The organism is Bacillus sp. N1(2025), from assembly GCF_053470005.1.
Genome location: NZ_JBLTJB010000001.1, coordinates 453,618 through 511,288, shown reverse-complemented (window position 1 = coordinate 511,288; position 57,671 = coordinate 453,618). Strand labels below are relative to the sequence as shown.

55 protein-coding genes and 12 pseudogenes (2 of these 67 cut by a window edge) are annotated in these 57,671 nt (G+C 43.1%); 12 read left to right on the top strand and 55 right to left on the bottom strand.

Annotated elements, in window-relative coordinates; all coding sequences use genetic code 11:
• The 12 genes from mtaB to gpr all read right to left on the bottom strand — a co-directional run.
• Positions 1–1,087 carry the 5' portion of a tRNA (N(6)-L-threonylcarbamoyladenosine(37)-C(2))-methylthiotransferase MtaB gene (gene mtaB, locus ACNFN4_RS02855; protein ID WP_014305444.1) on the bottom strand. 269 nt of this gene lie to the left of the window's left edge, so 1,087 of the gene's 1,356 nt are visible here — the first part of the coding sequence; it begins with the start codon at positions 1,085–1,087; its stop codon lies beyond the left edge, outside the window.
• Positions 1,087–1,857, bottom strand: coding sequence for a 16S rRNA (uracil(1498)-N(3))-methyltransferase (locus tag ACNFN4_RS02850; RefSeq protein WP_014418412.1), 771 nt, complete (start codon positions 1,855–1,857; stop codon positions 1,087–1,089). Before ACNFN4_RS02850 ends, mtaB begins: the two co-directional genes overlap by 1 nt.
• Before the next feature lie 22 nt (positions 1,858–1,879).
• Positions 1,880–2,815: a 50S ribosomal protein L11 methyltransferase gene (gene prmA / locus ACNFN4_RS02845; protein ID WP_014418413.1), complete on the bottom strand. Its 936-nt coding sequence runs from the start codon at positions 2,813–2,815 to the stop codon at positions 1,880–1,882.
• Between the two features lie 23 nt (positions 2,816–2,838).
• Positions 2,839–3,966, bottom strand: a complete 1,128-nt coding sequence (gene dnaJ / locus ACNFN4_RS02840; RefSeq protein ID WP_003152895.1) for a molecular chaperone DnaJ — start codon at positions 3,964–3,966, stop codon at positions 2,839–2,841.
• 185 nt (positions 3,967–4,151) lie between these two features.
• Positions 4,152–5,990 (bottom strand): molecular chaperone DnaK, encoded by a 1,839-nt coding sequence (gene dnaK, locus ACNFN4_RS02835; RefSeq protein ID WP_007408273.1) that lies wholly within the window; start codon positions 5,988–5,990, stop codon positions 4,152–4,154.
• 24 nt (positions 5,991–6,014) lie between these two features.
• Positions 6,015–6,590, bottom strand: a complete 576-nt coding sequence (gene grpE / locus ACNFN4_RS02830; protein WP_448199986.1) for a nucleotide exchange factor GrpE — start codon at positions 6,588–6,590, stop codon at positions 6,015–6,017.
• A gap of 59 nt (positions 6,591–6,649) precedes the next feature.
• A complete protein-coding gene (gene hrcA / locus ACNFN4_RS02825; protein ID WP_003152889.1) occupies positions 6,650–7,681 on the bottom strand; it encodes a heat-inducible transcriptional repressor HrcA in 1,032 nt (343 codons plus the stop codon).
• Positions 7,682–7,761: 80 nt separating this feature from the next.
• Positions 7,762–8,901 carry a radical SAM family heme chaperone HemW gene (gene hemW / locus ACNFN4_RS02820; protein ID WP_012118022.1) on the bottom strand — a complete coding sequence of 380 codons (1,140 nt, stop codon included), beginning with the start codon at positions 8,899–8,901 and terminating at the stop codon, positions 7,762–7,764.
• A 59-nt stretch (positions 8,902–8,960) separates the two neighbouring features.
• Positions 8,961–10,796, bottom strand: coding sequence for a translation elongation factor 4 (lepA, locus tag ACNFN4_RS02815; protein WP_014418416.1), 1,836 nt, complete (start codon positions 10,794–10,796; stop codon positions 8,961–8,963).
• A gap of 132 nt (positions 10,797–10,928) precedes the next feature.
• Entirely contained in the window at positions 10,929–11,267 is a 339-nt protein-coding gene (locus tag ACNFN4_RS02810; protein WP_007408270.1) for a YqxA family protein, read from the bottom strand.
• Positions 11,268–11,283: 16 nt separating this feature from the next.
• Positions 11,284–12,477, bottom strand: a complete 1,194-nt coding sequence (gene spoIIP, locus ACNFN4_RS02805; protein WP_448199985.1) for a stage II sporulation protein P — start codon at positions 12,475–12,477, stop codon at positions 11,284–11,286.
• Positions 12,478–12,544: 67 nt separating this feature from the next.
• Positions 12,545–13,651 carry a GPR endopeptidase gene (gene gpr, locus ACNFN4_RS02800; RefSeq protein WP_014418417.1) on the bottom strand — a complete coding sequence of 369 codons (1,107 nt, stop codon included), beginning with the start codon at positions 13,649–13,651 and terminating at the stop codon, positions 12,545–12,547.
• 202 nt (positions 13,652–13,853) lie between these two features.
• On the opposite strand from gpr, the gene rpsT reads away from it, so the two are divergent.
• Entirely contained in the window at positions 13,854–14,120 is a 267-nt protein-coding gene (rpsT, locus tag ACNFN4_RS02795) for a 30S ribosomal protein S20 (RefSeq protein WP_003152876.1), read from the top strand.
• Positions 14,121–14,136: 16 nt separating this feature from the next.
• On the opposite strand, the pseudogene holA reads toward rpsT, so the two are convergent.
• A pseudogene (holA, locus tag ACNFN4_RS02790) lies at positions 14,137–15,178 on the bottom strand (DNA polymerase III subunit delta).
• A gap of 39 nt (positions 15,179–15,217) precedes the next feature.
• Positions 15,218–15,369 (bottom strand): annotated as a pseudogene (locus tag ACNFN4_RS02785) (hypothetical protein).
• A gap of 40 nt (positions 15,370–15,409) precedes the next feature.
• Here ACNFN4_RS02785 and ACNFN4_RS02780 point away from each other — a divergent pair.
• Entirely contained in the window at positions 15,410–15,544 is a 135-nt protein-coding gene (locus ACNFN4_RS02780; RefSeq protein WP_003152870.1) for a YqzM family protein, read from the top strand.
• A gap of 18 nt (positions 15,545–15,562) precedes the next feature.
• Here the strand turns inward: ACNFN4_RS02780 and ACNFN4_RS02775 are convergent, their stop codons facing one another.
• From ACNFN4_RS02775 to ACNFN4_RS02765, 3 genes are all read right to left on the bottom strand, one after another.
• Entirely contained in the window at positions 15,563–17,914 is a 2,352-nt protein-coding gene (locus tag ACNFN4_RS02775) for a DNA internalization-related competence protein ComEC/Rec2 (protein WP_029973403.1), read from the bottom strand.
• Positions 17,915–18,484 carry a ComE operon protein 2 gene (locus tag ACNFN4_RS02770; protein WP_003152868.1) on the bottom strand — a complete coding sequence of 190 codons (570 nt, stop codon included), beginning with the start codon at positions 18,482–18,484 and terminating at the stop codon, positions 17,915–17,917.
• Positions 18,485–18,550: 66 nt separating this feature from the next.
• Positions 18,551–19,165, bottom strand: coding sequence for a helix-hairpin-helix domain-containing protein (locus tag ACNFN4_RS02765; RefSeq protein ID WP_014418419.1), 615 nt, complete (start codon positions 19,163–19,165; stop codon positions 18,551–18,553).
• Between the two features lie 58 nt (positions 19,166–19,223).
• Here ACNFN4_RS02765 and comER point away from each other — a divergent pair, with 58 nt between their 5' ends.
• A complete protein-coding gene (gene comER, locus ACNFN4_RS02760) occupies positions 19,224–20,045 on the top strand; it encodes a late competence protein ComER (RefSeq protein ID WP_202331466.1) in 822 nt (273 codons plus the stop codon).
• A gap of 68 nt (positions 20,046–20,113) precedes the next feature.
• Here comER and ACNFN4_RS02755 read toward each other — a convergent pair whose 3' ends face one another.
• The 8 genes from ACNFN4_RS02755 to ACNFN4_RS02720 are packed head-to-tail and all read right to left on the bottom strand — an operon-like array spanning position 20,114 to position 25,119.
• The gene (locus ACNFN4_RS02755; protein WP_167408922.1) at positions 20,114–20,851 is read right to left on the bottom strand and encodes a class I SAM-dependent DNA methyltransferase; all 738 of its coding nucleotides are present in this window, start codon (positions 20,849–20,851) and stop codon (positions 20,114–20,116) included.
• Complete coding sequence (gene rsfS, locus ACNFN4_RS02750; protein ID WP_007408260.1) at positions 20,848–21,204, bottom strand: ribosome silencing factor; 357 nt, start codon at positions 21,202–21,204, stop codon at positions 20,848–20,850. The genes ACNFN4_RS02755 and rsfS overlap by 4 nt, the downstream gene beginning before the upstream one ends.
• A gap of 17 nt (positions 21,205–21,221) precedes the next feature.
• Positions 21,222–21,782: a bis(5'-nucleosyl)-tetraphosphatase (symmetrical) YqeK gene (gene yqeK / locus ACNFN4_RS02745; protein WP_014418422.1), complete on the bottom strand. Its 561-nt coding sequence runs from the start codon at positions 21,780–21,782 to the stop codon at positions 21,222–21,224.
• Complete coding sequence (locus tag ACNFN4_RS02740) at positions 21,772–22,341, bottom strand: nicotinate-nucleotide adenylyltransferase (RefSeq protein ID WP_007408258.1); 570 nt, start codon at positions 22,339–22,341, stop codon at positions 21,772–21,774. The genes yqeK and ACNFN4_RS02740 overlap by 11 nt, the downstream gene beginning before the upstream one ends.
• A gap of 10 nt (positions 22,342–22,351) precedes the next feature.
• Positions 22,352–22,642 carry a ribosome assembly RNA-binding protein YhbY gene (gene yhbY, locus ACNFN4_RS02735; RefSeq protein ID WP_003152858.1) on the bottom strand — a complete coding sequence of 97 codons (291 nt, stop codon included), beginning with the start codon at positions 22,640–22,642 and terminating at the stop codon, positions 22,352–22,354.
• Positions 22,636–23,478, bottom strand: coding sequence for a shikimate dehydrogenase (gene aroE, locus ACNFN4_RS02730; protein WP_003152856.1), 843 nt, complete (start codon positions 23,476–23,478; stop codon positions 22,636–22,638). Before aroE ends, yhbY begins: the two co-directional genes overlap by 7 nt.
• A gap of 19 nt (positions 23,479–23,497) precedes the next feature.
• Positions 23,498–24,598, bottom strand: coding sequence for a ribosome biogenesis GTPase YqeH (yqeH, locus tag ACNFN4_RS02725; protein WP_014418423.1), 1,101 nt, complete (start codon positions 24,596–24,598; stop codon positions 23,498–23,500).
• Positions 24,599–24,600: 2 nt separating this feature from the next.
• The gene (locus tag ACNFN4_RS02720) at positions 24,601–25,119 is read right to left on the bottom strand and encodes a YqeG family HAD IIIA-type phosphatase (protein WP_007408254.1); all 519 of its coding nucleotides are present in this window, start codon (positions 25,117–25,119) and stop codon (positions 24,601–24,603) included.
• 357 nt (positions 25,120–25,476) lie between these two features.
• Here ACNFN4_RS02720 and sda point away from each other — a divergent pair, with 357 nt between their 5' ends.
• Positions 25,477–25,617 carry a sporulation histidine kinase inhibitor Sda gene (gene sda / locus ACNFN4_RS02715; RefSeq protein WP_003152850.1) on the top strand — a complete coding sequence of 47 codons (141 nt, stop codon included), beginning with the start codon at positions 25,477–25,479 and terminating at the stop codon, positions 25,615–25,617.
• A 132-nt stretch (positions 25,618–25,749) separates the two neighbouring features.
• Here the strand turns inward: sda and ACNFN4_RS02710 are convergent, their stop codons facing one another.
• From ACNFN4_RS02710 to ACNFN4_RS02700, 3 genes are all read right to left on the bottom strand, one after another.
• On the bottom strand, positions 25,750–25,884 hold the full coding sequence (locus ACNFN4_RS02710; RefSeq protein ID WP_014721534.1) for a hypothetical protein: 135 nt from the start codon (positions 25,882–25,884) through the stop codon (positions 25,750–25,752).
• A gap of 75 nt (positions 25,885–25,959) precedes the next feature.
• Positions 25,960–26,691: an SGNH/GDSL hydrolase family protein gene (locus tag ACNFN4_RS02705; protein WP_174747048.1), complete on the bottom strand. Its 732-nt coding sequence runs from the start codon at positions 26,689–26,691 to the stop codon at positions 25,960–25,962.
• A 69-nt stretch (positions 26,692–26,760) separates the two neighbouring features.
• Positions 26,761–27,495 carry a polysaccharide deacetylase family protein gene (locus tag ACNFN4_RS02700; RefSeq protein WP_022552931.1) on the bottom strand — a complete coding sequence of 245 codons (735 nt, stop codon included), beginning with the start codon at positions 27,493–27,495 and terminating at the stop codon, positions 26,761–26,763.
• A 234-nt stretch (positions 27,496–27,729) separates the two neighbouring features.
• Between ACNFN4_RS02700 and ACNFN4_RS02695 the strand changes: the two genes are divergently transcribed.
• Positions 27,730–28,356: a TVP38/TMEM64 family protein gene (locus ACNFN4_RS02695; protein ID WP_014418428.1), complete on the top strand. Its 627-nt coding sequence runs from the start codon at positions 27,730–27,732 to the stop codon at positions 28,354–28,356.
• 212 nt (positions 28,357–28,568) lie between these two features.
• Here the strand turns inward: ACNFN4_RS02695 and ACNFN4_RS02690 are convergent, their stop codons facing one another.
• Positions 28,569–29,825 carry an MFS transporter gene (locus tag ACNFN4_RS02690; RefSeq protein WP_448199984.1) on the bottom strand — a complete coding sequence of 419 codons (1,257 nt, stop codon included), beginning with the start codon at positions 29,823–29,825 and terminating at the stop codon, positions 28,569–28,571.
• Positions 29,826–30,283: 458 nt separating this feature from the next.
• Here ACNFN4_RS02690 and sigK point away from each other — a divergent pair, with 458 nt between their 5' ends.
• Positions 30,284–31,009 carry an RNA polymerase sporulation sigma factor SigK gene (gene sigK / locus ACNFN4_RS02685; RefSeq protein WP_014418430.1) on the top strand — a complete coding sequence of 242 codons (726 nt, stop codon included), beginning with the start codon at positions 30,284–30,286 and terminating at the stop codon, positions 31,007–31,009.
• A gap of 49 nt (positions 31,010–31,058) precedes the next feature.
• Here sigK and ACNFN4_RS02680 read toward each other — a convergent pair.
• The 6 genes and pseudogenes from ACNFN4_RS02680 to ACNFN4_RS02655 form a co-directional block, all read right to left on the bottom strand.
• Positions 31,059–31,266, bottom strand: a pseudogene (locus ACNFN4_RS02680) (DUF2634 domain-containing protein); the annotation flags it as partial.
• 89 nt (positions 31,267–31,355) lie between these two features.
• Complete coding sequence (locus ACNFN4_RS02675; RefSeq protein ID WP_182071852.1) at positions 31,356–32,054, bottom strand: aspartate/glutamate racemase family protein; 699 nt, start codon at positions 32,052–32,054, stop codon at positions 31,356–31,358.
• A 93-nt stretch (positions 32,055–32,147) separates the two neighbouring features.
• Positions 32,148–32,416: pseudogene (locus tag ACNFN4_RS02670) on the bottom strand (DUF2577 family protein).
• A gap of 55 nt (positions 32,417–32,471) precedes the next feature.
• Positions 32,472–32,639: pseudogene (locus tag ACNFN4_RS02665) on the bottom strand (recombinase family protein); the annotation flags it as partial.
• A 349-nt stretch (positions 32,640–32,988) separates the two neighbouring features.
• Positions 32,989–33,069 (bottom strand): annotated as a pseudogene (locus tag ACNFN4_RS02660) (winged helix-turn-helix transcriptional regulator); the annotation flags it as partial.
• 15 nt (positions 33,070–33,084) lie between these two features.
• Positions 33,085–33,936, bottom strand: a pseudogene (locus ACNFN4_RS02655) (aldo/keto reductase).
• Between the two features lie 221 nt (positions 33,937–34,157).
• On the opposite strand from ACNFN4_RS02655, the gene ACNFN4_RS02650 reads away from it, so the two are divergent.
• A complete protein-coding gene (locus ACNFN4_RS02650; RefSeq protein ID WP_259347342.1) occupies positions 34,158–34,550 on the top strand; it encodes a MerR family transcriptional regulator in 393 nt (130 codons plus the stop codon).
• Positions 34,551–34,779: 229 nt separating this feature from the next.
• On the opposite strand, the pseudogene ACNFN4_RS02645 reads toward ACNFN4_RS02650, so the two are convergent.
• The 7 genes and pseudogenes from ACNFN4_RS02645 to ACNFN4_RS02615 all read right to left on the bottom strand — a co-directional run.
• Positions 34,780–34,890: pseudogene (locus ACNFN4_RS02645) on the bottom strand (phage terminase small subunit); the annotation flags it as partial.
• A gap of 138 nt (positions 34,891–35,028) precedes the next feature.
• On the bottom strand, positions 35,029–36,024 hold the full coding sequence (locus tag ACNFN4_RS02640) for a tyrosine-type recombinase/integrase (protein ID WP_448199983.1): 996 nt from the start codon (positions 36,022–36,024) through the stop codon (positions 35,029–35,031).
• A 664-nt stretch (positions 36,025–36,688) separates the two neighbouring features.
• Positions 36,689–37,138, bottom strand: a pseudogene (locus tag ACNFN4_RS02635) (sigma-70 family RNA polymerase sigma factor); the annotation flags it as partial.
• A 92-nt stretch (positions 37,139–37,230) separates the two neighbouring features.
• Entirely contained in the window at positions 37,231–37,884 is a 654-nt protein-coding gene (locus ACNFN4_RS02630; RefSeq protein ID WP_182071856.1) for a hypothetical protein, read from the bottom strand.
• Positions 37,885–37,913: 29 nt separating this feature from the next.
• Positions 37,914–38,140: pseudogene (locus ACNFN4_RS02625) on the bottom strand (XtrA/YqaO family protein).
• A gap of 81 nt (positions 38,141–38,221) precedes the next feature.
• Positions 38,222–38,649: pseudogene (locus ACNFN4_RS02620) on the bottom strand (RusA family crossover junction endodeoxyribonuclease).
• A 206-nt stretch (positions 38,650–38,855) separates the two neighbouring features.
• Positions 38,856–39,587: pseudogene (locus ACNFN4_RS02615) on the bottom strand (recombinase RecT).
• A 108-nt stretch (positions 39,588–39,695) separates the two neighbouring features.
• Between ACNFN4_RS02615 and ACNFN4_RS02610 the strand changes: the two are divergent.
• The 3 genes from ACNFN4_RS02610 to ACNFN4_RS02600 all read left to right on the top strand — a co-directional run bounded on the left by ACNFN4_RS02610 (position 39,696) and on the right by ACNFN4_RS02600 (position 42,490).
• The gene (locus ACNFN4_RS02610) at positions 39,696–40,538 is read left to right on the top strand and encodes a sialate O-acetylesterase (RefSeq protein WP_448199982.1); all 843 of its coding nucleotides are present in this window, start codon (positions 39,696–39,698) and stop codon (positions 40,536–40,538) included.
• On the top strand, positions 40,535–41,062 hold the full coding sequence (locus ACNFN4_RS02605; protein WP_095061035.1) for a PadR family transcriptional regulator: 528 nt from the start codon (positions 40,535–40,537) through the stop codon (positions 41,060–41,062). Before ACNFN4_RS02610 ends, ACNFN4_RS02605 begins: the two co-directional genes overlap by 4 nt.
• 555 nt (positions 41,063–41,617) lie before the next feature.
• Entirely contained in the window at positions 41,618–42,490 is an 873-nt protein-coding gene (locus ACNFN4_RS02600; RefSeq protein ID WP_022552928.1) for an AraC family transcriptional regulator, read from the top strand.
• Between the two features lie 98 nt (positions 42,491–42,588).
• Here the strand turns inward: ACNFN4_RS02600 and ACNFN4_RS02595 are convergent, their stop codons facing one another.
• On the bottom strand, positions 42,589–43,488 hold the full coding sequence (locus tag ACNFN4_RS02595) for a LysR family transcriptional regulator (protein WP_021494346.1): 900 nt from the start codon (positions 43,486–43,488) through the stop codon (positions 42,589–42,591).
• Between the two features lie 131 nt (positions 43,489–43,619).
• Here ACNFN4_RS02595 and ACNFN4_RS02590 point away from each other — a divergent pair, with 131 nt between their 5' ends.
• Positions 43,620–44,876 carry an APC family permease gene (locus ACNFN4_RS02590; RefSeq protein ID WP_448199981.1) on the top strand — a complete coding sequence of 419 codons (1,257 nt, stop codon included), beginning with the start codon at positions 43,620–43,622 and terminating at the stop codon, positions 44,874–44,876.
• Positions 44,877–45,187: 311 nt separating this feature from the next.
• On the opposite strand, the gene ACNFN4_RS02585 is transcribed toward ACNFN4_RS02590, so the two are convergent.
• From ACNFN4_RS02585 to ACNFN4_RS02550, 8 genes are all read right to left on the bottom strand, one after another.
• Positions 45,188–45,406, bottom strand: coding sequence for a hypothetical protein (locus ACNFN4_RS02585; RefSeq protein ID WP_015240260.1), 219 nt, complete (start codon positions 45,404–45,406; stop codon positions 45,188–45,190).
• 98 nt (positions 45,407–45,504) lie between these two features.
• Positions 45,505–46,881, bottom strand: coding sequence for a Tet(L)/Tet(K)/Tet(45) family tetracycline efflux MFS transporter (gene tet / locus ACNFN4_RS02580; RefSeq protein ID WP_448199980.1), 1,377 nt, complete (start codon positions 46,879–46,881; stop codon positions 45,505–45,507).
• A gap of 33 nt (positions 46,882–46,914) precedes the next feature.
• On the bottom strand, positions 46,915–46,977 hold the full coding sequence (locus tag ACNFN4_RS02575; protein WP_134816631.1) for a tetracycline resistance efflux system leader peptide: 63 nt from the start codon (positions 46,975–46,977) through the stop codon (positions 46,915–46,917).
• Between the two features lie 112 nt (positions 46,978–47,089).
• Positions 47,090–47,611, bottom strand: a complete 522-nt coding sequence (gene satA / locus ACNFN4_RS02570; RefSeq protein ID WP_041482500.1) for a streptothricin N-acetyltransferase SatA — start codon at positions 47,609–47,611, stop codon at positions 47,090–47,092.
• Positions 47,612–47,768: 157 nt separating this feature from the next.
• Complete coding sequence (locus ACNFN4_RS02565; protein WP_003152812.1) at positions 47,769–48,269, bottom strand: DinB family protein; 501 nt, start codon at positions 48,267–48,269, stop codon at positions 47,769–47,771.
• A gap of 217 nt (positions 48,270–48,486) precedes the next feature.
• Positions 48,487–48,819 (bottom strand): DUF2651 family protein, encoded by a 333-nt coding sequence (locus tag ACNFN4_RS02560; protein WP_079892032.1) that lies wholly within the window; start codon positions 48,817–48,819, stop codon positions 48,487–48,489.
• A 173-nt stretch (positions 48,820–48,992) separates the two neighbouring features.
• Positions 48,993–49,796, bottom strand: a complete 804-nt coding sequence (locus tag ACNFN4_RS02555) for an HAD-IIB family hydrolase (RefSeq protein WP_007408239.1) — start codon at positions 49,794–49,796, stop codon at positions 48,993–48,995.
• Positions 49,797–49,828: 32 nt separating this feature from the next.
• Positions 49,829–50,641, bottom strand: coding sequence for a Cof-type HAD-IIB family hydrolase (locus ACNFN4_RS02550; protein ID WP_020956126.1), 813 nt, complete (start codon positions 50,639–50,641; stop codon positions 49,829–49,831).
• Positions 50,642–50,877: 236 nt separating this feature from the next.
• Between ACNFN4_RS02550 and ACNFN4_RS02545 the strand changes: the two genes are divergently transcribed.
• The gene (locus ACNFN4_RS02545; protein ID WP_007612737.1) at positions 50,878–51,603 is read left to right on the top strand and encodes a MurR/RpiR family transcriptional regulator; all 726 of its coding nucleotides are present in this window, start codon (positions 50,878–50,880) and stop codon (positions 51,601–51,603) included.
• Positions 51,604–51,698: 95 nt separating this feature from the next.
• Here the strand turns inward: ACNFN4_RS02545 and manA are convergent, their stop codons facing one another.
• The 4 genes from manA to ACNFN4_RS02525 form a co-directional block, all read right to left on the bottom strand.
• Positions 51,699–52,646: a mannose-6-phosphate isomerase, class I gene (gene manA, locus ACNFN4_RS02540; protein ID WP_448199979.1), complete on the bottom strand. Its 948-nt coding sequence runs from the start codon at positions 52,644–52,646 to the stop codon at positions 51,699–51,701.
• A 14-nt stretch (positions 52,647–52,660) separates the two neighbouring features.
• A complete protein-coding gene (locus ACNFN4_RS02535; RefSeq protein WP_014418450.1) occupies positions 52,661–54,619 on the bottom strand; it encodes a fructose-specific PTS transporter subunit EIIC in 1,959 nt (652 codons plus the stop codon).
• A 152-nt stretch (positions 54,620–54,771) separates the two neighbouring features.
• Positions 54,772–56,724: a BglG family transcription antiterminator gene (locus tag ACNFN4_RS02530; protein ID WP_014418451.1), complete on the bottom strand. Its 1,953-nt coding sequence runs from the start codon at positions 56,722–56,724 to the stop codon at positions 54,772–54,774.
• Positions 56,725–56,946: 222 nt separating this feature from the next.
• A protein-coding gene (locus ACNFN4_RS02525; RefSeq protein WP_014418452.1) for an MBL fold metallo-hydrolase crosses the window boundary here: on the bottom strand, positions 56,947–57,671 show its 3' portion. The gene runs 193 nt beyond the window's last position; the window shows 725 of its 918 coding nt (coding positions 194–918); its start codon lies beyond the right edge, outside the window; the stop codon is at positions 56,947–56,949.

The following is a 57,671-nucleotide window of genomic DNA, read 5'->3' as shown; positions in this document are numbered from 1 at the left end:
ACAGCGCGATCAGCTTATGCACCCGTTCGTTTTTCACGTTCTCGTCAACCTGGTCTTCCATTCTGGCCGCAGGTGTTCCGGTGCGTTTGCTGTAAGGGAATACGTGAAGCTCTGAAAACTTATGTTCTTTAATGAACCGGTATGTTTCCATAAATTCTTCTTCCGTTTCACCCGGGAAACCGACGATGACATCAGATGTGACGGCCAGACCCGGCAGCGCTTCTTTCAGCTTATTTAAACGGTCCGCGAAAAATTCCATCGTATATTTGCGTCTCATCCGTTTCAGAACGGTGTTTGATCCTGACTGAATCGGGATATGAAGGTGGCGGACGATTTTATCAGACGCATCCAGCACTTCAATCACTTCATCAGTGATTTGGCTTGCTTCAATAGATGAAATTCTGATCCGCTTCAGTCCTTCTACACGTGTATCAAGCTCGCGGAGAAGCTTGGCGAAATTATAATCTTTCATATCTTCGCCGTAGCCGCCCGTATGAATCCCCGTCAGGACGATTTCTTTATAGCCGGCATCCACCAGCTGCTGCGCCTGTTTAATGACTTCTTCCGGATCGCGGGAACGAAGCAGGCCGCGCGCCCAAGGGATAATGCAGAACGTACAGAAGTTGTTGCAGCCCTCTTGGATTTTTAACGACGCTCTTGTGCGGTCAGTAAAAGCGGGAACATCCAGCTCTTCAAACACGCGTGCTTTCATAATATTGCCGACGCCGTTGATCGGCTGGCGCTCTTCCCTGTACTGCTCAATGTAACCGAGCATTTTTTCACGATCCTGCGTGCCGACGACGATGTCAACACCCGGGATGGCCATAATTTCTGCCGGAGAGGTTTGCGCATAGCACCCTGTTACGCAGATGACGCCGTCAGGATTTTGGCGGATCGCCCGTCTGATGACTTGACGGCTTTTTTTATCTCCCGTGTTTGTTACCGTACATGTATTAATGACATATACATCTGCTGTCTGTTCGAATTCTTTTCGTTCATAACCCGCATCTTTAAACAGCTGCCAGATTGCTTCTGTTTCATAATGGTTGACCTTGCAGCCAAGGGTATGAAAAGCAACAGTTGCCATTACTGATCACCTCTTAATAACTCTGTATGATAGGAAACTGCGCTTAACGCGTAAAGAGGCGCAGTTTCAGTCCGTAAAATTCTCGGTCCGAGGCCGCATAAGACGGCGCCTTTTTCTGAAAGCTGATGAACTTCAGACTCAGTCAGACCGCCTTCAGGGCCGAATACGATTAAAAGAGACGAACCTTGCGGAAGGCTTTTGAGCTCCGCGGCGAAAGCGCCCGTTTCTCCCTGCTTTGATGACTCCTCGTATGCAACGACACATTTATCGACATTCTCCGCCATTTCAAGCAGCTGCCGGAACGTATAAACGGTTTTCACTTCGGGAATTTCATTGCGGTACGATTGCTCCGCCGCTTCCTTCGCGATTTTCGCCCATCTCTCCCGTTTTTTCTTTGCCTTTTTGTCGTCAAGCTTAACGACGGATCTGGCGCCTTGAAAAGGGATGAACATACTTGCCCCCAGCTCGGTCCCTTTTTGGATAATCCATTCAAGCTTATCGCCTTTCGGGAGGCCGCTTGCGATCCTGATCTTCAAAGGCAGTTCACGGTTTTCACCCGTCCACTCAGCAATGCTGCATGATATATGATCTTTAGAAACCTCTTTAAGCAGGCATAACGCTTCATGGCCGTCTTTCGAACAGCAGATAATCCGGTCTCCCGCACTCATTCTCATGACGTTCGCTATATGGTGGACGTCTTCCCCCGTGATTTGAAAATCAGGAGTTTCGTCCATCTCCTGCTTCGTGAGCTCGATAAAATATCGTTGCATACGCTGTGACACCTACTAACTGTTATTTTTTCGCGATGATGCTGACCCAATCTTCCATAGACAGAATTTCTATGATGGTAAAGCCGGCTTTTTCCAACGCTTCTTTTACTTCCTGTTTTTTCTGGCCGATAATGCCTGAAGTAATAAAATGGCCTCCGTCTTTGAGCAGGTCGTACGCCTGTGATGTAAAGCGGAGAATCACTTCCGCCAAAATATTTGCGACAATGACATCATGTTCGCCCGTGATGCCGTCTAACAAATTGTTCTGCTTCACTTCGGCCGTATCACTCACTTTGTTCAATTTCACATTCAGACGCGCGCTTTCAACAGCGACCGGATCAAGGTCATACGCATGAACCGATTCGGCCTCAAGCATGGCGGCCGCGATGCTTAAAATTCCTGAACCGGTGCCGACATCAATGATACGGTCGCCTTTTTGAACGATACGCTCAAGCGCCTGAATGCACAGAACTGTTGTCGGATGCGTTCCCGTACCGAATGCCATACCCGGGTCCATTTCGATAATCAGTTCATCTGTATGAACAGGTGTATACGTTTCCCATGTGGGAACGATCGTGAACTTTTCAGAAATTTTCACAGGATGATAATACTTTTTCCAAGCGGTCGCCCATTCTTCTTCATTGACTTCAGAAATGGTGATTTTGTTTCTGCCCAAATCAATGTCGTACAAAAGCAGATTGTTAATCGTCTCTTTAATGCCGTCCACCGTTTCGCCGAGGAAACTGTTGATCGGCAGATACGCTTTGACAATGACACCCTCATCGGGGTAATCATTGGGGTCGAGCTGGTAGATTTCCCCGTAAACATTCTCACGCTCTTTCATTAAATCAAGCGGATCTTCGATGACAACCCCGCTCGCACCAGCTTCATGCAAAATATTTGAGATGGGTTCGACCGCTTCATGTGTTGTGTGAATGCTGATTTCGGACCATTTCAAAACTACCAACTCCTATCCAATCATTACTCGCCTTTAAATGCGCGTTTTACTTTGTCAAAGAAACTCATTTCTTGTTCATCCGGCAGGTTTCCGCTGACTTCAGCGAATTCGCGGATGATGTCTTTTTGTTTATCTGTCAGATTCGTCGGTGTGACGACGCGGACGACAATGTGCTGGTCGCCTTGTCCGTAGCCCCGGACGTTCTGAACGCCTTTGCCTCTTAATCTGAATTTCGTGCCGGTTTGTGTGCCGGCAGGTATTTTCAATTTCACTTTTCCGTGAAGCGTCGGCACTTCCACTTCGTCTCCGAGTGCCGCTTGGGCAAACGTTAACGGCATTTCGCAATAAATATCGTCTCCGTCGCGCTCAAAGAACTCGTGGGCGCGCACATGGAATACGACAAACAGATCTCCCGCCGGCCCTCCGTTTACGCCCGGTTCACCTTGGCCCGGAACGCGCAGCTGCTGTCCGTCGTCCACACCGGCAGGAATCGTGACATTGATTTTTTTCCGTTTTTTCACTTTGCCCGTGCCGCCGCAGTCAGAACACTTGTTTTTGATGATTTTTCCTGTTCCTTCACAGTGGTGGCAGACTCTTCGGTTAACCACTTTGCCAAACGGCGTGTTCTGTTCGACGTTCAGCTGGCCTGAACCTCCGCAGTGCGAGCACGTATCCGGCTTTGTTCCCGGCTTCGCGCCAGACCCTTTACATGTTTCGCAATTCTCTTCGCGCGGAATTTCAATGATCGTTTCTTTTCCGAAAGCCGCGTCTTCAAATGACAGGGTCATTGTATACTGCAGATCCGCGCCTTGCCGCGGCGCATTCGGGTCACGGCGTCTCGTGCCGCCTCCGAAGATGCTTGAGAAGATGTCATCGAAACCGAAGCCGCCGAAGTCTCCGCCGCCTCCGAAACCGCCGCCGAATCCCTGGTTAGGGTCTGTATGGCCGAATTGGTCATATTGAGCGCGTTTTTGGTCGTCTGAGAGCGCTTCGTACGCTTCTTTTACCTCTTTGAATTTTTCATCTGCTCCGGATTCTTTATTGATATCAGGATGATATTTTTTTGAAAGCTTCCGATAGGCTTTTTTGATTTCATCCTTTGAAGCGCTCTTACTTACCCCAAGCACTTCATAGTAATCACGCTTACTCATCTCGCTTCACTCTCCCGAATTTCTCACATAAATTAGATTGTATCATTTTGAATTATGTTTTTTCAATTCCTTTTATCCCGGGCAAGAAAAAAAGTCAAAGCCAAGAGATGCCTGACTTTGACTTTCTGTCTGTTGAATCAGAATATGCTGTGTGTTCTTCCGCCTATAGCCACGCGGGAAAGAACTTATTTTTTCGTTTCGTCGTCTTTTACTTCTTCGTATTCCGCATCGACAACGTTGTCGTCCGCTTTTTTGCCTTCAGCGTTTGCTCCGCCTTCAGCCTGCTGCGCTTTTGCAGCTTCTTCATAAAGCTTCATAGAAAGCTCTTGAACGATTGTTTGAAGCTCATCTTTTTTCGCTTTGATGTCTTCAATTTCGTTTTTCTCGATAGCGGCTTTCAGCGCGTCTTTCGCGTCGTTTGCTTTTTTCACTTGCTCTTCGTCCACTTTGCCTTCCAGATCTTTTAATGTTTTTTCCGTTTGGAACACAAGCTGGTCAGCTTCGTTGCGGACTTCGATTTCTTCTTTTCTCTTCGCATCAGCGTCAGCGTTTTCTTCCGCTTCTTTTACCATGCGTTCGATCTCATCATCAGAAAGACCTGAAGAAGATTTGATAGTAATGTTTTGTTCTTTTCCTGTGCCTAAGTCTTTCGCTCTTACGTTTACGATACCGTTTTTGTCAATATCGAAAGAAACTTCGATTTGCGGTACGCCGCGCGGTGCCGGCGGGATATCAGTAAGCTGGAAGCGGCCGAGCGTTTTGTTGTCGGCAGACATCGGGCGCTCACCTTGAAGCACGTGAATGTCAACAGCCGTTTGGTTGTCGGCAGCGGTTGAGAATACTTGAGACTTGCTCGTCGGAATTGTCGTGTTGCGGTCGATCAGTTTCGTGAACACGCCGCCCATTGTTTCAATACCGAGAGAAAGCGGTGTAACGTCAAGAAGAACAACGTCTTTTACGTCTCCCGTGATGACGCCGCCTTGAATCGCTGCACCCAGCGCTACAACTTCATCAGGGTTTACGCCTTTATGCGCTTCTTTACCCGTTTCTTTTTTGATTGCTTCCTGTACGGCAGGAATACGTGTTGATCCGCCGACAAGGATAACTTTGTCGATTTCGCTTGCAGAAAGATCCGCATCTTGAAGAGCCTGACGGACAGGAGCCATTGTGCGCTCAACAAGGTGAGCGGAAAGCTCTTCGAATTTAGCGCGGGTCAGGGTCAGCTCAAGGTGAAGCGGACCTGCTTCTCCCGCCGTGATAAACGGTAAAGAAATTTGTGTGGATGATACGCCGGAAAGATCTTTTTTCGCTTTCTCAGCCGCATCTTTCAAACGCTGAAGCGCCATTTTGTCTTTTGAAAGATCAATGCCGTTTTCTTTTTTGAATTCTGCTACGAGATGATCGATGATGACTTGGTCAAAGTCGTCCCCGCCAAGACGGTTGTCACCGGCAGTTGAACGGACTTCAAACACGCCGTCGCCAAGTTCAAGAACAGATACGTCAAACGTACCGCCGCCAAGGTCGTAAACAAGAATTGTTTGGTCTTCGTCCGTTTTATCAAGTCCGTATGCAAGCGCTGCTGCAGTCGGCTCGTTGATAATACGCTCTACTTCAAGACCGGCGATTTTACCGGCATCTTTTGTCGCTTGGCGCTCTGCATCGTTGAAGTATGCAGGAACCGTGATAACGGCTTTTGAAACTGTTTCGCCGAGGTAGCTTTCAGCATATGCTTTCAGATGCTGAAGGATAATAGCTGACACTTCTTGAGGCGTGTAGTCTTTTCCTTCGATTTCCACTTTATAGTCAGTACCCATATGGCGTTTAACAGACATGATTGTGTTAGGATTTGTGATTGATTGGCGTTTCGCCACTTCCCCTACTTGGCGCTCGCCGTTTTTAAATGCAACGACTGACGGAGTCGTACGGTTTCCTTCAGCGTTGGCGATGACTGTAGGCTCTCCGCCTTCAAGCACTGCCACACATGAGTTTGTCGTACCCAAGTCAATTCCGATTACTTTACTCACTTTGAATTACCTCCTGCTATGTAGTTATTGATTCACTTTTACCATTGAAGGACGGATGACGCGATCCTTCAGTTTGTAGCCTTTTTGCAGTTCTTCGATAACAATATTGCTGCCGAAGTTTTCATCTTCCACCTGCATGACGGCTTGGTGAAGGTTCGGATCAAATTCCTGACCGACAGCTTCGATGGCTTCAACGCCTTCTTTTTCAAGTGCGTCCATCAGCTGGCGGCGGACCATTTCCATACCTTGCAGCAAGCTTTTTGTCTGCTCGCTTTCAGCTTCTACCTGTAACGCCCGTTCAAAGTTGTCGAGAGCCGGAAGGATTTCCGTTACGACGTTTTGAGAACGGTATTTCTGAGCAGCTTCCATTTCAAGGCGGCTGCGTCGTTTACAGTTTTCAAAGTCTGCTTGAACACGCAAAAGTTTGTTTTCTTTTTCATCAAGCAAACCCTGCAATTCATCAATTTGGTGCTGAAGGGCTTCTTCCTGACCTGCCGTTTCTTCATGCTGCTCTTGTGAAGCGGCTTGTTCTGCCTGTTCTGTCACTTCTTCTTGTTCTGCTGCTTCAACCTGTTCTGCGGTTTGTTTTTCTTCTGACATTGTGTTCACCTCCCTCAAATGCTGTAAAAAGATGACTGAAAATGATTGCCAAAATTCCCTTATTCATCATACAAACTTGTGAATGCTTTTGACAAGTCCGAAGTCACGTGCTGTAGCAGGCTGACGACTCTTGAATAATTCATGCGCGTCGGCCCGATAATGGCGATTGATCCGATCTGTTTCGTATCAACTGTATAGGTGGCCGTGATTAAACTGCAATTTTCCATTTCTTCGTAGTCATTTTCTTTGCCGATTTTGATTGAAATCCCGGCTTTTGATGACTGAAACAGCTTCAGAACATCCTGCTCTTTTTCAATTAAAGATAAGAGCGAGCGGACCCTTTCAATATCATGGAACTCCGGCTGATTCAGCATGTTGATCTTTCCGCCGAAAAATAATTTCTCAACGTGGGCCGCCGGATGGAATGTGGAGCGGAGCGATTCAAGTATGCTGTCATAGTTGGCGATATGCTGCCTTAAATATGTGACAACCTCTTTGAAAATGCGCTCATTCAGTTCGTCCATCGGCACGCCCGCTAATCGATCGTTTAATATATTGACCAGTTTTTCAATATCGGCCAGATCCACTTTAGCCGGGAAATTGATAGTGCGGTTTTCGACATGCCCCGTGTTCGTGACGAGGATGGCGACCGCCTTATCCGGCTGGATCGGAACGATTTGAATCTGTTTAAGATAGTTCTCGCTCAGCGTCGGCCCGAGGACAATCGATGTGTAGTTTGTCAGATCGGACAAGATTTGCGCTGATTTTTGGACTGTTTTTTCCAGCTCGAAGATTTTTTCTTTAAATATCGAGTGAATTAAATCCAGATCGGTTTTTGTCAGCTTGACGGGTGACAGCAAATGATCGACATAATACCTGTACCCTTTTTCCGACGGAATCCGTCCTGAGGATGAATGGGTTTTTTCAATAAAGCCCAATTCCTCCAAGTCAGCCATCTCGTTTCTGATCGTTGCAGAGCTGAATGTAATCTCGTCTTTTTTTGAAAGAGTTCTTGATCCTACAGGCTGCGCTGATTGTATAAAATCATTAATAATCACTTGCAGGATCAACAGCTGACGATTTGTTAACATCATCATCACCCCTGTTAGCACTCAAGGTCAGCGAGTGCTAATTCTATATCAAAAGTAACAAACCAAAAGAAAAATGTCAATTATAACTCACCCAAAAAAGCGCCAAAAACCTCATTTCCTAATAATTTGCCCTCATGCGTTAATGCAACCGATTCTTCCGTGTCACAGATCAGGCCTTTTTCGGTTAAATCTTTGAGAACATCGGGAAACAGTTCGTCGACCGAGCGTCCGAATTTATCGAGAAAAGCTTGCTTTTGTACGCCGGACATTTTTCTGAGACCGAGGAACATTTCTTCTTCAATCTGCTCCTCACGTGTCACCTCGTGCGTGTCACGGTAAGGCAGCCCCTTTTCTTCGATGAGCTGCATGTAATGTTTCACAGGCCCGGCGTTGACGGTGCGCGTGCCGCTGATATATCCGTGAGCGCCAGCGCCAAAACCGAAATACTCTTCATTGCTCCAATACGTCAGATTATGCTGCGATTCGTATCCGGGCTTTGCAAAGTTACTGATCTCGTATTGACGGATGCCCGCTTCACTCATCTGCCTCATGACCGTTTCATACATCTCGGCCTCTTGTTCTTGCGCCGGGAGATGCAGGCGGCCTTTTTGCATTAAATTATAAAACACCGTTTTCGGCTCTACGATCAGCGAGTAAACGGAATAGTGCTCCGCATCAAGAGACAAAGCCGTTTTGACGGAATTGTCAAGATCGGCCAGCGTCTGACCCGGCAGGCCGAACATCAAATCGAGACTGATGTTGTCGAAGCCGAGAGCCCTCGCACGTTCAAAGGAAGTGAATACGTCCTTTTGTTTATGCACTCTGCCGATTTTTTGTAAAAGCTCATCTTCAAAGGTTTGAACACCGAAGCTCAGCCGGTTGACACCGGCATTTTTCATGATTTTTAATTTTTCCGGGGACAAATCATCCGGATTCGCTTCCGCGGCAAATTCTATGAGTCCGTCAGAAGGCTTCAGCACGCGGTGAATGGAATCCATCAATTTTTCCAGCTGGACGGGTGAGAGCGATGTCGGCGTGCCTCCCCCGATAAAAATCGTACGGAGATCAGGGCGTCCCGTCCGTTCTATTGTATTTATCATTTCCTTTTCGAGTGAGTTTAAGTACTCATCGACAGGCTGGCTCTGAATAAAATATTTATTGAAATCGCAATAGTGGCAGATATGCTCACAAAACGGGATATGAATATAAGCTGATTTCATTTTGAAACACCTTCTTCTTTACAGAAAGAAGCCGCAGTGCGGGACTGCGGCGGCTTCCGTTATTTTTTCGGGCTGTCATCCATTTTAAGAACGGCCATAAACGCTTCCTGCGGCACTTCTACTGAGCCGACCTGCTTCATCCGGCGTTTTCCTTCTTTTTGTTTTTCAAGAAGCTTCCGTTTCCGCGAGATGTCTCCTCCGTAACATTTTGCAAGGACGTTTTTCCGCATGGCCTTAATGGTCGAGCGGGCCACGATTTTCTGTCCGATCGCTGCTTGAATCGGTACTTCAAAGTGCTGGCGCGGAATAAGCTCTTTCAGTTTTTCCACAATTACTTTTCCGCGTTCGTACGCGTAATCGCGATGCACGATAAATGACAGCGCGTCGATTTTTTCTCCGTTCAGCATAATGTCCATCTTGACAAGTTTAGACGGTTTGTAGCCGATCAGTTCGTAATCAAAGGACGCGTAGCCTTTTGTGCTTGATTTCAGCTGATCAAAAAACTCATAGACGATTTCCGCTAATGGCATGTCATAGACAATGCTGACACGATTTGCGTCTAAATATTGCATGTCGATAAAATTGCCGCGTTTTCCTTGGCAAAGCTCCATCACCGCACCGACATAATCGTTCGGCACCATCATTGTCGCTTTTACATACGGCTCCTCGATTCTTTCGATCTTTTGTGGGTCAGGCATGTTGGACGGGTTGTCGACAACAACCTTTTCGCCGTCTGTCATATACACATCATAGATAACACTCGGTGCCGTTGTGATCAGGTCGATTTTAAACTCACGCTCAATCCGCTCCTGAATGATTTCCATGTGAAGCATACCTAAAAATCCGCAGCGGAAACCGAATCCGAGCGCTTGGGATGTCTCTGCTTCATATTGAAGCGATGAGTCATTCAGTTCAAGCTTCTCAAGAGCTTCCCTTAAATCGTTGTATTTGGCCGTATCGATCGGATACAAACCGCAATACACCATCGGGTTCAGCTTACGATATCCAGGCAATGCTTCGGCAGCCTGATTGGCCGCGCTTGTTATCGTGTCACCGACGCGTGTGTCACCGACATTTTTGATCGCAGCAGTTAAAAAGCCGACATCGCCGACGGTCAGTTCATCTGTCGGAGTTGCTTTCGGCGTGAACACACCGACTTCTGTCACTTCAAACTCTTTTCCGGTTGCCATCATTTTAATTTTCTGGCCCGGTTTGACCGTTCCTTCTACGACTCTGATATACGCGACGACTCCGCGGTACGCGTCATAAAGCGAGTCAAAGATGAGCGCTTTCAGCGGAGCTTCCGGATCTCCCGCAGGAGCCGGCACTTTTTCTACGATCTGCTCTAAAATGTCTTCGATGCCGATGCCCGCTTTCGCTGAAGCGAGGACGGCGTCTGAAGCGTCAAGGCCGATAACGTCCTCAACCTCTTGACGCACACGTTCTGGCTCTGCGCTCGGAAGATCGATTTTATTAATGACAGGAAGAATCTCAAGATCATTATCAAGCGCCAGATAGACGTTCGCCAATGTCTGCGCTTCTATTCCCTGAGCCGCATCAACAACGAGAATCGCGCCTTCACAGGCAGCCAGGCTTCGCGATACTTCATATGTAAAGTCGACGTGTCCGGGCGTGTCGATGAGATGGAATATATATTCTTCTCCGTCTTTTGCTTTGTATTTCAGCTGAACGGAATTTAATTTGATGGTAATTCCCCGTTCGCGTTCAAGGTCCATTGAATCAAGCAATTGTTCTTTCATTTCCCGCTGGGTGATCGCCGATGTTTTTTCTAAAATCCGATCCGCCAAGGTCGATTTGCCGTGGTCTATGTGGGCGATGATGGAGAAATTCCGGATTCTTGACTGCCTCTCTAAACGCTTTTCTTTATCTGTCACAATCTATCACTCCTACTATTAAACGCAAAATACACTAGCTTAGATTATATCAATAGGATTGTAAACATTCAATTAAAACAAGAAAGAGAAAAGCTTCCTTTAAGGAATCATCCGCTTTTCTCTTCATCAATGCTAACGGTTCAGTTTCGAAACCCACTCATACATCGCCTGCGCCGAGTCCGTCACGGTATTTGAAAGGGTTTCTCCGGCTTTTGAAAACAGGTTGAAGGTTTCCGCCTGTTCCAGCTGTTTTTGTTTTTCTTCCAGATCTTTCGCCGTAACGGTTTGTCCCAAAATGGAAGCTTCTTTTTCCTGTCCTTCTCCGCCGCCGAGCGTGAATGCTCCTTTTAAGGAGGGATCTTTGTATCCTTTCATATCAAGCATTCCGCTGTTTGCCTGCTGCATGCCGAACAAAACGCCGAAAAACATGACAATGGCGATCAGCAGGCATTTGCCGGTAAAACGGATCATTTGAATCACCTGATTTCTATTGTTTTTTCTTCTCTCCTGATTGCGAACTGACCTTTTCTGCATCCCAGTACAGTTCGCTGAACACATCGGCCACGGCATCTGATGCGCGCCTCAGTTCTTCAAGATTGTTATCCACGCCCCCGAATTCCAGCAGAAGCGACCGGTCGTTTAAATCTTGGTTGTATACTCCATTATCTCCCGGAGAGCCTTTTGATAAAACACCGACGCTTAAGCCGGGGTATTTTTTCTCCATCACCTTATGAAGTTCACTTGCGAGTTTATAGTTTTCTTCAAAATTAGCGCTTTTTTTGCCAACGACGATGGCGACTCTGGCATAGCTTTTTCCTTTAATGTCGGCTGTCGTATTTTTCTTGCGGCGGGAATCCCGGTGAATGTCTATGGTATATTGCAGGTTTTTATTTTTGGCGAGCGCGCTTTTTACGACCGGCCTTGATTCGTCGTAGCTTCGCGCATAATTTAAGCCGTCTTTGTTCAGGCGGGCCTGAATGTCGGTTTTATCTACGGTCGCTCCTACACCTTGCGCTTCAAGCGCTTTTCCGAACATATCTCCGACAAGCGTGACATTAGCCTTCGAATGGCGGGCGTTATCCGGATTTGTTTCCCCCTTTAACAGAGGAAGATAGGATTCGGTATTATGAGTGTGGTAAATAAAAACGACTTTTTTGCTGCCTGTTGAATGTTTCGGCGGCGCCGTTTCTTCTTTTTTCGTTTTGTTTTCGATTTCTGCTAGGTTCACTTCTTTTTCTTTTTCCATCACCTTTGACGGCGGCGGAGATTCAGCCGGCATATTCGTATAATCCGTCCCCTGCCCCGCCAGAAGGATCTCCGTATCGTATTGGGCAAATCCCGGCAGCTCACGTCCCAAGAAACTCCGCGGGTCTTCCATATTAATGCTTGTCGCCAGTTTTAAGGAAAGCCGGGACAGCTGAAAAGAGTCTTTTTCAGGAAGCTCTGAGGCGAAATAATGATTTTCCATGCCAAGGAGGTGTGCAAACGCGTCACCCGGAAGTTCTCCGGCAATTCCGTGAAGAGAATCCGAAGAAAGCCTCAGTTCAGGGCGAAGCGATGTGAGCACACCCGATAATACGAAAATAACGATAAGGCTTGTCATAAACAAAAACATGCCCTTGAGCGCATTTCCACCGTTTACTGCAACGACAATTTGACGGTTTCTGCGTTTTTTTCTCATGATTTGAATCCCTCCAGCGCTTGTCTAGTAATTACTCTATGAACAAGCTAGAGGAGGTAGAACCATTTTAATGATTATAAGAACCTTTGTTATCTTGTGACACTTTTTCATGAAGGGCGGTGTTTAACCCGTTTGCAAGCACATTCGCCATATCATCAATAAAGGTGTCAATCTCCTTCGGCGTGACCATCAGATTATGGCCGAGCGGAGAAAGCACTTCGTGAATCAGCTGGCGTTTTTCGTTTTCGTCCAGCGTGCCGACAATACCGAGAAAGGATTGGCGTTCTTTTTCTCCGGGAAGGTCTTCGTCTGTCAGCACCTTCTTTTTGCCGAAGTTCATTCCGGCGGGCACCAGAGATCTTGACGGGCTGTCATCTTTCATCTCTCTGCCGAAATGTTTTAAAATATAATCCACCGTATCGCTTGCGATCGTAACCGCATCAACGACAGTCGGTACCCCGATTGCGATGACGGGAATGCCGAGCGTTTCCTTGCTTAATTCTTTTCTCTTATTGCCGACGCCTGATCCCGGGTGAATGCCTGTATCAGAAAATTGGATGGTCGTGTTCACCCTTTCAACGGCTCTCGCCGCAAGAGCGTCTACCGCAATCACAAAATCCGGCTTTGATTCTTTGATCACGCCTTGAATAATATCGCTCGTTTCAATTCCCGTTAATCCCATCACACCGGGAGCAAGCGCGCTGACCGGCCTGTACCCTTCCTGTACGTTTTCCGGCTGAAGCCTGAACAGATGCCTTGTCACGAGAAGGTTTTCGGTCACGAGAGGGCCGAGCGCATCCGGCGTCACATTCCAGTTGCCCAGACCGACGATCAAACAGCTTGCATCCTTTGGAATCTTTAATGCCGACAGATAGGCGGAAAATTCCTCGGCAAACACTTCCGTTACTTTTTCCTGCATCTCAGAGTCGTGTTCCCGAACCCCTTGAGCCTCGATCGTGACATAGCGTCCCTGCTTTTTCCCCGATAGCTCGGCGCCTTCTTTGGTAATATCGACGGTTCTGACTTTAATGCCGCCCTTGTCGCGTTCTTTTTCAATAAACCCGTTTATTTCTTTTTTCTGACCGGCTTGTCCGTCTTTTACTGCCTGTTTCGTTTCTACCGCTAAATCCGTCCGTATCAGAAATTGATTGACATCCAGTTCGTTGTTTTTCACAGGGAAGACCTCCTTCAATCATCGTGGTACATAGTGTGGCCATTTACAAAACGAATCATGCGAATTTACCCATCAACGAAAAATACTTTACATTTATATTGCAATCTAAAGTTCTGTTTGATAGAATACAATTTGTTCTATTGTGAAGAAGATTTAACCTTAAGACACTGTGCTACAGGTTGTATCTTAGGAGGTGAAACACATGCCAAACATTAAATCAGCGATTAAACGTACAAAAACAAACAACGAACGCCGCGCTCATAACGCGACAATCAAATCTGCTATGCGTACTGCAATCAAACAAGTTGAAGCTTCTGTTGCTAACAACGAAGCGGATAAAGCGAAAACTGCTCTTTCTGAAGCAGCGAAACGCATTGATAAAGCAGTGAAAACAGGTCTTGTACACAAAAATGCCGCAGCTCGATACAAATCTAGACTTGCGAAACAAGTGAACGGACTTTCTGCATAATACAAAAACGATCCCTTTAACGGGGATCGTTTTTTTCATTCAGTCCGGAGAAGCTCAAGGAGAAAGAGCTCCAGCAAGAGCTGCTTGTCCTTTTTCCCCGTTTTCATTTCATAATCCATCACTGCGAGTCTTTCTATAATACGCCGCAGCTCTTCTTCAGAAAAAAGCCTCGCCTGATCCATCGCCAGCTTTACCCGGAAGGGGTGCACCTTTAAGTTGGAAGCGATTTGCTTTTGGCCGTATCCTTGTCCTGCAAAATACTTCGTCTGCATAATCAGACGGAATTGGTTGGCGATCAGCGCCATAATTTTGATCGGTTCTTCGTTTTGTTTTAAAAGATCATAAAATATTTGAAGACTTTCCGTCCGTTTTCGGTTCACGATTTTGTTGATCAGCTCAAAAATATTCTGCTCCAAACTTCTTGCGACGAGCTCCCGGACATCTTCAAGTGTGATCTCATGTCTGTTACCGGTGTAGGCGGAGAGTTTTTGTATTTCCTGATATATGGAAGACAGATGGCCGTTTGCAAGCAGAACCAAATGCTCGGCAGCTTCTGTATCGATCATTTTATTTTCGGATTTCGCCAGATTAATCGTAAAATCAGTCGTCTCCTTTGCATTCAGCTCCTTAGCTTCAATCATAAGGGCTTTTTGCTTCAGCGCTTTCGTCAGCTTTTTCCGTTCGTCCAGCTTCTCATACGGAGCCACAATCACAAAGACCGTGTAAGGTGCAGGCTCCTTCAGATAAGTCTCCAGAGCGGCTGTATTATGCTCTATTTTTTCTTTCTTTTTTTCCCCTGTTAAAAAAGACGGGTTTTTTACGATGACCAGCCGCTTCTCTCCCATAAACGGAAACGTTTCCGCATCGGTTACGGCCTGGTCAAGCGGATCTTCTTCAAGATCAAAAACAGACAGGTTAAAATCCTTTGTCTCCTCATCAACGACAGCTTGTCTGATCCGGCTGACAGTCTCTTGGAGCAGATACGTTTCTTTTCCGTATAAGCAATAAACGGAGCGGACATCCCCTTTTTTCAGGGCTTTCCAAACATCAAATACCATGATCGTATGACTTCCTCTCTTTCTTGATCCCCTTCTATCCTAAATTGAGTTCGGCAAATAGTAAAGAGGAAGCTTTAAGGACAGCTTCCTCATTTATAATAAACGCCTGATTCACAAGCTCCCGGGTCTGCTTGTAAAAAGGCGATAATCACAAGAACAGAAAACGTTACCATCACTTCTAGATTTTTCAAAACAATTCCAGTATACTTAGGGAAGTCAGGAGGGATGAAATTGAATGATTTTGAAAAAAACGTTCAAAGCAAACGAAATGATGCTGTTGACTCAGCTGTCGGTTTTGTCGTGTCCTTCGGATTTTTCGCCTTTTTGTTCGTGATGGCAACAGCCATCCATCTTATCGGCTCTTAGCCGCATTCCGGGCTGCTGTCAATCGGCAGTCTTTTTTACTTCTTGCGCCCTGGTTTCTTCTATATCATATGGAGGGAAGACGGAAAACGTTCCGGCGCCTTTTTTAAATCTGTATTGAATCGTTCCGCTGATATCGGTGCGAAGCACATTGACAGAGTACGCCTTCAAACGATCCAGCACTTCTTCATGCGGATGATGGTATCGATTCTCTTTTCCTGCTGAAATCAGCGCCGCTTCCGGCTGAAGCTGTTTCAAAAAGGCTTCACTCGTTGAGCTTTTGCTGCCGTGATGACCCGCCTTCAATATATCAGCCTTCAGATTCGGATACGTTTTCAGCACTTCCGTTTCGCCGTCCGATTCTAAATCTCCCGTCAAAAGCCAGCTCACTCCGCTTAAAACCGTCCAAAGCACCAATGACGAATCATTTTTACTCCTTCCGTCAGACGACTCCGGAGACAGCACCTGAAACTGAAGATCACCGGCTGTAATGGTGTCGCCCCGCTTTGCTTCGGCAACGGGAATGTTGTTTTCTTTCGCCATATTTAATATGTTCTGATCTTTCGGTTCTTTTACGAATCCCACGGGGACAATTAACCGTTTGACTCTATGATTTTTGATTAACACTCCGGCTTCTCCGATGTGATCTTGATCCGCATGGGTTAAAATCAGTGCATCCAGCTTTTTCACCCCTTTTCCGTTTAAAAATGGAATCAAAACCTTCTCACCGATTGAATACGGGTGGCGTTTTTCTTTCCATGATTCTCCGGGATAAGCAATCACTCCCCCTGTATCTACCATTACGGTCCCTTTGCGGTGCGGCGCGCTTATAAACAGTGAGTCTCCCTGCCCGATATCAAGCATATCCGCTTCTCCCCATGGACTGAAATACGGACGGCATATTAAATAAGCCAAAACCGCGCAGAAAAAAAGAGCCGATTTCCTGAGTTTTAAAAAACCTCCCTTTTCCAAAGCCGCAAATAGAGTAAAAACGGAAACCGCAAGCAGAAGAAGGGAAAGAAAGTCAGGCTTTGACACAATCATAGTAAATAAATCAACGGATGCCGCATATGTAATGAAATCATGTACAGGCTTCATCACAAGGTCGAACATATCAAACAAACATTCTCCCATCTGCCCTGAAAGTAAAAGAAGAAGGAAACCAATGACAGAAACCGGAATGACAAATAACGTATAAAATGGCACCATCACCATATTCATCGGAAAACTGACAAGTGAAATTTGCTGAAAATGATAGAGAAGAAACGGAAGTGAGCTGAGCTCCGCAATGAATGAAGCCATCGCAAGCCCGGCAAGTCTGCTTTTCCCTGCTTTCTTTAAAATGGAGGATGACAGAATTAAAGAGGCGCTTACCGCAAAGGAAAGCTGGAAGCCCGCCTGCCAAAGGAAGTAAGGATTAAACAGCAGGAGCAGCAGATAAGACAGGGACAATGCAGCGGAGGAATGAATGCCGCGTTTAACAAGAGTTCCGGCGATATAAAATCCCAGCATGAGGGATGCGCGCAATACGGATGGGGCGGCACCGCTCAGCAGCGTATACACCGGCAAAAACAACAGCAGCAAAATTCCCGCTTTTTCTCTTGTCAGCCCGATTCTGATCAGAGCATAAAATAATCCCGCCGTAATAAGACCGACATGCATTCCGGAAATCGCCATTAAATGAACGACTCCCAAATTTTGATATGCACTCAGTATATCGTCCTCTATAGAAAATCTTTCACCTAAGGTCAGCGCTTCAACAATTCCGGCGGAAGATTCAGGCACGTGATTCCGAATGATCGAAATCAAATTTTTTCTGATGTTCAGCAGTTTAAACAGCGGCTGTTTGGATTTTTCACACTGCTGAATGGAAGTCACGGAAAATAACCAGTGAATCTGCTGAGAGTAAAGATATTCCTTATAATCAAAACCTCCGGGAACCGTCGCATGTGCAGGCTGCTCCAGAGAGCCTGTAAACGTGCAGCGCATCCCCGGTTCAAGCTGTTCAATGAGTCTCTTTTCCTCAAGAGACCGGATTTTGTACGAAGCCGCCCATTTTTCCTTGTCATGTGTACGGATAACGGCTGACATTTTCGCTCCGTCAACCTTCGGAATGTTAGTGATGACGACCTGTTCAGTATAACTGCCGGCCTGATACCGCGTTACATTCGCAGCGTCACAAACCGTATAAAGAAAGAAATAAAGACAAAAAGAAACGAGGCAGACAATAACCGGAGCATGCTGCTTTGTTTTTACAATAATAAAGAGAAGATACAGAAGAAAAAGGAGCAGAACCCAGAAGACATGAGCGGCGGCAATTCCCGCAGTTGCAGAAACCGCCGCCAGAGGCAGAAGAAGGTATTTATATTTCATTTATACGTAACTGGTAAACAGCTCATTGGCCTGTTCATGAATTTTTTTCAGTTCATCTGCCTTAACCCCCGCATCAGATAATTGCTGAATCAGACCTGCTACAAAAGACAATTTTTCGCGGTTTTTCAGATCGATGATCATTTCATCAAGTTCGACCTGCTCCACCTTGACTCCGGCTTGGCTGAACAGCTCTTTTGCATAAGGCTGTGTTTTGTAATCTTCGGCATAATAAACCGTTTTGATACCTGCCTGAATAATTGATTTACAGCATTGAATACAAGGATAATGCGTCACATAAATTTCGGCGCCCTCCGTCGGAACACCGAACTTAGAACATTGCAGAATCGCATTCATCTCTGCATGTATGGTCCGCTGGCAATGATTATCTATTAAAAGGCATCCTTCATCAGCGCAATGGACGCCTCCGGCAATTGAGCCGTTGTATCCGCCGGCGATCATCCGCTTGTCTCTGACTACGGTTGCCCCGACTGACAGTCTCGGACATGTGCTTCTCAGCGCCAGCAAATGGCTTTGCGCCATAAAATATTGATTCCATGAGATTCGTTCCACAAGTGTTCCCTCCAAAAAGTCTTGTTGCTTTTCTAAGTTTACATAGATTTAAGCAAAACCGTCAATTCACTTTACCGTAATGGAAGTTTTTATCCGCTCAAATGACTTTTCTCCAAAGCCTGATACATTCATCAAATCTTCAGCAGTCTGAAACCGTCCGTTTTCTTCTCGGTAGGCGATAATCGCTTCCGCTTTTTTCTGCCCCACCCCGGAAACCGCCTGAAGTTCGTCCAGAGATGCCGTATTGATATTGACAGCTGCATTCTCCTTTTCACCCGCTGTTGTTTTCGGGCGATTCTCCTCTTCGCCTTCACTCGGAATATAAACAATCGTCCCGTCCTGCAGCTGCTCTGCTAAATTAACATTCAATTCATCCGCCTTTTTCTTCAGGCCGCCGGCTTTTTCAATGGCTTGCGTCACTCTGTCTCCCGCTTCCATTTCATACACGCCGGGATTTCGGACCGCGCCTTTCACATCAATCATAATCTTATCGTCTGCGGTGTCTTTTTTGTCCGCGACGGATGCTGAGGCTGTTTGGCCGAGCACGGACTGCTGTTTGACCGGCTCTTCCTTTTCAGAACGAAACAGCCAAATACAGATAAAAACCGCTCCTGCAGCAAGACAAGCGCCCAGAATTTTCAGGTTCCGCCGCAGCCGCTCCGTCATCATCGCTTTCGTCATATTGCATTGCCTCCCCGCATAAGGTTTAGAGGATTAAGGGAAAAAGGAGGGGAATTCATTGAAAATAGGCTTTATCGGCACCGGAAACATGGGAACGATCCTGATTGAATCGTTTATCGAATCAAACGCTGCCGATCCCTCACATATCACCATCACAAACAGAACAATCGAAAAAGCATTAAAACTAAAAGAACGTTTCAGAGGCATCCATGTCACCGAGGATCAGGAAAAGCTCGTACAGGAAAATGAAATAATATTCATTTGTGTAAAACCGCTGGATATATATCCTTTGCTAAAGAAACTCACACCGCATTTACGGAAAGATCACATTTTAATCTCCATTACCAGTCCCGTTCAGACGGATCAGATTGAACATACGGTTCCGTGTCAGACGGCCCGCGTCATTCCGAGCATTACGAACCGCGCCTTGGCCGGCGTCTCGCTTGTTACGTTCGGCAAAAGCTGCAGCGAGTCTGCAAAAGCGGATATTGAAACGCTGTTCACTCATATCTCAAAACCTGTAGAAATCAGCAGCGGCATTACAAGAGCGGCGTCAGACATTGTCAGCTGCGGGCCCGCTTTTATGAGTTATCTCGTTCAGCGCTTTATTGACGCGGCAGTGGAAGAAACGGACATCACCAAAGAAGAAGCAGTGATTATGTCGACGGAAATGCTTGTCGGTCTCGGAAAGCTTCTGGAAACAGGGCATTACACACTTCCCGCCTTGCAGGAAAAAGTATGCGTAAAAGGCGGCGTCACCGGAGAAGGACTGAAGGCTCTCGAAAGCGGTGTTCAGGATATGTTCAACCGTGTCTTTCAGCGTACACATGACAAATACGATGAAGATATATCGTTAGTGAAGAAGCAATTTCACGTGTAACTGAGTATGCCATAAAGTGCTTTATCGCGCCAATCGCAAAAAATGCATTTTAAAAACCATCGTTCCGTTTAAACGATGGTTTTTGGTTTGCCTGCCGTGAAGAAAAGACGTTCAGACTCTGTTGAAGGAGGCCGGTCTGTAAAATCAGCCGTCACCTTCTTCAGTTCAAATCCGGTCTCTGCAAGCATTTGTTCATATTCTTCAATGTAAAATGTTTTTTGCTCATGCGTCTCGTCATAGCGGTCATAAGATTGTCCGTTCCATACGAAAAAGGACATATCATGGATGACAGAAAGCTCTTCATCGCCGGCAAAGCTTTGCCAGATATAGCTGATCTGCTCATCCTGATCCGCATGGGTGCTGTCCGGAAAAAGCTCCTTCATTTTAAATGGGGAATGGACGTCAAACAGAAGCAGGCCGCCCTCCTTCAAAACTTGAAAAACACTTTTGAAGGTGCTTAAGACATCATTTTTCGTTTTTAAGTAATTTAGGGAATCACAGCAGATGACTACAGCATCAAACTGTTCTTCAAAACCGGAAAGCTCTCTCATATCCTGCTGGAGAAAAAGAATCGGCTTTCCCGTTTTTTTCTGCTGGGCACAGCTCAGCATATCTTCACTCAAATCAATCCCCGTGACTTCGCAGCCTTTTTCAGCAAGCCTGATGGATATTTCTCCGGTTCCGCAGGCAAGATCAAGCACCCTTCCCTTTTCCGGAAGAGACGCTTCGATCCAGCCCGCCCATTCATCATACGGCGCATGTGACATTAACTCGTCATATACGCCGGCGAAGCCTTGGTAAATCATGAGTTCAAGCCGAGCTCAAGCTCTGCGAGCGGCGCGTCGCCCCATAGCTTTTCAAGATTGTAGTAGCTTCTTTCATCTTTATGGAAAACGTGGACAATGACGTCGCCGAGATCAACTAAAATCCAGCGAGCCTCATCAAACCCTTCCATCTTTTTGACATCAATGCCGTTTTCTTCTGCCTGATCTTTAATTTCACGCGCAATTGCCTGAACCTGCTTATCAGAATTCCCGTGGCAGATTAAAAAGTAATCCGCTATAAGTGAGATTCCTTCCATGTCCAGCGCTAAAATATCTTCTGCACGTTTATCGTCGCATGCTTTTGCCGCGATTTTTAATACGGAAGCTTGATTCATTCTTCAAATTCCTCCTGTCAATTTTGAGACACCAGCCAGTTATAGGTTGCAAACGTCTCCGGAAAGACCGGCTGGTTTTTTTTCATCAGAAATATCATTGTATTTTTCATTGCTTGTATGAGCGCTTCGTTCAGATCCGTTTCCGCCAGACGGCGCACCTCTTCCACTCCGGGAAAATGGCGGCCGGGTTCAATGTAATCCGCAACGTAAATGACTTTGTCTAAAAGGGTCATTCCGGGACGCCCTGACGTGTGATAGCGGATTGCATCCAAGATCTCAGGATCAGTGATCCCCGCTTCTTTCTCAGCCAGATACGCTCCCACAGGGGCATGCCACAGTTCGGCATTGTAATCCAAGAGCTCAGCCGGCATTTTTTCCCGCACGATGATCTGCTTCATTTCTTCTTTCGGCCGGAATTTCGCATAATCATGAAAAATAGCAGCCATTTCCGCTTTTTTCGGATCTGCTCCGAACCGGCCTGCGAGAATAACCGCCGTATCTGTCACGCCGATTGTGTGGATGTAGCGATGCTCGGTCAGCTGTTCTTTGACGCAGGCAAGTGCTTCCTCACGATTCATATAAATCATTCTCCTCTATATACTGCCTCACTTTATCCGGCATTAAGTATTGCGTCGGCTTTTTTGCTTTGAGACGTTCTCTCAGCATCGTTGACGAAACGTCAAATTCCGGAACGTCGGCAAAAAGCAGCGGGTACGGGGTCTCAATATGATACCCCGGGCGCCGCACTCCGATAAATTGAATGAGCGTGAGCAGTTCGTCCAGTTTGTACCATTTCGGCAGATATTCAATCATATCCGCCCCGATAATAAAGAAAAGCTTGTCGTTCGGGTGCCGCTCCTTCAGTAAACGGACGGTATCATAGGTATAAGAAGGGCCTTTCCGGTCCATTTCCGCAAGCTCAAGCTTAAAGCCGGAATTCGAGCTGATGGCAAGCTTCAGCATCTCCACCCGGTGCCGGCTGTCTGTAAAGTCTTCATTCTGCTTATGCGGAGGGATTTTATTGGGCATAAACCAAATTTCATCGAGCTCCGCCTGATGAAGGACTTCATTAGCCATCAGAAGATGTCCGTTGTGCGGTGGGTCAAATGTGCCCCCGAATATTCCGATTTTCTTCATGTCAACCACCTTACGGAAGCTCGATTTGTTTATTTTCCTTTGATTCCTTATACAGTACGATCGTATTTCCGATCGTCTGCACCAATTGTGAGCGGCTGCCTTTCACAAGGGCTTCTGCGACATCATTTTTATCGTCTTCGCAGTTTTGAAGCACGCTGACTTTAATCAGCTCTCTTGCTTCTAAAGCCTCGGCAATCTGTTTCACCATGTTTTCGTTGACTCCGCCTTTTCCCACTTGAAAAATAGGCGTTAAGTGATGCGCTTTTGAACGCAAAAACCGTTTTTGTTTTCCTGTTAACATTGTGTTCCTCCTAGTTTTCCTTCAACAATCGCTCTCATTAAGCCGCTGTCAGGCTCTTGTTCCGTCCACAGCTTGAAAGACAGTGCGGCCTGTTCCACAAACATGCCGACACCGTCAAGGGTTGTTAAACCTCTTTTTTCAGCTTCTTTTAAGAACGCCGTTTGAATCGGGTTGTATACGATATCACAAACGATGGCGCCCGTTTTGGCCCGTTCCAATGAGAGCGGCACGGCATCCGTTTTCGGATACATGCCGACAGATGTTGTATGAATAATGACGTCATATTGTTCAAGCTGATTTTCAGCTTCTTTTAAAGTAAGGGCGCGTTTCTGCTGAAAAGAGGGAGCAGCCGCAATCAGACTTTCTGCTTTTTCCGGCGTGCGGTTGCAAACGTCAAATTGTTTCGGCTCTCTGCGGACGATCGTTGTAAAAATCGCTCTTGCCGCTCCTCCCGCCCCAATCATGAGGATGGAGAGCTCTGATATCGGTTTGTCCAATACTTTGACTAAGGATTTATAAAACCCATCTCCGTCAGTATTATACCCGATGAGCCTGTCTCCCTCTCTTTTGACGGTATTTACGGCCCCGAGTACTTTCGCGCTTTCATGTATTTCATCCAGATGCTCCATGATCGCGACTTTATGCGGGACTGTGACGTTCACTCCGCAGATGCCAAGCGCCTTAATTCCGTTAACGGCGTCCTTGAGATGATGAGGTTCCACCTGAAACGCAAAATACTGCCCGTTGATGTTCTTATCTTGCAAAGCCGCGTTATGAATATCGGGTGACATTGAATGCCCGATCGGATTTCCGATTACTCCGTACAATTGTTTCATGCTCCCTCTCCCCTTCTCTCTATATTAATGAACGGCGGACAAATACGTGTACGCCTTTCGGAGCGTATGCCGTTATTTTTTTATCTGCTTGCTGCACCGTGACCCAGCCGAGACCGGAAAAAACGATATCCGTCTTTCCTTCTTTAATCGTAAACGTGTGGGGCGTAAGCTCCGGAAATTCATCCAAATGATCTTTTCCGGGCGGGGTAAGCAGTTCTCCCGCATGCTTTTCGTATAAGGCATCAGCATTTTCAAGCTTTGTTCTGTGAATCATCAATTCATTCGGCATATAGCAGACAAACGCCGTTTTATCGCCTGATACATAGTCAAACCGGGCAAGCCCGCCGAAATAAAGCGTTTGTTTTTCATTCAGCTGAAAAGTGCGCGGCTTCAGTTCTTTTTTCGGTGTCAGCACCTTTAAGTCACGCTTGTCCACGTAATGCGCCATCTGGTGATGGTTAATGATTCCCGGCGTATCATAAAGCGCTGATCCGTCATCGAGCGGGATTTCAATCGCGTCAAGCGTCGTGCCCGGAAATTGAGAGGTGGTGATAATATTCTCTTCCCCTGAAACCTCTTTAATAATCCGGTTGATAAATGTGGATTTGCCGACATTGGTACAGCCCACCACATACACATCGCGGCCTTCGCGGTAATGTTCAATGGCGTCAATGACTTCCTTCATCCCTTGTCCGCGGGAAGCGCTGATTAAAAAGACATCAAGGGGTTTTAAGCCGTATTCTTTCGCTTCGCGTTTCATCCATTGAACGAGGCGTTCCCGTTTTACGGATTTTGGCAGGATATCGGCCTTATTACCGACAAGAATAATCGGATTACCGCCGACAAAGCGGTTCAGCCCGTTTATCCAGCTTCCGTTAAAATCAAAAATATCAACGACTTTGACAATAAGAGAGTCAGTATCGCCGATTGTGTGCAAGATATTTAAAAAGTCATCATCCGTTAATGAAACATCTTGAATTTCATTGTAATTTTTCAGTCTGAAGCAGCGCTGGCAGATGACATTCTCTTTCGTGAGCGATGCCTTTGGCGCGTATCCGAGACCTTGTTTATCCTCGGTCTGGATCGCTACTCCGCAGCCGATGCAAACAACCTTTTCCATTTCTAATCCTCCCACTGAATATGGCCTTTACGTTTCAAAGAACTCAATATTCTCCGTTCAATCCGGCGGTTAAAGCGCGTCATGACTCCATCAGAGGAAGCGACAGGCACGACGAGGATCGTATGATACCCGTTTCTGTTTCCGCCGAGAACATCAGTAAGCAGCTGATCGCCGATGACCACACAGTCTTCTTTTTTCAGATCCATGCTGCTGACGGCTCTTTTAAAGGCGCGTCCCATCGGTTTTCTTGCCTTATAAATAAACGGTATGCCAAGCGGCTCCGAGAATAATTTCACTCTTCGTTCATTATTATTGGAGACGATCGTGACTTTAATGCCGTGCTCCTTCATTTCTTCAAACCACTCGATCAATCGAGGTGTCGCACTCGGTCTGTCCCACTCCACAAGCGTGTTGTCAAGGTCTGTAATAATCCCTTTCACATTGCGTTCTTTGAGCTTTTCCGGTGTGATATGAAATATATTTTTCACAAATTCGTCAGGTAAAAAAAACTTTTTTAACAAAACCCGCACCCTTCCTTTTCTTTCTATCATCTATATGTCGAAACCTGTCAGATTTAAAAACAAAGTCGGACTCAGTAAAAAAATTTCGACAAAAATTGGGTTTCTTCACCAGTTGTGGATAAAATTACACACATTATCCACTCTTATTACATCCGGATTTATCCAGATTATAAACAAGATACTAACAAGTTATCCACTTACGAGTGTGGATAACAGAACGATTGTTCTTATTTGTATTTCATGGTAGATTAAAGATAACCTCACCATGATTGAAACGCAACCTTCCATCATATGCTTGCGTCTGATGATTGATTACAATTGTAAGGAGGTGCCACTCCCATTAATTGGGTCCCCGGCATGAGAAAGCTTTCTGATGAATTACTAATAGAATCTTATTTCAAAGCCAATGAAATGAATTTGAGCCGTGAATTTATCGAGTTAATTGAAAACGAAATCAAAAGAAGATCGCTCGGACACATTATTTCCGTTTCTTCTTAAACAGAAAAAAATTCCCGGGCGAATTTCCTTTTTTTACTCAGATGACTGATATTATATCACTTCGGTTATGCGCATTACTACCACTTTCAACAAAAAACACCCCTAAAATAGAGGTGTTTAAGAGGATGGCTGCTATATATTGAACCAATACAGACCGCCCAGGACGAGAATGACGACGAGCAGCACAACAAAAAATGCGTACCAGTACCCCGCATTCACCCGAGGAGGCGGGCATACAGGATATTGCAGAGGGAAACCGCGGTTCATAGCAATCGCCTCCAAAAAGATGTTTTTTCTACAGCCTATGAAGCAGAAGCAAAACGGTTTAGGCAGCTGACGGCGTCAGCGTTCCAAAACCCGCCCATTTTTTATGCCTTCAATTAAGATTCTGGCGCCTTTTGGCGTCATATGATTTCCGGAGGGATCTATCAGTCCGGATTGGATCAGCGCCTGGTCTGTATCTTTGCCGCCGTCCGCGCGTATAAAGTGTTTCCAGTTATCCACCAGCGGCACTTTCAACTCAGCTGCAACCTGCCTCGTAACGCCGTTATAGGAATTATGCCATTTTCTCGCGCCGCCTTTTTCTTTAAAGGCTGAGGCTTTATATCTCGAATAGTAATAGAGATGATGCGTTCCGTTTCCTTCTATAACCGGGATGCACGTCATTAAAATCGGCTTTATGCCGTGATTTCTGCTTTCGTTTATGAAATAAGTCAGGTTTTCTTTAAACCGTTTCTTTGATACCCGCGGCTGATCGCCCGTCAAAATGCCCGCATCATTTGTTCCGAACATGATAAATAAATATTGGGGCTTACGGTTCAGCACGTCGCTTTGAAAGCGCAGGCGCGCATCCTCAGTCGTCTGGCCGCCTATTCCCGCATTTATAACCGTAAGACGGCCGCGTTCCGCTGTTTTTAAAATGTTTACCCACTGCTGCGCCTTCGGATAATCACGATAATCCCAGTTGGAACCGCGCGTATTGCTGTCGCCGAACGCGACAACACTTTTCTCTTTGCCCGCGGCGCATCCTGATAACAGACAGATTATCGTAATAAAAAGAACAGCAAACTTCATTTTCTCTCCCCCCAAACCTTACCTCCTATGGTACACATCTCTTTGGAGGCTTTCAACGCGGCGCTCTCTTTACTGGATATGAAAAGGACCGGAATCCTGTCCGATCAAATCTGAAACCTTAACAAACGTGTAGCCCTGCTTTTTCAGCTTGGGAATGATTTCTTTCAAAGCCTCAACCGTCTGGCGCCGGTTTCCTCCGCCGTCATGCAGAAGAACGATATCTCCATCTCTGGCATGTGAAACAACGTGCCTGACGATTTTTCCTTTCCCGGGCCTTTTCCAGTCCCTCGGATCTTGGTTCCATGACCACATGATGATATGATAGCCCTCTTTTAAGATGCTTTTGAAAGCCGTATGATTAAGCGACCCTCCCGGCGGGCGGAATAACTTGTCCCCTGCCGGCTGCAGCGATGTGATATGATGCGCTGAGCTGTGAAGCTCTTGTAAAATGTCTTTGCGTTTCAGACGGTGAAAATAAACATGGTTCATCGTATGGTTGCCGATTTCATGCCCTTCTTCAACGATGCGTTTTGCCGTTATGGGGTATTTGTCTATACGGCTCCCGACACAAAAAAAGGTTGCTTTCACATTGTGCTGTTTCAGCACGTCTAACACTGCCTCCGTATAGACAGGATGGGGGCCGTCATCGAAGGTTAAAGATAGTTTCTTTTTTTCAGACCTTATATCCCAGTACACGTTTCCCGTCTTCTCCATGTCACTTCTTTTTAAAGATTTCGCATCGGCGGACACGGCAGTGAGACTCGTGAGGACGCATATCATGATGATCAGATGAAAGCATCTCAACGTTTACACCTCCAGTAAACACTACTGTTAACGTGTCCCCTTTTATAAAAAATCATTCTCTGCATCAAATGATGCACATCACCCGCTTCCCGCTTGTTTTTGTCCAAATCCGAGTGCAGCCGTTTCTCATCAAACGGCAAATGCTGATAAACAAATATGCTTATCGGACAGCTTATTTTAATAGAAGGAGATAGATTTGTGCTGTATACTAATTGAAAAGAGGTGAACGTGCAGATGATAAAAAAGGGATTCAGTCTTGCCGTCATCATTGCTGTCGTGATGATCGGCTTTATGCAAAAAGACGTCTGGCTCAGCATGATTCGCGCGGGGGGCATGTACGCCGTGCTTATGAGTATCCTGCTGGTCGCAGCTGACGTATTTTTTCCGATTGTTCCATTCGCCATTATCGCGGCCTTAAACGGAGCGGTTTTCGGGATTGTAAACGGGGTGTGGATTACATTGTCAGGCGCGATGCTCGGAACAATGGCATTGTTTTTTCTCGTCCGGTACGGATTCAGAGACTGGGCCAGAAAAAAGCTGCTGGCTTACCCGGCCGCGGCCCAATATGAAGATTCATTTCATCAGCACGCGTTTACGGCGGTGCTTTTCGGACGGCTGATTCCGATTATACCGTCGCTTGCCATGAATACCGTCTGCGGGCTGAGTCATATCCGATGGCCGATCTTTTTTTCTGCGTCGGTGCTCGGCAAAATTCCGAACATTGTGATCGTGACCGTCGCAGGCGCTTCATTTACAAGCAACAAACTGCTGTCTTTCGGGATTTACGGAATGTATATGCTCGTCTTAATGGCGGTCATTTATAAGAAGTTTCCCGGCCTTTTAAAAACAACGAAAAAATGAAGCGCGTACCGCCCCCTATTCCGGCGGTACGGCTCCTCTCATTCTGAGAACTTTTCTGTTACATTCTGAACCGATCACTTCCATGTTTTTCTTTCTGTAAAATGACAGAGCCTCTTCATTGCCCCCGAAACTCTCAGGTGATATTCCGAAACACCCTTCGCTCTGAAAAGCTGACGAAAAACGAATCCTCACGAAATGAAACGGCCGTCTCTTTATGTTTGTTTACATTGATCCGCTTGAAATACATCAGGAGTCCTCCTTTTTGCGGCCGCTAATAAGAACGAGCATAAAACGGCAGCCAACGCCAGCATAACAGCAGCGCCTGCGATGACGATGCCGCGGACGGACGAACTGACAGAAGCCGCTCCGAAAACCGCCGTTACCACTATAATGAAGACAGCTTCGACTAATGAATAAAAGCTCCCCACTCTCCCCATGATGTCCACCGGAACATTCTTTTGATAAAACGTCAGAAAGCCTGTATTGGCAAACGCCAGAAAAAAAGCGAGAAGGAAAAATCCGAAAGCAGCCGTCCAAAAAACGTCAGAAAAAGCATAAATCATATATCCGGCCGCTGTGAATAAAGAGCCTATTCCCATCAATAAAGAAGCCGGCATTTTTTTATTAAAGAACACATTGACAAGCGCCCCCGCAATAATGCCTGCCCCTGAGACACTGACGAGAAAACCGTAATCGGCATCAGTCAGCTGAAGAACCTCTTTTGCAAAAGCGGCTTCGAGCGAATCAAGCGCGGATGGCATAACGGTCATGACCAGACTGAATAAAAAATAAATGATCATGACGTTTCGCGCCGTTCGGCTGAAGCGATAGACGAGCTTCCAATCTTCTTTGTACACTGCCAAAGAAAGCTTCTGTGCGGGAGAATGTACGTGAGGCTCATTTTCAAGGTTCGGCAGCATCATCGTGATGAACCCGGACAGCACTAAAGCCGCCGCATTCACCCAAATCGCAAAAATCGGCGTGCCGGCGATAAAAAGCAGCCCGGCCGCAGCCGGACCGAGGAGAAAAGCCCCTGATTCCGACAAAGCCCTTAGTGAATTGAATCGTTTTCTCCTTTCAGCCGGGATAAGCATCGTCACATACGCCATGGAACACGGACGAAACATCGCATTGGCCATTTGAATCAAAAATACAATACAATAAACGGAAAATAAAGACCGTGCAGTAAACATCAGCGGCAGAACGGCAATGAATGCAGCCCGGATGAAATCAAGCGACATCATCATATTCCGTTTGTTGCACCGGTCGATGATGCTGCCCGCCCACCCATTTGTCATCAAAACAGCCGCAGGCCTGATTAAATAAAGGATGGAAACCGCAAAAGCAGACCCCGTTTCTTTTAAGACAATAAGATTAAGAGACAAAAAATAAATCCATTCACCAATATTTGCTATCCCGATTCCGGTTAACAGAAACATCGGGTACCGCCAAGACTTCAGGTTTTTCATCTTATCACTCCCTTAGAAATAAAAAACGCCCTCAAGACAATAAAGTCTTGAGGACGGGAAACAGCCCGCTATGCCACCTCAATTCGGTTTGGTGCCGGCCATGCCGGGTACAAAGCTTACTCGGTAACAGGAGTATCCGCCGCATCATCCTCGTGTTGCATGATTCCGATGCGAAGCTAAGAGGTTTGTTTCAACACATCCATTCATACTCCTTCACAGCTCCCGGAGCTCTCTGTCATGAATGATATCTGTCTACTCGTCTCTTCAGCGCTTTTCGGTTATATTGTTTTTACCCTTACTTTTTTTAACAATATACAGGCTCAATCAGCAAAAATCAAGAGGCTGTGAGAAATAAAACCCGATTTTGATTAATTTCCCTGTACAGACACAAACAGCCCTACCGACACATACAGTTACATATAGGCGATTGCCTACATAACTTTGTGGAGGTGAGGACGGTGACAGGTGTTTTTGCAGCGCTCGGGTTTATTGTGAAAGAACTTGTGTTTTTAGTATCATACGTGAAAAATAATGCCTTTCCACAACCGCTCTCAAATAATGAGGAGAAAAAATACTTAGACCTTATGGCTGAAGGAGATGAACACGCCCGCAACATGCTGATCGAACATAATCTCCGTTTAGTCGCCCATATTGTGAAAAAATTCGAAAACACGGGAGAGGACGCAGAAGATCTGATCTCCATCGGTACAATCGGGCTGATCAAAGGAATTGAAAGCTATTCAGCCGGAAAAGGCACGAAGCTTGCCACATATGCCGCACGATGTATTGAAAATGAGATTTTAATGCACCTGCGCGCATTGAAAAAAACGAAAAAAGACGTCTCCCTTCATGATCCGATCGGCCAGGATAAAGAAGGGAATGAAATAAGCCTGATCGATGTCCTCAAGTCGGAAAGCGAAGATGTGATCGACACCATTCAGCTCAACATGGAACTTGAAAAGGTCAAAAAATATATCGACATTTTAGACGACCGCGAAAAAGAAGTCATCGTCGGCCGCTTCGGGCTTGATCTAAAAAAAGAAAAAACGCAGCGCGAAATCGCAAAGGAGCTCGGCATTTCAAGGAGTTACGTGTCGCGGATTGAAAAACGCGCATTGATGAAGATGTTTCATGAGTTTTACCGGGCGGAGAAGGAGAAGCGGAAGAAGTCGAAGGGAAAGTGAGCGAAAAGCCGGATCTGACATCCCGGCTTTTTCTATTTTATCTTTTTCAATCATGACTATAAACAGAATATGCGTAGCGCTCAGTATGAAGGGACAAATATACAAACTGTTTAACCGCGTCAAGGCCTGTGATGAATTCATTTGTGATACGGCCATTTTCAAAATCTATTTTGGGTTTGAGAGGTCCCTATGACTTCGCTGTCATCTTCAATATCATCAAATTCAATTTCTGAGGAAAAGGGGCATGATAAGATCATTCCTGTAACGTTCCTCCATTTATTGATTGAATGAACCATAATAAAAACCGCTCCTAAAGAGCGGTTTTAACATATAGGAAGTAATCATTCTAAGAAGAAATTGAAAGGGATTTATTTACTGCTTTTTGAGCATGGATTAAAGTCGTATCAAATAATGGCACTTTTGAATCCTCTGCCTTTACTAATAGTCCAATTTCAGTGCATCCAAGAATGATTCCTTCTGCTCCTCTATCCACCAAATTATTTATGATCTTCTTATAAATGTTTTTGGAAGACTGTTTAATTTCACCTAGACATAGTTCTTGATAAATAATATTATTTATTAATTCTCTTTCATCATCATCAGGAACAATGACATTAATATCATGAGACGCAATACGTGATTTATAAAAATCTTGTTCCATCGTATATTTAGTACCAAGCAATCCTACTGAGCGAATGTCTTGTCTAATAATTTGTTCTGCAGTTGCATCGGCAATATGCAAAATAGGTATAGTGATCATTTCTTGGATATATCCAAGAACTTTATGCATAGTATTTGTACATATTACAATAAAATCTGCACCTGCTTTTTCTAATGATCTTGCAACTTCCCCTAAAGCTTCACCAGCTTTATCCCAAGCCCCTACGGATTGATAATGTTCAATTTCCTTAAAGTCAACACTGTATAAAAGGCATTTTGCCGAGTGAAGCCCTCCTAACTTCTTTTTTATTTCTTCATTGATAATTCGATAATACTCAGCTGAAGATTCCCAACTCATTCCACCAATAAGACCAATAGTTTTCATAACCCACCTCGGATAAAATTTTCAAAATATTATAGTTATTTTAAGGCATAGATTAGGTCTTTACAATTATTTATTTTTTCAGGATTACTATTATTAAATTTTATCGAGAATAAAAAATGATTGTCCGCCTTTTAAGGAGACAACCATCAAATTCTCACCCATTTACAGTTCTTCATCTTCTCCAGAGCGCAACCGTTTAGGAATAATAATCAAATCAGCAGGTATTATTAATTTGTCATTTCATTAAGCCTTATTTCAATAGGTGAAACGGAAATCATTTCAGCCGGCATAATATCCACCGGTGACTCAGATTCAATAAAGTCAGAATATAGAAAAAGAGATGTAACAGTTATGAAAATCATTTTTCTCATTCGTTACTGCATTTTGGTATCAAATGACTTGACTTATAAGTCCTTAACTTGCGTCCTCTCTCAAACGATTCAACGCCGGACGCTCTAAAAAGCTCCTCAGAAAATCCTTCACAGGCATACTTCAGTCCCTGCTTTCTTTATGCAGACCTCGATCTGGCTGCCGATGCTCGAGCCCTTGTTCCTCGGTGATAACCTTACAGCTAATGGCTATCATCCTGAATCTTCTTCCTATACAGTTTTATTAATCGTTATGCGTTTGCCAGTTTGCGGCCCTCGAAATTATCACCTTCTTTAAATGCATCACCCCTTTGGTTATACTACGTAATAACTGTTTGTCCTACTGAGGTGATTTTCAACGGTGGAAAAAAAGAAAAACTAGTTACTGATTAGTAACTAGTTTTTATCTTAAAAGATTCAAATATTAGGTTTCAGATTTTCTGGTTTAACCATCTCATCAAATTGTTCTTCCGTTAATAATGTAAGTTGCACGCAGTCTTTTTAGCATTAACCCTTCCTTATGAACGAACTTGGAAGTTTTCGAATAATTTTCATACCCGATAAGGTTCTAATTCCCTAAGTTGTAGTATCAATATCCTCTGTGTAATCCATGGGATTAACCTTTTAAGTTCATTAAACCTAACTGTTTTATTAGACAAAGCTTACAGATCGAATTTCATGGGCCTATCAATTTTACAATTTCCGGATCTTGGTGCGACCCGAAAAGACTTTCTCCTTTATCGAGGGTTGAAATTTTTTCGATATCCTCTAAGCTCAACTCAAAATCGAAAATGTCAAAGTTTTCGACAATCCGTTCTTTGCGCACCGATTTTGGAATCGTAACGACTTCACGCTGAACAAGCCAGCAGCACGACCTGGGCGACGGATTTATTGTGTTTTTCCGCAATGGAAGTCAACACGTCGTTGCTGAACATGTTATTGCGTCCTTCATTCAGCGAACGGTGCCCACGACTCATGTTGTACTCCCTGCTCTTTCATAAAAGCAGCACTGTCTTTTTGCTGATAAAATGGATGTGTTTCGACTTGATTGACGGCTGGAACGATTTCATTATGCATGATGAAATCCATAAGACGGTCGGGGTAGAAGTTGCTGACTCCGATTGCCCTGATTTTTCCTTCGCGGTACAGATCCTCCATCGCGCGCCAAGCGCCGTAGTAATCGCCGTATGGTTGGTGAATAAGATATAAATCAAGATAATCCAGCTGCAGCTTATTTGAAGATTTGGAAAATGCCGACTTGGCACTTTCATAGCCAGCATCCTGAATCCAGAGCTTGGTCGTAATAAACAGCTCCTCACGTGGTACGCCGCTCCGCTTGATTGCACGTCCAACTGCCTCCTCATTTAGGTAACCGGAAGCAGTGTCAATCAGGCGATAACCAGCCATCAGTGCTTCATACACTGCGTTTCACATTCTTGAGCATCGGGGACTTGGTATACACCGAAGCCGATAATTGGCATTTTCACTCCATTGTTTAATGTTACGGTTTGCATTGTAATTCCTCCTATTGTTCAAATGTAGAACGACAAACGGCACGCATCCCGAAAATCGGGCACTGCAGAATGAATTCCGCTGCGGCTGGTTTGCGTTATAATAAGCTTATTACCTTCGTGTAACACGAAGGCAAGCACTTTTTTAAAAAATTTCCAAAGGAGGATTACACATGTATACAGTCAAAGAAGCAGCGATGATAACCGGACTCACCTAGCATGCGGTGCGCTTTTACACGGATAAAGGCCTGGTGCCGAGCGTACAGCGCAATAAAAACAATATTCGTTTGTTCGACGAAGAATCAATCAACTGGCTGTTTGGCGTCAAATGCCTCAGGCAATCCGGGATGCCGATTGAAGTCATTAAAACGTACGTGAATCTCTGTCTTGAAGGAGATTCGACCATTCCACAACGGTACACACTCATGATGGAGCATAAAGAAGATGCGCTCGCCCAACTCGAAGAAGCCAAACAGCACATTGCCCATTTGGAACAAAAAACCGCCCTATATCAGGCCATTTTAGAGCACCGCTCTTTTGATACAACCAATCCCGCCAACTGGGAAAAAATACAGCATATGCATAGTGACGTATTTTACTCGCCCGCTGTCCGGTAGAAGTGAAAGATATTTATAAGCACATCAATGGCTCTTAAACTCCTAAATTGGAATCCATATTGAGTATGCTAAGTTTGATGACATATTATGAGGGATTAAATTTATTTATACGGCTATAGGGCTGCAAGTTCCTAAATTTTTTCTTATGGTTACTTTCTATCAATTTCTAATTAATAGAAGTCGCATCTGTATGCGACTTCTTGTTCGATGTTGTTTTCAAGTGTGTCAGTTGTTTCCACGATTTAATGGTGTTCACTGACACTCCGTACTTCTCGGCAAGGTCCTTGTATTTCATACCTTTAAGGTAGTCTTTATGCGCTTGAATGTTCTTTTCTGCCATCTACATCCACCGCTGCCTCCTTTGAATTGAGTTGTTTTGGAAAAGTAATTTCTAAAACAACTCAATTCATTACGTTGACTAAATTGCATATTCTGAGTATTAAAAAGTATAAAAAAGATACCCTTTGAGGTATCTAGTTTATAAAGTACTAAAAGAAGCCATTGACATAAAAATAGAGTTTAAGTGTCTATTGTCCTTATTTAGATCAACAACTTCTTCGAGGCACTGCTCATAAAATTTAGTTCCAATTCCGGTTAACTTTCTTATTACGTGTTCATTCATTTCATGTTTCAACATATTTACCACGGAGTATTTTATTAGACCATTTAAATCACTTCTATCTATACTATTCTTTAAAAAGTTAGCCGTATCAGCTGTAATCTTTTTTAATTGCTCTCCCTCAAATTCAATAAGTAAAAAATCGTTATCTTTTTTAAAAGTAAGTTCATTTACTAATTTTAAATATTTTTCAAATTGATCTCTGAAATTATTAGGTAAAGGCACAGAATAATCATTTATCTTTAAATTGTTATATTTAAGGTCTAGATTATTTTTTTTCAAGTTGCAAATTATTTCATAGCGTACCCCAGTTAATATTATCAATTTAATGATTATTGCTGATCTAAATTTATTAAAATATCTTTTCTCTTCAAAGGCATTTATATATATATCATCTGAATTTAATGTTTCATCACATTGCTTAATGAGATCATTAACCTCTTCTTCAAGTAATGTATTAAAACCGCTACTGTCTTTTAATATAGAGTTGTTTGAGATAAATTCATTCATTTTATATCTATATGATGAATGATTGCTAGCTGATAAATTTAACTCTCTTTCAAAGTCGAGGTTCTTGATACAATGTTCAGATTGGAGATACATAAAAAATTTTTTTATAACAACACTATACATATAAGCAGTTTCTTTTTTTAAAATTTTTTTCTTGCTCTGTGATCGATTTTCAATATTGAATTCTAAAGAATCAATTATCCTTTCTGTTCTAACACCTTGGAGAAAATCTATAATTGTATCATCAGTGACCTTTAAATGTCTCAGATAATCTTTAAAAGCCTTCAAATGAGTGAAATATGTATAAGGTACACTTTCAAGAAAAGACTCAAATATTTGTTCCATTTTACTCATCTCCCATCTTATTATCGACGAAAAACAATGATAATGGAACCATTTGCAAAATTTGTCGACAAAAAAGCACCCTACAGGATGCTTTATTTTCTGCTCTTGATGTAATCTTCCTTACTGATACCTAAAAGCTCCGCAGAATGCTCATCAGCTGAATGTTCTAAATGGTGCATTTGGTATTTAACAAATTCTTCTTCTGTAAATACCTTTTTGTCGATGAGAATCTCAATAAGAGCTTCTATTGTACATTGACGGTTTACCGATCCGCATGCTAACTATTCTAACAAATGTTGTTGATTAACATTAATTGTTCTTGTCATGCTTTCACCTCCTACCTTAATATCGACAAGAGATTATGACAAAGAACATTTTGCAGAATTTGTCGAACGATTATGCATTACACAGATCCTTTTTTATATTAAAATTATTTCAAGCTTTAGTAAGCTAGGTGGGCGCGGCTCTCACGGTTAATCCGACCAAGTCGAAATCCTTACTCGCCTAGAGGGGGGTGTGGTTATGGAAATCCACATCAAAATTTCCCGAGAGTTTGCAGTCGCTATTATGATTGCAATCGCTCATGCCTTTCTCCGTTAGGAGAAAGGTTATTTCTAACGCGAATGATTAAACGATCCGCACCGACCTGCCTCCCATTTGACGCTACAGATTTTTTCAGATTCAACAAACGCTCAAAGTGGCAACCTGGGCATAAATGGATGATGAACTCATCTTTCATTTTGCGTACAGTTTCCCTTGAAATGCCAAGGTGAAGGCCAATAGCACGGTAACTCATCCCCTCCCTCATGCAATCATAAATAACTTTGTGTTGCTCTCCTTTGGTTTTTCCGGCGCCTAACTCAACTGCATATACTCGTTCCTCATAGTATTTAAGACGTTTGAAAAGACGCTCTTCTCTCATATCCATTTGTCGCAACTCAGCCTGACTCTTCCCAGGACTTCCTTTTGGAATAGCTGCTTCTAATCCATATTGAGCAACACCCTAATTTTTCATAGGAATTGTTGAACCATAAAGTACCCTTTGCAATCGATGAACCTCTTTCACCATCCAGTGATAGCTATTGATTAGATTTTCAATGCCTTTTCGATTCATGAATAGTCCTCCTTTTCTAAATAAAAACGACACTAAACAAACAGCGTAAATAATACTATAAGTTCAGTGTCCACAGGCTCTCCGTCTTGGACTTAATCTTTTAAATTTAATAATAAATCATTCAAATCGCAAATAAATTTGTAAACAACTTCGTGAAATTCTTTGCAAAATTCCCTATTTAGTATATGTATTCTGTCACGGTCATCAATTTCAATATAATTGTTTTTTCCAATAATTTGAATTAATTCTTTTTGCTTTGTTTCATCTGGTATCATTGTTATTATTCCTGAATTGTGAATATAACAATTTCTAATCTTAGAATAATCAACTATTTTATTCCAAACATTGTTCGAGAATATTTCTGACTCTTTAAATTTCTCATTACTTTTATATCTTAATTTAAAATAACTTTTGGCTTTAAAAATCCCTCTATCATACTTAACTTTGTCTAAAATTGCTTTATCTAAACATCTGCTTATAAGGTGGTACTCTAAAAAGCTATATATACTCGTGAATACACTACTTCTCAAAATTGAAGGATATGTGCTATTGAAGTCATGATATTCATCAATATAATAATCCCAATAATCTTCTTCAATTTCTGGGCTCAATTCTTTTGCTTCATTTTCATACCGCATTTTTGATTTTTCAAATCTGTCTTCAACATCATCCAAATATTCAATAAACTCATTTAAAGGTGACAAAACCCTTAAATAGAAAGCGACACCTGATCCCTTTAAAAACATACTATCCTCCAGCGTTTTTGTTTATTTTACTACAAAACCACTTTTAAGTGCCTTTTTAATAAACTATCATTCATTTTAAACCCTATCTCATGATCAACCCGCGCAAAGCGTTTGAATCACTGTTTTACCATGCTCCGGAGCATCTAAAACATGGGCAGTTCCTTGATTCCCATCTAAAACAATGATCTGAACTTTTCCTGGGTCAATTTTCTGCTGAATAGTGAAGTCTTTTTTGAATTTCTCTTGGATTGTACACTCAAAGCGCCCCCTGTGTTATGGTAGAAGTACCAGTTCATATCAAGAACACTGAGGCTAAGCGCTTCGGTGTTTTTTATTTTTAGGCAGAAACCTCTCTTATCATGACTTCCACCCTCGGCTCTTCACTATAAAACTTGCTAACTTTCAGATCCACTACTTGGCTATCATCTTTGTATATCAGATGATTCAGGGCATCTTTTACACCCTTTACATAGTTATCAACATCAGGCTTTGTAGTAGGCCGCAAAAGACCATTTTCAGCTTTTTCTTTCTTCTATGATGAGTTTGAAACTGATTTTGGCATTGGTCTGTACACTTTGACATCCATTGAGACAGGACCAGTAATAACTTTTTCTGGTCGATGCTGAGACGCAACCAAAGCTACATACTGCTTGAAATACTTTGATTTCGCTGAATCTCGCATATGCACCTTCCCATTTCGTATTGATCCACTGGCAGCCCCTGTGCGATTGGCTCACCATAAACAATGAACTTAATGCAATCCAACTGTTCTTTACCTCCCGTCAAGCTGTTCCCATAGCTGAATTTCTTTTTCTATTCTCGGTGCGGAGAGTAAAATTGTCAGCAGAGACTCGACTACTTTAAGTACTCAGCATCCGCTCCATTTAGTAAACGGATTAGTTAGCGTAATTCTGTAGGACTTAGAGGTCCACATATAAGTCCATCAGCAGCTTTTACATTTGTTTTTTCCTTTATTCCCAATCACCTAACCGATCGGCTTCTCGCACGCTTGGTTTTTCTGTATTTTCTTTGCTTGAAGGCTCGGAATCGATAATTTCTGAACTGTCTGCTTCATTGGTAATGTCAATCCGTTCCCTTGTTTCATCTTCCTCAATAACTGCTTTTTGCATCTCAACAGAAAGAATTCCCCACTTACTCAAACCTGCTTTTTATACAGTCTTAAGAGCCATCGCATCCCAGTCATTTTTCCATCCAACATCAGATTTACTGAATTTCTTTTTGTGTTTCTCAACTTGTACTTTTGTCCAGTACACTGTTTTTCGAAAGCTATTTATCAACTCAAAATAAGCTGGATAACCAATCACTACGTCTGAATTCACGCTTTTCAAAAGCACTCTCGATCTCCTCGGTCAGCGGATTCCACTTCTGCAATTCGCTTTCATGAATCGGTATGCGATTGATGGACTTATATTGGCCTGTTCGCAAGGCAAGCTGTATGTACCCTTTGTATCCAAGCTGGAATTGAGCCTATCCAGGCATACCCTAAGTTTTTATGTATAGGCAGGTCGAGTGTAGCTGCCACCATTGCAGATGAGATGACACTCATAGGATCTATTTTCTGCAGCATCTGTTCGCTGTTATAAAGGCTTAAGATAGAAGCAGTAAACTGTGCAGCCCTCTTTCCTAACACTTCCTCAACCTTTCATGATCACTCCTTGCTGTTTCACAGGAGCGCTTTTCATACATACTAATAATAAAAATAAAACCTAGTTGAAACTTTACAAGACAAGCTGAATTGACTATAGTCTAATTAGACTAAAATATTGATGTAAAGAAGTGAAAAAAATTAGATGATAAAGTCTTTTTTAATGTTGGGGCAGTCGAATATGGCGGGCCGTGGATTTTTGAATGAAGTAGACCCTATCTATAATGAAAAAATAAAAATGCTGCGCAATGGACAGTGGCAGATGATGACAGAGCCGATTAATTACGACCGTCCGGTTTCCGGCGTTGGCCTGGCGGCATCTTTTGCAGATGCATGGTCGAAAGCTCATCCCGATGAAGAAATTGGCTTGATCCCCTGTGCGGAAGGCGGCAGTTCATTGAATGACTGGCATCCGGAAGGCATCCTTTTTCAGCATGCTTTGTCCGAAGCCCGCTTCGCCCTCCAGTCCAGTCAAATTTGCGGAATCCTTTGGCACCAAGGTGAGAGTGACAGTTATCGTTCGCTGCATGAAACTTATTACGAGAAATTAACTCTTATCATCGAAACGCTAAGAAACGAGTTGAAACTTGATGAGGTACCGTTGATTATTGGAGGGCTTGGTGACTTTCTTGGGAAGACTGGTTTTGGACAGCACGCGACTGAATTTCGACAGGTTAATGAACAATTGCTGCGTTTTGCTAATGAACAACAGAATTGTTATTTTGTTACTGCGGCAGGTCTGACTGCGAATCCTGATGGCATTCATTTAGACGCAGTTTCACAACGTAAATTCGGTTACCGCTATTTCGAGGCTTTTTCGAAAAAGCACCATATCCTGAAACCCATTTCGGGAGAGGAGCAATCACTGAAAGTGCATGGTGACTATTCTAAAACAGAACAGATTTACCTTCATAGTATGGATTTGGCTTCGGGTGAAATCACGTACGCGGAATTTGAGGCGCGGATGGCGAAGGTGATGAAACCATGATTCCCTTACTTATCCTTGGCTTGCTCATCCAAAACCCCGGAGCTCACGGCTATGAACTTCTGGCTTTAATGGAAAAACGTCATTACAAATACATTGTTAACTTCACGAAAGGTTCATTTTATTACAATCTGCAGCAACTTGAAGAAAAGTGTTTGATTGAACAGATTCAGCAGAAACCCTCAACCAGCGGGCGTGAAATCCGCAACTTTAAAGTCACAGATTCGGGAAAGGCAGAATTCGAAAAATTAATGATCAAATACGGCACCAAATCGGAATATGTGAACCTGCAATTTTATGGGGCGTTACTCTTTGCCGATGAATTCGACAAAAATAAATTACTGGATCTGATCCAATCACAAATCGATCAGACTAAAACTCGAATCGAGCTTCTTGATGAATACCTGTCCATCACTCAAGAAATTCCCGGCACAATCAATTACTTTCGCCGCATGAATGAAAATTCCCGTTCACATCACTTGGTTAATTTAGAGTGGTTCGAAAAATTGAAAGCAGAAATAGAGTGAACTATTGCATAATAAAAAAATGCAATGTTACATATATCAGAATATTAGTTACCTACATATAAAACCTGTGTCGCAGATATCTAGTAACACCATTGATACAGGTTTTATACTCCTTCTTTAATTAAACCAGTATAGGGTTGTCAACACTTGCCCCAAACAAGAGCAAGTGAATCTGCTGCGTGTTCTTCTTTTTCAATCCGTATGAATAACCGCTTTTTTTACACCTATTTAGTATTCAAGTAAGGCAACTGATTTTTCTCCTTCGTCCGCTAAACTGTTGCTTTCGTCGAATAAGTAAAAGTGATCTCCCTTAAAGAGGAATCACTTCCTCTTTCTTTTCAATAGAGAAAGTTTTGTTAAAGGTAATTGATAAAACAATGATAACTTCTTTCATCTTATGAAACCCAAGCAGTTATTAGGTGGTTTTCTTTATCTGTACAAATACAGGTGAATAACTTAATTTATTACATATAAGTTATCCTGCAAAACTGTGCACGAAATGTCGGGTAGATACATTTCGCTCCTGTTATTCTTTTGTTAAAGGAGGTCAAATAAATGGATTCGCTTAAAAGGATGAACAGCGCATTAACGTATATTGAAGAAAACCTCACGAACGATATTGATTTCAAAGAAGCAGCAAGGCTTGCTTTCTGCTCTGAATATCATTTTAAAAGGATGTTTTCCTTCCTTACAGGTATTTCATTATCGGAATATATTCGCCGCAGACGTCTTACTCTTGCAGCTTTTGAACTTAAAGACAGCCGCGTAAAGGTGATTGATCTTGCGATAAAATACGGTTATCACTCACCAGATTCTTTTGCACGAGCATTTCAAAATCTGCATGGCATAAGACCATCAGAAGCTAAACATAATGGCCATTCACTTAAAGCTTATCCGCGAATGACCTTCCAGTTATCAATCAAAGGAGGAAATGAAATGAACTATCGCATTGAAGAGAAAGAGGCATTTCGCATCGTCGGCATTAAAAAAAGAGTCCCTATTTTGTTTAAAGGCGTGAATCCTGACATTGCATCGATGTGGGAAAGTTTAGATGAAGCAGCAATCAATCAACTAAAAGAGCTTTCTAATGTAGCGCCTGTAGGACTCATTAGTGCATCCACGAACTTTTCTGAAGGCCGGACAGAGGAAAACGGAGAGCTTGATCACTATATTGGCGCAGCCACAACGAAATATTGCCCAAATCACCTATCACAGCTTGAAGTCCCTGCCTCAACATGGGCTGTATTCGAAGCAGCCGGATCATTTCCGGATGCACTGCAGGAAGTATGGGGGCGGATTTATTCCGAATGGTTTCCATCGTCACATTATGAACAAATTGAAGGCCCAGAAATCCTGTGGAACGAGCATAAAGATGTAACATCGCCATCTTTTAAAAGTGAAATTTGGATCCCCATTTCAAAAAAGTAATATATCTTACAATGAAATTAGAGGAATTGAAGGTTTTAAGGGAGGGGTCTCATCCCCTCCTCTTTTTGCACCGACTCGAAAACTTTAATGAGCATCGACTATAAAGTCTGAGTTCTTTTCCATAATTCCGCATGTTTTTTTACGATATTTATAAATTCAGCCATCGCTAAGGAATGCCATCTTTTTTTATGATAAGCCATCTGCGTTAAAATACGTGTTTCATTCAAAATCAATCCACTTAATTTGTTTTCTTTCAACTCTTTTTGTACAGTGATCAACGGTAATAACGAAATTCCTAATCCGCACATCACACACTGCTTAATTGCCTCTACACTCCAGAATTCAAAGGTATTCTCCGAAACCGGTCCTTGGTGTTTCATATACTCTTCAAAGTAAGTACGGTAGCTGCACCCATGTTCTGTATATAAAATCACTTCATCAGGTGAAAAATAAAAATCATCAAATGGAGTATTTTGCAACCTATGCTTTTTAGGGAATATCAAGATCATTGGTTCAGTTATCAATTTTTCTATATATAAATCAGCTTCCTCTTGTTCGTACTCCAAAAGAAACGCTAAATCCACCTTCCCAGTTCGGAGATCGTTTTTTAATTCCCAGCATGTCGATGATTTCAATGTTATTTTCACTTTAGGAAAGAGCTTTTTGAATTCGTGAATAATTGGAGGTAAACGGTAAACCGTTAAAGATTCCGGAGCACCAATAACGAGAGTCCCCATCGGTTCATCGTTGGATTGTATTTGTTTTACTTTTTCAGATATCCTGATCATTTCGTTTGCATAAGGAAACAAAAGTTCCCCCGCTTCAGTTAACAGCATTTTCTTCCCAAAACGATTAAATAACGGTTTTCCTATTTCTTGCTCAATATCTTTAATATGTGAAGTTATGGTCGATTGGGCATAACCCAAATATTCAGCTGCCTTTGTAAATCCTCCCTTTTCCACAATTGTTATAAATGTTTTTAAGTGCCGTATTTCCATCATGTCTCCCCCCTTTGAACATCACTAATTCCGATGGAACAGTTCATATATATCTATTTTACCGATGAAAGGAAACAAATTACAATTGGAATATGATCGTAAAACACGTTTAGGAAAGGATGGAATGGAAAGTGAGAGAAAGAAAACTCGGCCCCGTACTTTTAAGCGGATTAATTGTTGGTCCTATTTTAGGATCGGGAATTATATTGCTTCCACCAATCATTTATGGTAAGACTGGAGATTATGCCATATTAGCATGGTTTATGATGATGATCATTAGTTTTCTATTTGCTTCATTGTTTGGAAAATTGAGTGTTTTATTTCCGAATGAATCTGGTGTTGCGCATACAGTCGATCTTGCATTTGGACAACATATAAAACAATTAACTTCTGTATTTTTTATTATTGCGGGCAGTGTGGGGCCAGTTGCCGTTCTCATGACAGCCAGTCAATATCTAAAGGCTTTGTTCAAAAGTAATGGTTGGCCGCTAGAGACATATGGAATCATTCTGATGATGATTTGTTTATTCGTTCTATTATTGAATATCTCTTCTGTAGGAAAAGTGTCATTTATGTTCTCCACAATTGCCACAGCAATATTGTTAAGTGGCGGAATTAGTTCAATTCCCTTTATGAGGGATAAAGCTTTTATTAAAACACCATTTCATCTTGATGATTTTGGTTATAGTATTCTATTACTTTTTTGGGCTCTAGTTGGTTGGGAAATTATAGGTAATTATAGTTTGGATGTCAAAAACAGAAAAAGAACGATTCCCCAAGCAATAGTAATAAGCTCAGTGGTCATCACAACGGTTTGTATTGTTGTAGCTGCTTCTTATCAATGGATTGATTTACATCACACACACACATTAACGATTATTTTAATTCCATTGCTTGGAACGTTTGCTTCACCGACAATGGCTTTCATCACAACAATATTATGTATGAGCACATATTTATTGGTTACTGGCGGAGTATCACGTCTAATAGCCTCAGAGAATAAAAAAACAACCTTGATTTCTTTCCGCTCCAAAACAAACATACCAATTGGAGCCATAGGCTTATTAACATTAATTCATACAATCGTTTTTATTCTTTTATTTATAAACTTCATTAATGTTGAACAAATTGTCGGCATAGCAAATGCTTTCTTTATTAGTAATGCGATTTGCGGTATTTTGTCTGCATATAAACTGCTACCTGGTAAGTTTTCAAAGAGTTTATCATTAATGCTTATTATCAGCTTTTTGATTATCCTTTCTTTCTCATCCATATGGATTTTATTAATGATTGCCCTTATAACTGCTTTTTATTTGATCCGACACTTTATTTGGATGCGTCAATTAGCAAAATCCGCTACGAATTCTCAAGACAAATTACGATTTTAAGAAGTCATGAAATTTCTCACCCATACTTGGATGTATAAACAAGAACGGGAGATTTTACAGTTCGTATAGGACATAGTTATTCTTTTACAATGACTACTTGCGGGACACCTTCCGCTCATTTACGCATTTTAAAGCCGGTCTAAAATTCCGGCTTCTTTGCATTCCGCTAATCCCTTAATAATCGGTGCAGGCAATGCCTACTGGTGCCATATCCATCAGAGTCACCAAAGCTCCATTTTTAATGACTCCATATTATTTATCATTTATTAACAATCTAATCTTTCATCATGGGTCATTTTCAAACAGAGTGATTAACTTTCTCTCCGGCCTATTTTAATATCCTCATACACTTTCTCAAAAGTCTCGATTGGCAGTGAAAACTTGGTTGTTTTCTCGTTACGATAATTGATCACGATCTCAATTTGATTATTTTTTTGTTCAAACTCAATAAGTGCATTCTCCCATTTATCTCTGATTGAAATGATACAATTTCCATTTTTCTTTTCCTTTTTCTTATAAATGTAATTCACTTTAACTCCCCTTTCATTGATCGACAAAAGGTTTCGGAATAAGGAAGCTCCTCAAAAAAAGGATCAAAACTTTTATCAAGTTTGATCCTTTTCCCTTTTTAGTCATTTCTTTGCGAACGTTTATAGACATTCATGGTTACCAGCCAGCTCATAACAACGATTCCTGCAAAAAGAATGAGCATATTACTATACAAATAAGCGGAATGATCAGCGTTAACGGGCAGCAGCCTTTGATCCAGCAAGCGGATCGATAATAAACCGCCTGCAATCGAAATACCCGTTCCCTCTGATAAAAAGCTCGTAAAATTAAGCAGACTCATTCCGGCGCCGGCTTCCTTTTGTTTTAAACTGCCAGATACCATTGTAGATATAACCGTTTTTGTGAAGGAGAGCCCCCCAAAAACAAAAACGATGATAACGGTCATGAGCCATGGTGTCGCATCTATAAAAAAGGCAGCGATTAAAAAGCTGGAAGACATCAATGCAATCCCAATGGTCAGCACATATAAAGAACCTTTCCGATCAACAAGCCATCCCCCAATGTAACCGAAGATGATGACGCTCATCGTTCCGGGAAACATAATCCCGCTTCCAATTGCCGCAGTACTTAAATGGTGAACATCTTTCATCATATAAGGAACCATAGACACAAATCCTGCTGCAGTGCCGAATATCAGGCCTCCGCAAAGGGCGCCCATCATAAACAAGGCATTTTTCCCCAGCGCAGGGTCAACAAAGGGATCTTGAGTTTTCCTAATATGTTTCACAAATATCAGGAAAGCTAGAATACTGATGATCAGAAAAGACATTCTATATGACGTTGTAAACAGCAGAAAAAATACGATGCCTGCAGACATTAATATAATCCCCGCCATATCAAAGCGCCCGCTGATTCTTTTTTCCTTTTCCAGCAGTTTCATCAGGAATGGAACGGTGATAACTGTTGCTGTCGGAATAAGCAGCAAATATGACCAGTGAATATAATGAGCGATCATTCCGCCAATAGCTGGTCCGGCACCTTCCCCCATTGCCACCAGCGACCCGATCAGACCAAATGCTTTACCCCTGTTTTCTTTCGGAATATAGCGTACTACTGCAACCATCACAAGAGCCGGGAATGCGGCTGCACCAGCCCCTTGAATAAATCGGGCCAGAATGAGTACAGGAAAGACAGAGTGTCCGACAAATCCAATGATCGACCCGAAGCCATTTACCATAATTCCAAATAGGAGCAGCTTTTTGATCCCCAGCTGATCTGATAACTTTCCATACAGAGCAGTTCCGATGGAAAAGGTTAACATAAAGGCCGTGTTCACCCAGTTTGCACTCGCTGGCAGTTTATGAAAATCGTTGGCAATATCAGGTAATGATACGTTCAAAACCATTTCATTTAATGCGCTGAAAAATGACAGAACACAAAGCCAAATGAACACTTGGTTGTGCCGTAAAGCTGACTGTGAATAAGGCGTATTCACAAATTTCCCTCCATTAATGAGGGCAGACGCAGTTTATAGGGCCATTGATACGCTTCCCTCTTTTAATTGGACCCTGTTCATTTTTTTGCACTTCATACATAACTCCCCCTGCATTGATTGATATACCTTATTATAAATCCTCAAGCCGATGTTTTGAATGCTTTGCGACACACACCCGCAAATGACGAAACATCAAATACTGTTATATTTAAAATTTACAGTACCAAAAAACCGCAATTTCATTTGCTGTTGAAAAATTGGAATAAAGCATTGTATCAACCGCTCCTATGACAAAGTTATTTTTGGCATAAAAATGACAAGCTGAAACATTAATATCTTGTGTTTCAAGCATAAGACCGCATAAATGATTCTCCTTTGCCCATTCAATCGCTTTATGTAATAAAGCCGTCCCGACACCATTTTTTCTATAATCTTCTGCAACGGCAATGTCTTCAATCAGTGCGTATCCATTCCAATTAGAACGAAGCTTACTCCGGCCTACACAGTCGTTCTCTGCGTAATAAAAAAAGATAACTTTATCCTCTTTTTCAATATAACTGACATCAATGTCTTCATCGTCATATTTTTTGACATAAGGCTCAGCAAATTTCTCCTCTGTATATGTCCAAACATTGTCCTCAAATGAAGGGATGATTCTCCCTGAAACAACGAAAGGTTCGTTTGGTTTATTGAAGTCTTTCATATTGAATCGCGTCATTTTAGTTATCACCATAATCACCTTTCTGTATTTATTGACCTTAATTTACATCTTTTGAACTGTTGATTCGTCTGCATGTCATGGATACCGGTTTAATAACTCTAAAAAACAAAAAAGATACCAACATCGATTGGTATCATCTATTCGTTCGAGCCCTTACAACAACATCCTATTTCGGAGCTTCCAAACCAAATGTTGTCCATTCCTCTTTTGCCGGACCATAAATACCCGGAACAGGTAAACCTGCTTGTCTCATAAGGACAGTCATTTGTCCTCGATGATGGTTTTGATGTTGAATTAAAAACATCAAAAGTGAACCATTTGGCAATTGCTGACCAATAAAGTTGACACATTCTTGAAGTGTATCGTCAGTCCATTGCGTTTTTAACGCCTGTACAAATGCATTACTGGCTTGATGATAACTCTCAGCAATAAACCGCGCCGATGCAGGAACAGGATAATCTTCAGCCGGAGCATGAAACGTTAAATCTGTGTTTGAGGTAATGATGTGAATGGCCGCGACAGTATGCCATGCAATACGGCCTAAAGTCCAATGTTGTGAAGTGATTTCTTGTTTAAGTGATTCATCAGTCAGATGATTCAGCAGTTTTTGTGTCGCATCGGCTTCGAATTCCCAAGATTTCAAAAAATGGTCTAAAGTTTGAAACATAAAAATCCTCCTTATCCTTTTTTGTTTTTCTATATATCTGCAGTTCAATTATAGTGCTCCGTTTAGTTAAAAAAGAACAAAACGATAGACAGACATTTTTAACAGAAAGCCCGAACTGACAACAACAGACAAAATATAAGAACATAACGGATACCTCTATACTTCTTTTTCTTCAATCGACAAAAAAAGGATAGCTGTTCAAACAGGATTCTTCTGTCTAATATTTTCTCTTTGCAAAAGTCCATATCGTCTTAGTGATTGAACCGGAGACAAAACAGCTCCCCGTCATCATAGCCACCCAAATGAAAAATGTCGGTTCGGCACCTATTACAATAAACATGAATATCAAGGACAAAATGAAGACAATAACAACCATCATCCATACTTTTTTAAAGATGAAATATCCTAAAATCCCTAACAGAAAAGAAGCTGCCGGAAGAAAAATAAGAATGATATACGCGGGGCTCAACAGCGGGCTAATACAAACACCTCCCAATTTCAAAACGAGGCAGTTCCTACTTTTTGTCTGATATGAAGTGATTTTTTTCATCTTGATATTACACCGCTTCATTCATTTTATACATATTATACCAATACCATCGAGTCAAATATAGATATTTATTCATTTTTAACATACTTTAGGAAAATCAGGAGTGAATTAAAGTCTGAGGATAGCCCGCTTTTTCTATCCCTAGTAAGTCATGCCGCATTGATTTTAGCCCATCATTGTTTTTGCAGCGCTAATATTCTCATAATCGTGTGCATGACGCTGCTTTCCTCATTTGATTTGATGACAAAGTGCGCCGCATCTTTTATTTCGTCAATGGCATTCTTAACCGCAAAGCTGTAGGATGCCGCTTCCATCAATTCTTTGTCATTGCGGCCGTCTCCGAACGCCATTGTTTCATCAGCCGAAACCCCTAATAATCGCTGCAGTTCTTGTACTGTTGTTCCTTTATGTATTCCGATATTTGATATGTCCATCCAGGTATCCTCTGATGCTACGATATATAATTGGTGAAAAAATTCATGCAGCTTTTCTCTCGTTTCCGGACAGTTGGCGTCGGGGTCATGAACCGTAATCTTGATAAAATCGTCTTTTATCTCAGTAAAATCAGTTATTTTCGTTACATGTGCATAAGAGGCATTTACATATTTCATCTCACTTTCAGACAGATTTTCTTTTACGATCGCGCCATTTTTTGTGCATGCGATAATGCTATGCCCGCAGCTGATTTTTTCTAAAGCGCCTATAATTGACAGTCCCGCTTCATTGCTGATCAAAGATTCATATACGAACTTGCCGTTCTTTTTTATACGTGTGGCACTGTCTCCTAAAACCCAAAAATCGTTCGCATCTTCTCCGAATAAAGCTTCCACTCTTTCACACTGCTTCCCGGTGCAGATGGCGAAAGCGACATGCTGTTCCTCCATTACTCGTTTTGTCTTTTCAAATAACGTTCTGTCAAAATCGCCTTGATTATTTAAAAATGTACCGTCTAAATCCGTAATCACTAATTTAATCATCGTTCAGCACCTCCGCAGTTAAAACGTCTTTTTCAGACAAAGGGTTTTTCACATTTGAGGATGGAATCAATCGCATTTAAGACCCCTTCTTCATTGTTTGATTGCGTGATATGCGCGGCAGCCTGTTTAATGCTTTCCTGCGCATTATCCATGGCGACCCCGTATTTCACGGCGGACACCATCTCCAGATCATTGCCGCTGTCTCCGAAGGCCGCACACTCTTCATCACCCATCCCCCATTGTTTCTGGAGAAGCTTAATCCCGCTCGCTTTATGAAGCCCCGGTATGATCAGATCTATGTCACCGTGCCCGCTTGATACAGGCGTGACGAAAGACCCGATGGCGTTTTTCAAATAGCTCAGAAGTGCGGAACAATGTTCGGCGGGAAAGCTGATGGAAAATTTTAAAATGTCATCATCGATGTTTTCAAAATGCGGCACCCTTTTTAACACATAATAATACTTACTGGCATGCAGATATTCATCTTCACCGGCATTTTCATGAATATACGCGCTTTTTTTTCCGCAGGCAATGACGTTTTTCACCTCATACTGCTCTAAAGCACGGATCACTGCATTTATAGTGTCTTCAGACATCCTGCCCGCGAATAATTCTTCTCCGGCATTCACGACGAAAGCGCCATTCTCGGCAACGAAAGCGATTTCACTTTTGATTTCCGGAAAGAAGGATGTAAGCTGCGCATACTGGTTTCCGCTTGCTACGGCAAATTTAATCCCCCGCGATTTTAATTCACGATACTGATTCATAAAACGCTCTTTGTTATATGCCATTTCATTATTCAAAAACGTTCCGTCCATATCAACCGCTATCAGTTTGATACTCATATTGTCCTCCTTTTTTCGGCCGCTTTTGTCAGAGACCCTTGAAGAGATCATGCATAAAGCGTATGAACGAATTATATCCGCAGTTGTTTTGCGCCGTAAATCATTGGCTGACGTCTTGTTTTGAATGACACAAAAAGTGATTTGTCACATAAATATAACACTATGTTTCTTTTAAAAATGATATGTTACGATTAGATGTACATTCACCATTCTCATAAAAAGGAGAATCCCCCTGCATGTTCACACACGAAATGATTGCTTCATTTAACGAGCTTGAAACTTCTTTATACAACTACATCTCCCAAAACAGCGAGAAAGTCGTCTATATGCGAATCCGTGAATTGGCAAATGAAACCCATGTATCTACGGCTTCTATTTTACGTTTCTGCAAAAAAATAAACTGTGAAGGGTTTTCGGAGTTTAAGGTGAAGCTGAAAATGTATACGGAGGCAAATAAAAAAACGATTTTAAAGAGTCCCCATCATTCCGTTGCCGAGTTTTTTGAAAGAACAGTGAGCGGAGGGATGGAAGAAAAGCTGAAGGAAGCAGCAGCCCTTGCGGCCGATGCAGAAAGCGTCATTTTTATCGGAGTGGGAAGTTCAGGAATTCTCGCCGAATACGGGGCCAGATATTTTTCGTGCTTAGGGAAACTTTCAATGTATATTAAAGATCCTTACTTTCCGGCCCATTCCCATTTCCGTCATAACAGCATCACAATCGCATTATCGGTTTCAGGTGAAGGAGATTCTACGGTGACTCATCTGAATCAGCTGAAACAAGAAGGCAGCCGGGTCATCAGTATTACAAATCATAAACATTCAACCATTGCCAAAATGTCCGATGTGAATATTTCATATTACGTGACGGAAGAATGGGTTGAAAATGCGAATGTCACCACCCAAATCCCCGCTATGTACATACTTGAATCAATGGCTCGGGAGATATACAAATTGAGAGAATAAATTCAGGAACGAAAACACTGATACACTGGAAATTCCGTCCTTTTTGTAAAAATAATAAAAAACCCTTCTCTGATGCTAGAGAAGGGTTTTGAGGATCACAGATGAGACACAATACAATTTGCATGGCCTGCCAGTTTATATTCTCCCAAACCGGAAGGCAGGAGAATATGATCTCCTTTTCTAAAGGGATATTCATGCCCGCCTGCAATCATTATTCCGTCACCTTCGATCACGCTGACAAGAAGGAAGGGATGATGCTGGAATAGATTTGCTTCACCTTTTACATCCCACTTTTCGACTGAAAAATAAGGACATTCTATTAAAACAGCTGCCAGCAGATCATCTGTTTGTTTATATTGAACGGTCGGCCGTTCACGGACAGATGGAATGTCTATCACTTCTATACTTTTTTCCAAATGGAGCTCGCGCATCCTGCCGTCCGCATCTTTTCTTCCGTAGTCATACAATCTGTAAGTCGTATCTGAATTTTGCTGCGTCTCTAAAATAAGTGTGCTCTTTCCAATCGCGTGAACGGTGCCGCTTGGAACAAAGAAGAAATCTCCCGGCTTTACCTTAACTCTGTTCAGGAGCCCGTCCCATTCTCCGCGCTCAATCATGGATATCAGTTCTTCTTTTGTAGTTGCGTTGTGGCCGAAAATGATCTCCGCCTCTTTTGCACAATCAATGATATACCAGCATTCGGTTTTTCCAAGTTCCCCGTTTTCATGCATTTTGGCAAAGTCATCATTCGGATGCACCTGAACGGACAGGTCTTGGTCCGCATCCAAAATTTTTGTAAGAAGAGGAAAACGGTCTCCTTCAAGGTTTCCGAATAAATCTCTGTGATGCTCCCACAATTCACCGAGCGTACATCCTTTATACATGCCGTTTCGAACTGTGCTCTGTCCATTTTGATGAGCGGCGAAGGCCCAGCACTCCCCTGTCCGCTCGGACGGAATATTATAGTGAAAATCACGCAGGGCGGCGCCTCCCCAAATTCTTTCTTTGAAAACCGGATTGAAAAATATCGGTTCAGTAGACATGATCATCCCCCGCTTTATTCGATTTCTTCCAGAAGCTCATACGCCTCTTCTTTTGTCTGAACGGAGAGCAGCCTTTCCCGATAGCTGTCATCCATCAGTTTTCGGGATAACATCTGCAATATTTTCAGATGCTGATTTCCGCCGCTTTCCTTCGGTACGGCAATCATAAAAATCAGTTTTGCATCAGAACCATCAAGGCTGTTCCAGTCAACACCCGAACGTCTTATTCCGAATGCGACACCCGGCGTTTTGACGGCTTCAGACTTTCCGTGCGGAATGGCGATATTCATACCTATCGCCGTGGTTCCCTGCTGTTCCCGGCTCAAAATGGCCTGCTTAAATCCGCTGTCAGACAGCAGCATACCTTGACGGGACATTTTCTCGATCATTTCATCGATAATGTCATCCCTCGTTTCGCCGGATAAATGCGGTTCAATCAAGTCCGTACTGATAATGTCAGTCAGTTTTTTGATTTCGGTCATCCCGGCTTTTCGGCTGTCAGCCTGAGATGGTTCCTTTGTTTCTTTTGCCGCTGCAGCTTCATTTGGTGCAGCAGACGGCAGCACCTCGCCGGGCGCGGGGGATTTCGCCATATCTTTCTTCAGTACATTAACCAACAGAGCGGTGACAAGAGAGCCTGCTGTTACAGCGATAAAAAACATCAGTACATGATCTACTGCTCCAAGTACAGCAACGATGGGGCCGCCGTGTGCCACTCTGTCCCCCACATGGCCGATCATTGCTATCACCGAGCCGGTCATAGAACCCGCCATAATACTCGGGATCACTCGAAGGGGGTCTTGGGCCGCAAATGGAATGGCTCCTTCCGTGATACCGAAAAGGCCCATCGTAAATGATGCTTTTCCCATTTCTCTTTCTGCGGCGGCGAATTTTCTTTTTCCTAAAAACGTCGCAATCCCAAGCCCTATCGGCGGTATACAAATGGAAACGGCAATCGGGCCCATAATTTCATAATTTCCTTCTCCGATCATTGCCGATCCGAAAAGAAAGGCCACCTTGTTTACGGGTCCTCCCATATCAAAGGAGATCATCGCTCCTAAAATCAATGCCAGGAGAATTGAGCTCGAACCTTTCATTCCCGCAAGCCAAACCGTTAATGATGCGAAAATATGAGCGACGGGGGCGCCGATCAGAAATACAAACGCCAAACCGACGATCAGTGAGGCAAACACCGGAATAATAATGATCGGCATAATCGGCTGTATTGCTTTAGGAACTTTACATTTTTTGATTCCAAGCGCCGCATATCCCGCCAAAAATCCCGCAATGATTCCTCCAAGAAATCCTGCGCCGCTTGCACTGTCGTAAAAGCTGCCGGATGCCGCAATATATCCGCCGATCATTCCGGGGACAAGACCCGGCTTATCAGCGATGCTGAACGCGATGTACCCGGCTAAAATCGGGATCATGAATGAAAAAGAAGCACTGCCGATCTGTTCAATCGTTTTCCAAAAAGACTCGTCCGGAATGACTAAGCCCTTTGGTGTTTTTTCTCCTCCAAGCGTCAATGCAACCGCTATCAATAATCCGCCGACGACAATGAAAGGAACCATAAAAGAAACGCCGTTCATTAAATGACGGTAAATCGGGTTTTGTTTTTTGCCCTGCTGACTTGCGGATTCAGCTTTTGAAGCAGATTGATAGACCGGCACTTCACCGCTAAGCGCTTTTTGAATTAATTCTTCCGGTTTGCGGATGCCTTCCTGAACCCCGACGGCCAGCAGCTTTTTTCCCGCGAATCGGTCTTTGTTCACCGAACGGTCCGCCGCGATAATGATTGCGTCCGCTTCCCGGATTTCCTCTTCGGTCAGCCTATTTTCCACCCCGATTCCGCCCTGGGTTTCCACTTTGATCTCAACGCCTAATCTGCCGGCTGCTTTTTGTAAATTTTCAGCAGCCATATACGTATGGGCAATGCCGTTCGGACATGATGTAATCGCTAACAGTTTCATATAAATCCTCCTTTGCAGTCTGAATTTCAAGATCTTGTCTCAACTTTATACTGAAATCAGCCTGTGATAAGCGCGTTTTTTTACCATAAGTTCCGGAAATAACGGCATTTTTCCCTATAAACAGAAAAAAAGCAGGGAGCCATTCCCTGCTTTTAATAGTTTAAATACGATAAAAACGTCATTACATTTTTTTCTTCCGTCAGTTTTTGAATAAATGCCGGCTGCTCACTAAGATAGGAAAGCTCACTGAATAATTGCTTTACCTTGTTTTGATCTTTGTGTTTGACGGCAAGCATAAAAACGAGCGACACCTTTTCCGTCCCCCACTCAATCGGCTCTTTTAAGGTGGCGATTGCAATGGCTGATTGTTTGATATATTTAGAGTTCGCGTGAGGGATAGCAATACCCGCCCCGATATTTGTCGCCGACATTTTTTCTCTCATTACTGCATGAATGCCATACTCTTTTTCTACATAGCCTTTTTCATACAAAGCCTGCGCCAGCTTTTCAATGACCTGATAACGGTGCTCTGTCTCTTGCTGTAAAAAAACGAGAAACGGAGTCGTGTCGTTCAGCATTTTAAACGTTTTTTGCTCCCGGCGATGTGATGTATCAAGCTGTTGCATAAATGCGCTGAGCTTCTTTTCATCAGCAGACTCCAAAAGCGGTGATACGACAATATGAGGGATCGTTACATTTCCAAGCCCTATCGTAGAAATGACGAAATCTATATCTTTATGCTTTTTGATATACTCTTTCAGCTCCGCTTTTGCGATACAGTCTTTTACCGTAATGTGATGAAATTTGCGTTCAATTTTAGTCCGCAGCAATTGCGACATGCCAATGCCCATATGGCAGACGATGATCGTCCTTTTAGGGTTATGACTGCTTCGGCGCAGCCGTTCGATCGCTGCCTGAAAATGCAGCGTCAAATATGCCGCCTCTTCTTCAGGAATACAGAGATCAAATGTTTGATTGATGTCTTCTAAAACGTCAATGATAAGATGAAACAAATAAGGGTACATTTTTTTGATGTCGTGAAGCATGGGGTTTGAAACAGAGAGATCATAGCTCAGCCGCTTCAACACCGGATCGAGATGAATGTTCAATCCGTTGATCAGTTCCTGGTCTTTATGAAAATCCAGCATTTGCAGTTCTGAAACACAGTTGATCAAATGCCTGACGACTTTGGAAAGCTCAGAATCTTCAAGATCAAGCTTCTTTTCTTGCTGCGATGGATAGCGGACTTTCCCGCCTATAATATGTAAAGTTAAATAGACGGCTTCTTCCTCAGGAAACCGGATGGCAAATACCGGCTCAAGCCGTTTTAAACAAGCCAGTGTCCATTCATATTCTTTCTTCTTTTTTACCGCGTCCAGCTGTCTTGCAGAAATGGCGACCGGCTGTTTCATTTTGATACGGCGGATCGTCAGCAATGTATGCAGCAGCAAACTTTCAAATGTTTCATCCGTAAAATAGATAGAATGGTTTTTTTGTAATAACTTGATTTCTTTTCTCACAAAGTCCGCTTCATGACTTAAAAACTTACTTTTTATAAATTGGCTTGTAAATTCCGCATTATCAATCAAATCTGAAATTCGCGCCAATGCTTTTCTTTTGTTTTTTTCGTCCCCTTCAACCTTTAAACCGAGCCGCTGTTTAGATACCAGCGTGAGATCAAATCGCTTCAGCCACTCTTCAACCGCACTTACATCCTTTTTAATGGAAGCTCTGTTTACAAAATGCTGTGCGGCAATTTCTTTTGCGGAAACGGGCTTTGAATTCATTAATAAATCATAAGCGATGTGAAGTATTCTTTCTTCATCGGTCTTGTGCCTGCATGTAAAGTGCTCATTATAAATTTGCCGGCTTAACCGTGACCTTTCCTGTTCAGATATATGTAAATAGATGCCTAATCCCGGTTTGCGGATCAGCTGAGCTTGAGCATGTTCATTCAGGAAATCTTCAATCGTTTTCAAATCATTCCTGATCGTTTTTTCAGAACAGCGGACCCTGTCTGCGAAATCTTGCACAACTAAGTAGTCATCAGGTTCAGATAACAACAGATACAAAATCTTTTTCTGCCTTGAATTCATGTATTTCATCTGTTTTTCTATCCTTCCTGTCCATTTCTGCTGAAGCAATTGTGATAGGTTAAATATACTGCACATACGAAACCGTTTTCATTTTATAGTGAAACAAAAGAGTAAAAAGTTTTGTTTTTTACCGCAGGTTCCGGAAAAATCATGTTTTATACAGAGCTATTCACATGACAATAAAACACCAACCGTTTTTAAACGATTGGTGTCGGCAGCGAAAACCTGCTGTTACAGCCAAAATGTTTCGCCAAGCGCTAATGCTTTCAGGTTTTCAGGAGGTAATGCAAGCCGGTCCCACTCGCCGTGCAGTCTGCTTAATGCTTCCGGGCCTGTATCATCAGCAAGCCGGAATGCCCCGTAATGCATGGGAATGAAGCTGTCAGCCTTCAGCTCCAAAAACGCTTTCACGGCGTCTTCCGGATTGATATGTGACACTTGCATAAACCATTCCGGTTCGTATGCTCCGATCGGCATCAGAGCCGCCTTAATACGAAACCTCTCTCCGATTTCTTTAAAGCCTTCAAAATAGCCTGTATCTCCTGCAAAATAAATGGACTCGCCGTTTTCGCTTTCTATGACCCAGCCTCCCCAATGAGAGGTATCGGTATCCCAAAGCGTTCTCCGTGTCCAGTGCTGGGCCGGAACAAATGATATATTCACCCCCCGCATCTCAAAACGATCCCACCAATTCATTTCATGGACCTTTTTGCGGCCTTTTTTGTTGAACAGCTTTTTCAGTCCCGCAGGCACGTAAAAATCCGGGTTTCCTCTCAGTTTTTTTATACTCGGAAAATCAAGATGGTCATAATGCCCATGTGAAATGAGCACGGCATCAATGTCGGGCAGTTCGCTCAATTCATATCCCGGCTCTGTCAGCCGTTTTTGAAAACCCATCCGCCGCGCCCATACAGGGTCGGTCATTATGTTAAGCCCCTGTATTTGGATCAGAAATG

Excerpts from the sequence above, each read along its gene's own strand:
- ACNFN4_RS02850 (WP_014418412.1), bottom strand. The coding sequence starts at position 1,857 with ATGCAACGATATTTTATCGAGCTCACGAAGCAGGAGATGGACGAAACT.
- dnaJ (WP_003152895.1), bottom strand. The coding sequence starts at position 3,966 with ATGAGTAAGCGTGATTACTATGAAGTGCTTGGGGTAAGTAAGAGCGCT.
- grpE (WP_448199986.1), bottom strand. The coding sequence starts at position 6,590 with ATGTCAGAAGAAAAACAAACCGCAGAACAGGTTGAAGCAGCAGAACAA.
- hrcA (WP_003152889.1), bottom strand. The coding sequence starts at position 7,681 with ATGTTAACAAATCGTCAGCTGTTGATCCTGCAAGTGATTATTAATGAT.
- hemW (WP_012118022.1), bottom strand. The coding sequence starts at position 8,901 with ATGAAATCAGCTTATATTCATATCCCGTTTTGTGAGCATATCTGCCAC.
- ACNFN4_RS02810 (WP_007408270.1), bottom strand. The coding sequence starts at position 11,267 with ATGATCCGTTTTACCGGCAAATGCCTGCTGATCGCCATTGTCATGTTT.
- spoIIP (WP_448199985.1), bottom strand. The coding sequence starts at position 12,477 with ATGAGAAAAAAACGCAGAAACCGTCAAATTGTCGTTGCAGTAAACGGT.
- rpsT (WP_003152876.1), top strand. The coding sequence starts at position 13,854 with ATGCCAAACATTAAATCAGCGATTAAACGTACAAAAACAAACAACGAA.
- ACNFN4_RS02775 (WP_029973403.1), bottom strand. The coding sequence starts at position 17,914 with ATGAAATATAAATACCTTCTTCTGCCTCTGGCGGCGGTTTCTGCAACT.
- ACNFN4_RS02765 (WP_014418419.1), bottom strand. The coding sequence starts at position 19,165 with ATGACGAAAGCGATGATGACGGAGCGGCTGCGGCGGAACCTGAAAATT.
- ACNFN4_RS02755 (WP_167408922.1), bottom strand. The coding sequence starts at position 20,851 with ATGATTTACCAAGGCTTCGCCGGCGTATATGACGAGTTAATGTCACAT.
- rsfS (WP_007408260.1), bottom strand. The coding sequence starts at position 21,204 with ATGAATCAAGCTTCCGTATTAAAAATCGCGGCAAAAGCATGCGACGAT.
- yqeK (WP_014418422.1), bottom strand. The coding sequence starts at position 21,782 with ATGAATCGTGAGGAAGCACTTGCCTGCGTCAAAGAACAGCTGACCGAG.
- ACNFN4_RS02740 (WP_007408258.1), bottom strand. The coding sequence starts at position 22,341 with ATGAAGAAAATCGGAATATTCGGGGGCACATTTGACCCACCGCACAAC.
- yhbY (WP_003152858.1), bottom strand. The coding sequence starts at position 22,642 with ATGTTAACAGGAAAACAAAAACGGTTTTTGCGTTCAAAAGCGCATCAC.
- aroE (WP_003152856.1), bottom strand. The coding sequence starts at position 23,478 with ATGAAACAATTGTACGGAGTAATCGGAAATCCGATCGGGCATTCAATG.
- yqeH (WP_014418423.1), bottom strand. The coding sequence starts at position 24,598 with ATGGAAAAGGTTGTTTGCATCGGCTGCGGAGTAGCGATCCAGACCGAG.
- sda (WP_003152850.1), top strand. The coding sequence starts at position 25,477 with ATGAGAAAGCTTTCTGATGAATTACTAATAGAATCTTATTTCAAAGCC.
- ACNFN4_RS02710 (WP_014721534.1), bottom strand. The coding sequence starts at position 25,884 with ATGAACCGCGGTTTCCCTCTGCAATATCCTGTATGCCCGCCTCCTCGG.
- ACNFN4_RS02705 (WP_174747048.1), bottom strand. The coding sequence starts at position 26,691 with ATGAAGTTTGCTGTTCTTTTTATTACGATAATCTGTCTGTTATCAGGA.
- ACNFN4_RS02695 (WP_014418428.1), top strand. The coding sequence starts at position 27,730 with ATGATAAAAAAGGGATTCAGTCTTGCCGTCATCATTGCTGTCGTGATG.
- ACNFN4_RS02690 (WP_448199984.1), bottom strand. The coding sequence starts at position 29,825 with ATGAAAAACCTGAAGTCTTGGCGGTACCCGATGTTTCTGTTAACCGGA.
- ACNFN4_RS02675 (WP_182071852.1), bottom strand. The coding sequence starts at position 32,054 with ATGAAAACTATTGGTCTTATTGGTGGAATGAGTTGGGAATCTTCAGCT.
- ACNFN4_RS02640 (WP_448199983.1), bottom strand. The coding sequence starts at position 36,024 with ATGGAACAAATATTTGAGTCTTTTCTTGAAAGTGTACCTTATACATAT.
- ACNFN4_RS02630 (WP_182071856.1), bottom strand. The coding sequence starts at position 37,884 with ATGTTTTTAAAGGGATCAGGTGTCGCTTTCTATTTAAGGGTTTTGTCA.
- ACNFN4_RS02610 (WP_448199982.1), top strand. The coding sequence starts at position 39,696 with ATGATAAAGTCTTTTTTAATGTTGGGGCAGTCGAATATGGCGGGCCGT.
- ACNFN4_RS02605 (WP_095061035.1), top strand. The coding sequence starts at position 40,535 with ATGATTCCCTTACTTATCCTTGGCTTGCTCATCCAAAACCCCGGAGCT.
- ACNFN4_RS02600 (WP_022552928.1), top strand. The coding sequence starts at position 41,618 with ATGGATTCGCTTAAAAGGATGAACAGCGCATTAACGTATATTGAAGAA.
- ACNFN4_RS02595 (WP_021494346.1), bottom strand. The coding sequence starts at position 43,488 with ATGGAAATACGGCACTTAAAAACATTTATAACAATTGTGGAAAAGGGA.
- ACNFN4_RS02565 (WP_003152812.1), bottom strand. The coding sequence starts at position 48,269 with ATGTTTCAAACTTTAGACCATTTTTTGAAATCTTGGGAATTCGAAGCC.
- ACNFN4_RS02560 (WP_079892032.1), bottom strand. The coding sequence starts at position 48,819 with ATGAAAAAAATCACTTCATATCAGACAAAAAGTAGGAACTGCCTCGTT.
- ACNFN4_RS02555 (WP_007408239.1), bottom strand. The coding sequence starts at position 49,796 with ATGATTAAATTAGTGATTACGGATTTAGACGGTACATTTTTAAATAAT.
- ACNFN4_RS02550 (WP_020956126.1), bottom strand. The coding sequence starts at position 50,641 with ATGAGTATCAAACTGATAGCGGTTGATATGGACGGAACGTTTTTGAAT.
- ACNFN4_RS02545 (WP_007612737.1), top strand. The coding sequence starts at position 50,878 with ATGTTCACACACGAAATGATTGCTTCATTTAACGAGCTTGAAACTTCT.
- manA (WP_448199979.1), bottom strand. The coding sequence starts at position 52,646 with ATGTCTACTGAACCGATATTTTTCAATCCGGTTTTCAAAGAAAGAATT.
- ACNFN4_RS02535 (WP_014418450.1), bottom strand. The coding sequence starts at position 54,619 with ATGAAACTGTTAGCGATTACATCATGTCCGAACGGCATTGCCCATACG.
- ACNFN4_RS02530 (WP_014418451.1), bottom strand. The coding sequence starts at position 56,724 with ATGAAATACATGAATTCAAGGCAGAAAAAGATTTTGTATCTGTTGTTA.